Source organism: Pseudochelatococcus contaminans (genome assembly GCF_014195635.1).
Classification (GTDB): domain Bacteria; phylum Pseudomonadota; class Alphaproteobacteria; order Rhizobiales; family Beijerinckiaceae; genus Pseudochelatococcus; species Pseudochelatococcus contaminans.
Genome location: NZ_JACICC010000002.1, coordinates 52,805 through 109,533 on the forward strand (window position 1 = coordinate 52,805; position 56,729 = coordinate 109,533).

A 56,729-nucleotide genomic window follows, 5' to 3' on the forward strand; every position below is an offset into this window, starting at 1 on the left:
CGAGAATGGAGCGTCCCAGCGCCTGCCCTGGAAAAGCCGACTCCAGAAAAAGGTCCGTCGCCAGTTCGTCCGGCATGTCCTCGATGGAGCCGATTTCCTGCAGGATAACGTTTTTTTCCCGTGCCAGCTCATCCGGATCGAAAACGGAGTTGGTCAGGATATCGGCCAGAATATCCATGCCGAGCGCCACATCCTCGCCCATGATGCGGACGGTGTAGGACGTATGCTCGACGCCGGTTTCGGCGTTCAGGTCGCCGCCGGCCGATTCAATCGTCTCGACGATGGTGCGGGCGTCGCGGGTGGCCGTGCCTTTGAAGGCCATATGTTCCAGGAGATGCGACAGGCCGTGTTCGTCCGCTCGCTCGTGCCGCGCGCCGGCGCCGATCCAGACGCCAAGCGCCGCAGTCGCGACATGAGGCATGACCTCGGTGACGATCCGCAACCCGTTGTCGAGCGCGGAAAGGCGAACACGCCCGCTGCCGTCCGGCATTCTGCGACTACTTGCCCGCGCGCGCATGTTGGCGAATGAAGCTTTCCACTTTGGCCTGATCGTTGGGGAGAACCACCGTACGCTCTTGCCGCTCGAACAGATCCGCCAGATGCGGCGGCAAATGCGGGTGGACGCCGGTGGCCCGCTCGACGAGCGCCGGGAACTTGGCCGGATGGGCTGTCGCCAGCGCCACGACCGGCGTCGACGGATCGCTCTCCAGCGCCCGGCGTCCGGCGCGAACGGCAATGGCGCTGTGCGGATCGAGCACATAGCCTGTGCCGCGCCACGTGGCGGCGATCTCTTCCTCAGTCTGTTCCTGCGACACGGCGGAGGCATCGAACTCGCTGCGGATACGGGTCAGCGCTTCATTCTCGATGGTGAAGGCGTGGGACTGGCGCAGCTGGTCCATCGCGCGCCGCACGGCTGCACTGTCGCGGCCGAAAGCATCGAACAACAACCGCTCGAAGTTAGAGGAGATCTGCACATCCATCGACGGAGCGGATGTAGGCGTGACCTCGCGCAGGTCATACCGCCCTGTTTCCAGCGCGCGGACGAGGATATCGTTGACGTTGGTCGCAACATGCAACCGCCCGACAGGCAGGCCCATGCGCTTGGCCACGTAGCCCGCCAGCACGTCGCCGAAATTGCCGGTGGGCACGGCGAACGACACCGGGCGATGCGGGCTGCCTAGCGAGATACCGGCAGTAAAGTAATACACCGTCTGCGCGATGATGCGCGCCCAGTTGATCGAGTTCACGCCCGAGAGCGCCAGTTCGTCGCGCACCTTGTGATCGTTGAACAGTGCCTTGAGCATGTTCTGGCAATCGTCGAAGGTGCCTTCCAGTGCAATGGCATGGACGTTGGGAGCGTCGACCGTCGTCATCTGCCGGCGCTGCACGTCCGACACCCGGCCCTGCGGGTAAAGAATGAAAATATCGACCTGATCCAGCCCGCGGAAAGCCTCGATGGCCGCGCTGCCCGTGTCGCCCGAGGTTGCGCCGACGATGGTGGCACGCGCGCCGCGCTGTTTCAGCGCGTGGTCCATCAGCCGCCCAAGAAGCTGCATCGCCACGTCCTTGAACGCAAGCGTCGGGCCGTGGAACAGTTCGAGCAGGAACAGGTTGTCGTCGAGTTGCACCAGCGGGCAAACAGCGTCGTACCGGAAGGTGGCATACGCCTCGCGGATCATGGCGGCGAGCGTATCAGCGGGAATTTCGCCTCCGGTCAGCGCACCGATGACATGCTGTGCAATCTGCTCGTAGCTCTGCCCGGCCCAGCCCGCGATGGTTGGGGCGTCGAACACGGGAAACTCGCGCGGTACATAAAGTCCACCGTCACGCGCCAGCCCTGTGAGCATGGCGTCGGTGAAGCTGATTTCCGGCGCTTCTCCGCGTGTCGAAATGTGCAGCAAGGAACCCTCCCCGGTCGTTAGCCATAACGGCATGCGCCGCGCAGTCCTCATCTACGCCGTCATTTCAGGCGTGACAAGGACTGTCTTGCATCTCTCCCAAACCTTCATGCGCCAGACGGGTGCGTCCAGCGCATCACGGCTTCACCCCCGGGCGGTGAATGGCCACGGGCTCATCCGCGAGCGCGTCGGGGGCGTCGGGGCCAGGATCGTCGGGGGCATGGGCGAGCGGGAAAACCACCGTCTGACCGTCCTCTTGCTGCTCGGCGACGTTTACCTGCACCGGAGTATCCACGATCGCAGCAACGGCAGTGGAACCGGCAGGCGGCACAATGTCCTCTGGCAGAGGCTCTGCCGGCAACGGCGGCTGGGGAGCCGGAGCTTCAGGCAACGCCGTTTGCGGTACAGCTTCAACAGGCGTCTCTATAGTTTCGGTGAAGACCGCCGCGGGCTCCTCCACAACGGGCGTCACGACCTCGGAAGGCTCATGCGTCGATGCGACGGTCGCCACGCCCGCAATCGCGGCGGCGGGGGCCGCGAGCACCGTGGCATCACGCTCGTTATCGGTTGCGCTCTCGGTTTCTTCCTGCGGAAGCTGCGTGTCATCGCCGATCTGCTCGACCGGCGCGCTCCACCGGAAGGCGTCGAGACGCCCCGACACCGGCGACACCGGCAGCCAGGTTTCCGAAACCATGCCGTCCGCAATCCACGCAGGATCGCGCGGGGCGCGGGACGCGCGGCCGATCCACTCTCGCCATTCGCCGGCAGTGCCATGCTCCGCTTCGGCGATATCGGCCATTAGCAGGCATGTGCGCACGGTCGGATGATCGTCCAGCAGCGGCGCGATGGCCTGACGCGCCCTGTCGAAATCCCGCACCTCAAGCGCGGCAGCGGCCTTCAACAAACGCGATTCCGGATTGTTCGGCGCGATGCGAGCCAAAGTTTGCGCGCGTTCCAGACGGTCGCGGGCGGAATCGCCGGGGCGCAGATCGAGATAGGCGCTGGCGATGTCGGGATGCGGCGACAGCTTCCATGCCGCCTCCAGAATCCGCGCTGCCTTGCGCAGATTCCCCTCGCGCGACAGCAAACGGCCCGCCAGCACGGCGGCGGGAACCAGATCGGGCGCCAGCTTCACCGCTTCGCGGGCTTCGCGCGTGGCTTCCTGCGGGTCGCTGTTCTGATGTGACAGGGCGTTGGCGGTCAGCAGCACGGCGCGCAGGCGCTTCGCTGTATCGCGGCCAATGGCCTTTTGCCGCGACTGGCGTTCGAGCGTCGCCAGAGCACCGCGCCAGTCCTGATCGGCAGATTGATATTCCAGCACGGCCTCGCTGGCCCAGGTCACCTTCGGCGCAAGTTCGCTGGCGCGCAGCGCATAAGCGCGCGCGGCCGCATCATCGCCCTTGCGGCGTGCCTCCACAAAGAGACCGCGCAGGCCCAGCACGCGCGTCTCGGATGTTTCGAGCATTTCCGTGAAGGCTGTCTCCGCCCCGGCGCGGTCGCCGGACATCTGCGCCGCCTGCGCCTTCAGCAGCAACGTCAGTGGCTCGCGGCCAAGCAGTCTTTCCGCCTCGGTGGCATGACGCCGCGCGCCGGGAGAATCGCCGGTGCCCACGGCGATCAGCCCGCGCGACACAGACGTAAACCCCTTGGCGCGGCGACGTGCGCGGGACGAGAGGGAAATCGCGCCCGGCAGCCCGAAGACATAGCGGAACAAGCCCCACAGAACCACGACCGCCACCGCGATCGCGCCAACAGCGGCCAGCGCGACGACCACCGAGGTCTCGATGCGGTAGCCCTGCCAGACGACAGAGACATCGCCGGGCCGGTCCGCCAGCCAGCTTATCCCGAGCGCGATCAGGCCCAGAGCGATGATGAATCCGACAATGCGCAGCATGGGCTCAGCCCCCCTGTCCGGACGTCGCCGGCAACGCTTCGAGCGCCTTGATCTGCTGGTTGATGAGGCTGGACAGCGCCGTTTCCGCAGCCGCGCGCTTTTCCAGCGTTTCGCCCAGCGCCTGCGTATGCGCCCGCGCCTGCTCCGGCAGGTTGCGCCATGCGGCAAGGGCCGCGGCGGTATCGTTGCGGCGCAACGCAGCCTCGACCTGCCCGGCAACATCCGAAGATGACGGCTCGCCATCCACCGAGCTGATGCGCACGATCCGCGATGCGCTGGCCGCCAACCGCTCAACGATGCCCGCGTCAGGCGGCAACTCCTCGATGGGGAAGGAAGCCGAAGCGTTCGAGAACGACGCTGCAAGCGATGCCGGCACCGCGACGCCGTTGGCCGCGCCATGCAGCGGCGAGAGGGACGTGGCGTCGATGCCAAGCCGCGTCAAAGTATCCAGCTCCGCCGTGTAGTTCTGGCCACGGGTGAGCGCGGAGGCCAGCCGCTCCAGCACCGCAAGACGGGTGACGATGACGACCCGCTGGCCAAGCGCGGCAGTGACCGCCTGCTCCCGGCGCTCGGTTTCCGCAACCGCCCCCTCGGTGGCGGCGACGCGGGTGGCAAGCCGCGCGATCTCACCGGCCTGCGTATCGGCAGCGGCGGCAAGGCGATCCAGATCTATGCCGCCGATTTTCGTGCGCACTGTCTCCTCAAGCCCCGTAAGGCGCTGGTTCAGACTGGCGCCCTCGCCCAGCGCCTGCTTGATGCGGGCGGGGTCCAGCTCCGTAATGGTCTGCTCGACAGTGCCGATGCGCTCACCGACAGCGGCAACCTGCCGGCCGATTTCCTCTTTTTCGAGGCCGAATGCGTCACTGAAACGGGTCACATCCGCACGAAGCGCATCGACGGTTTCATTGTCCGCTCCGGATGGGCTCGCGGACACATCGTCCGTGCGGCGGGCCAGCTCTTCAAGCTGCCGTTCCAGCGTGGCCACGCGGTCGACGACGGCAGCGTGGAGCGTGCCTGTTTCCTGAGCCACGCGCGCCGCAGCCGTTTCCTCGATGGCTGCGATACGCTGTTCCTGTTGCGCCTGCGGCCCAAACAGATAAGGCACAGCCGCCGAGACGCCCGCGCCTGCAATACCGCCGGCGATCAGCGCGATGAGCACGCCGCCAAGGCTGCTGCGGGGAGCGGGAGCCGATGCAGGCGGAGGTGGAGGCGGTGGAGGTGGCGGCTCTGCACCGCCGTTACCCGCGCCATACCCCGCTTCCTGCCGCGTGGCGGCGTTATCCTGAGGGGAGGCTTCTTCTTCGATAACGGTCTGCCGGCCAGCGTCTTCCGCTGGAACATCGTCGGGCGTCAGGGGCGCGGTCCCGGATGTTTCCGGCGCGGAGTCCACGGGCGCTTCAGATACGGCAGCAACTGTTTCCTCGGCGGGCGCGGCGTCCGCAGGCGCGGGATCGGCAACGGGTGTCGAATCGGGCGATCCTTCATCCGGCTTCGCGGACGGCGTCACGGTGACGGACAGGGGCTTCTGATCCAGCGTCACGGGTTCGCGGCGGGGCCTCGAACGGCCTGAGCCGACGCTGCCGGAGTTCTCATCGGTCATGAAGCTGTTCCTCCCTGCTGTCCTGTCGCAACGTCGAAAGGCGATAAATTGAGCCTGAAACCAACGTCATGAAGGTGAAGCCATCATGACTGCCTCGCCCCCCGTTCTTATCATCCTCGCGGCCTTCATGGCGAGCCTTGACGCCGGTCAATCCCGGAGAAAAGCGCCAGCAAGGCATCCTCATGCGGCCGTTCCGCCACGAAAATCCTTGTTACACCCCGTTCTCGCAACGGCGCGGCAACATCCTCCGATAGGACATAATGTTTCAGAGCCGCGAAGATTGGCCACAGCCCGGCCTGGGCCGCAAGCTCCGCCGCGATCATCGCACTCCGGCGCGAATAATGCATGGCGGCGTCGATCGTTCCATCGCGCAGCCCCGCTTGCGCTATGTCCGGCAACGCTTCCGCCGCGCGTGCGGCATAAACGATCCACGGCGCGACATCGACGCCTGCCGCCGCCAGCAGCGCCGGCGTGTCGTGTTTGTGGTCGGCTCCCAGCGCCAGCAGCAATCGAGCGCGCCCGGCGCGTGGCATCGCCTGATGGGCGAGATGCTGATGGCGTGCGAAAAAATGCCGCGCCATCGCCGCCATGGAATGACGCTCGCCATCCGCCGCATGAATATGGCCGAACCCGGCCTCGCGCGCCATCAGCGCCGTGCGCTCTCCCACGGCCAGCACCGGCAGCGCCTTCATCGCATCAGGCAAGCTGGCGAGACGATACAATGCCGCGGCGCTCGTTATGCCGATGGCGTCGAACGGCCCGTCGGGCATGGGTTCATCCACTGCCTCGATCCGGACCACGGGAGCAGCAATGCCCTCCACGCCCAGCGCCGCCAGCCGCGACGCCGTGCGCAAACCGGGCGCTTTCGGGCGCAGGATGAGCACGCGCGTCACCGGCTCAGTCCTTTCCGCCCGCGCGGTGCGGCAGCAGGCCCGGTCCGGCGCGCGCCAGAACCTCCCGCCCCGCATCCTCGCCCAGCGCCCGCGCATCGGCGGCGGAACCGGCGCGCGTCACTGCCACGGTCTCCCGGCCATCCTCGGACAGCAGCAGGCCGCTGAAGTCGATGCGGTCACCGTCCACCCGCGCATAGCCCGCGATGGGCGTGCGACACGAGCCGTCGAGCACGCGCAGGAACGCTCTTTCGGCCTCCAGCGCAATGCCGGTGGGCCGGTCGGCGATGGCAGACACAAGAGCGCGCACGGCGTCATCCTCGGCCCGTGTGACGATGGCGATGGCCCCCTGACCGATGGCCGGCAGCATCGCCTCCACGGGAATCGGCCCCGCAGCCTTGTGCGTGAGGCCAAGGCGGTTAAGACCGGCCATGGCGAGCAGCGTGGCGTCGATCTCGCCCGCCTCGATCCGCCGCAGCCGCGTGCCGACATTGCCCCGCAGCAGCGTGATGCGCAGATCCGGGCGCAAACGCAGCACCTGCGCCTGGCGGCGGAGCGACGCCGTGCCCACCACCGCCCCTGCCGGCAGATCTGCCAATGACGATGCTCGCAGGCTGATGAAGGCGTCCCGCACGTCCTCGCGCGGCAGGCAACCGGCAATGACAAGGCCATCCGGCAGTTCGGTGGGCAGATCCTTGGCGGAATGCACGGCCAGATGCGTGCGGCCATCCAGCAGCGCGGCATCCAGCTCACGCGTGAACAGGCCCTTGCCCCCCGCCTCGGACAGCGCCCGGTCGAGAATGAGATCGCCCGTCGTCTTGATCGCCGCGATCACGATGCCCTCCGGCGCTTCCTCGCCGGTCTGTGCATGCTGCGCACCCCCGTTCAGGGCCTCGAACAAACGCCACGCGACCTGACGGGCCTGCGCCAACGCCAGCGGGCTGCCCCGGGTGCCGATGACCAGCGGCACGGGCGCTTCCGGCGACGAGATTCCTGAAGACAATGTAGAGGGCAGCTTGGAAGACGGCTTGGAAGACGGCTTGGAATACACCTGGGTTCGTTCCTTTCTGCCCGCCGGGTCGCCCGTTTCGCTGGCGGGATCGGGCAACCGGCGGGATCGGGCAACTGGATTGCGAGCGCGGGATTGCGACTGTTTGCCGAGGACTATAGGGTGAGGTAAAGGAAAGGCAATCCATACGCGGCGCCGCCGCTCGAAACAGCAAATCGTGGTGAACCCTGTTGATGCGTGTTCTTGCCGGCTCTTCGGGCCGTGTTCTCGGCATTGAATCCACCTGCGACGAAACCGCCGCGGCCGTCGTCGAGGCGGACGCCAGCGGTCGCGGATATATATTGTCCAACGCCATCCTCAGCCAGATCGCGCAGCACGCGGCCTATGGCGGCGTGGTGCCGGAGTTGGCGGCGCGCGCCCATGTCGAGGTCATCGATCACATCGTCGCGCGGGCGCTCAACGAGGCCGGGCTGAAGCTGGCGGATATCGACGCCGTCGCCGCCGCTGCCGGGCCGGGCCTCATCGGCGGTGTCATCGTCGGGCTTACCACGGCCAAGGCGCTGGCGCTGGTCACCGGCAAACCCTTCATCGCCATCAACCACCTCGAAGCCCATGCGCTGACGCCCCGCCTCACCGACAATGTCGATTTCCCCTACCTGCTGCTGCTGGTGTCGGGCGGGCATACCCAGCTTGTCGCGGTGCGCGGCGTGGGCGACTATGTGCGGCTCGGCAGCACCATCGACGATGCCATCGGCGAGGCTTTCGACAAGACAGCCAAGATGCTCGGCCTGCCCTACCCCGGCGGGCCGGAGGTGGAAAAGCAGGCGCTGAAGGGCGACGGCGACCGATTCGCCCTGCCGCGTCCGCTCAAAGGGCGCGCGGCTCCGGATTTCTCGCTCTCAGGCCTCAAGACAGCCGTTCGCATCGAGGGCGAGCGCGTGTCGCCGCTCAGCGCCACCGACATCGCCGACCTGTGCGCCTCGTTTCAGGCGGCCATCGTGGACATCATCATCGACCGGACCCGTGCGGGCCTGCGCGCTTTCGAAGGCGTGGCGGGACGTCCCAATGCCCTGGTGGTGGCCGGGGGCGTGGCTGCCAACGGCGCGATCCGCGCGGCGCTGCACCAGCTTGCCACGGAAACCGGAATCAAGCTCGTGACGCCGCCACCGGCGCTGTGCACGGATAACGGCGCGATGATTGCCTGGGCGGGGCTGGAGCGTCTGCGCCTCGGCGTGACCGACGATCTTTCAGCACCCGCCCGCGCCCGCTGGCCGCTCGACAGCGTCAAAGCGGATCTCCCCGCCGATCCGACCTTCGCACCCACCGACGACGAATCCCCCGAGGCCGCGCGGGATGCTGGCAAGGAGCTGCCGGCATGACCGATCTGGACCGGCCCATCGCCGTTCTGGGCGCAGGGTCATGGGGCACCGCATTGGCCAACGCCATCGGGCAGAAGGACCGCGCCGCCGTCCTGATCGACCGCGATGCCGAACGTGCGCGCACGATGGCGCAGACGCGCGAAAACACCCGTTATCTTCCGGGCGTCATGCTGTCGCCGCATGTCGAGGTGACGGCGGATCAATCGGCCTTGTCCTCGGCCGCCGCCATCCTTCTGGCCGTTCCGGCACAGCAGATGCGAGGCGCATTGCGCGCTGTGGCGGCGCTCGTGCCCCCCGGCACACCGCTGATCGTGTGTGCCAAGGGCATCGAGCGGGATACGGGCCTGTTCATGACCGATGTCGTGACGGAAACCGTGCCGCATGCCATACCGGCCATTCTCTCCGGCCCGAGCTTTGCTGACGATGTGGCGCGTGGACTGCCTACGGCAGTCAGCCTCGCCAGCGCCGATCTGACGCTGGCGGCGGCCCTTGCACAGGATCTGTCCAGTCCGTCATTGCGGGTCTATCACGGCGATGACGTTCGCGGTGTCGAGATTGGCGGCGCGGCCAAGAACGTGCTGGCCATCGCCTGCGGCGTGGTCTACGGCCGCAAGCTGGGTGAAAGCGCCCGTGCGGCATTGGTGGCGCGCGGCTTTGCCGAAATCACCCGCTTCGCCCGGGCGCTTGATGCGCGCGCGGAAACGTTGATGGGGTTGTCCGGGCTTGGCGACACGGTGCTGAGCTGCGGGTCGAATCAATCACGCAACTTCGCGTTCGGCGAAGCGCTTGGTCTGGGCGTGCCCGTTGCGCAGGCGTCGGGCGGCAAGCTGGCGGAAGGCGCCTTCACCGCGTCGGCCCTCCTCGCTCGCGGGCGAAAGGCGGGCGTCGAGATGCCCGTATGCGAGGCGGTCGAGGCGCTGGTGGCCGAGCGCGTTACCGTCGATCAGGCGATAGAGGCGTTGATGACGCGCCCGCTGAAACCGGAGGCATGAGATGGCGCACTGGTTATACAAATCCGAACCCGACGTGTGGTCATGGGACCAGCAGGTGGCGCGCGGCGACGCGGGCGAACACTGGAACGGCGTGCGCAACTATCTTGCCCGCAAGCACCTGCAGGCCATGAAAAACGGCGATCTTGGCTTTTTCTACCATTCCAACCAGGGCAAGGCGATTGTCGGCATCGTCGAGGTCATCCGGGAGTATTACCCCGACCACACCGATGAAAGCGGACGTTTCGGGATGGTGGATCTCAAGGCCGTGCGGCCGTTGAAGCATCCCGTAACGCTGGATGAAATCAAGCAGGAGCCGCGCCTGTCGGATATGATTCTGGTTAACAACTCACGCCTGTCGGTGCAGCCCGTCACGGACGAGGAGTGGCAAATCGTGCTCGAACTGTCCGAGCGATAAGTGCTCTTCAGAACAACCGGCCTGCGGCATGCATTAGCAGAAAGTGGAATGCTTCCAAGGGTTGCCGCGCCCCGGCGTCTGCGCCTACATTCAATGGCACGGATCCGGAATAGGACCATCATCAAAGTCCGCGAAGCCTGTGGTAGCATCCGCAATGTGCACCTTGGCCGAATGACGGGCAATCGGGAGAGAAGCGATGTCGGAACATATCCATAAAGTTACCGAAGAGTGGGCAAAGCGGGCGTTGATCGACGCGAAAACCTATCAGGAATGGTACGCGCAATCCGTCACCGACCCGGATACGTTCTGGGGCGAGCACGGCAAGCGGATAGACTGGTTCAAGCCCTACACGAAGGTCAAGGATACGTCGTTCGCGCCGGGCAACGTCTTCATCCGCTGGTTCGAGGACGGCACGCTGAACGTCGCGCATAACTGCATCGACCGTCACCTGCCCCACCGCGCCAACCAGACCGCCATCATCTGGGAAGGCGACGATCCGTCCGAGTCGAAGCACATCACCTATCAGGAACTGCACGACCGCGTCGGCGAACTGGCCAACGTGCTGCGCAACCGCGGCGTCGAGAAGGGCGACCGCGTCACCCTCTACCTGCCGATGATCCCGGAGGCCGCATACGCCATGCTGGCCTGCGCGCGCATCGGCGCGGTGCACACCATCGTTTTCGCCGGCTTCTCTCCCGACTCGCTTGCCAGCCGCATCGAGGACGCCGGTTCGAAGTTCGTCATCACGGCGGACGAGGGCCTGCGCGGCGGCCGCAAGGTGCCGCTGAAGGCCAACGTCGATGCAGCGCTGAAGCGCGTCGCCGGCGTCGACCATGTGCTCGTTGTGCGCCGCACGGGCGGCGATGTCGATATGGAGCCGGGCCGTGACGTCTGGTATCACGAAGCCATCGAGCAGGTGACGACGGAGGCCCCCGCCGTCGAGGTCAACGCGGAAGACCCGCTGTTCATCCTCTACACCTCAGGCTCCACCGGCAAGCCCAAGGGCGTGCTGCACACCACGGGCGGCTATCTGGTCTACGCGTCCATGACGCATCAGTACGTCTTCGATTACCAGGAAGGCGACGTTTACTGGTGCACGGCGGATGTGGGCTGGGTCACGGGCCACACCTATATCGTGTATGGCCCGCTCGCCAACGGCGCCACCACGCTGATGTTCGAGGGCGTACCGACCTATCCGGATATCTCCCGCTTCTGGCAGGTTGTGGACAAGCACAAGGTCAACATCTTCTACACCGCCCCCACCGCCATCCGCTCGCTGATGCAGGCTGGCGAGGAGCCGGTGAAGAAGACGTCGCGCGCATCTCTGCGGCTGCTCGGGTCCGTGGGCGAGCCGATCAATCCCGAGGTGTGGGAATGGTATCGCCGCGTCGTCGGTGACGACCGCACGCCGATCGTCGACACCTGGTGGCAGACGGAGACCGGCGGTTTCCTCATCACCCCGCTGCCCGGCGCTATCGATCTGAAGCCCGGCTCCGCCACGCTGCCGTTCTTCGGCGTCAAGCCCGCCATCGTCGACAGCGAAGGCAAGGTGCTGGAAGGCCCTGCCGAGGGGAACCTCGTCATCACGGATAGCTGGCCGGGCCAGATGCGCTCTATCTACGGCGACCACAAGCGCTTCGAGGAAACCTATTTCGCCACCTACCCCGGCAGCTACTTCACGGGCGATGGCGCTCGCCGCGATGCGGATGGCTACTACTGGATCACCGGCCGCGTCGATGACGTGATCAACGTCTCCGGCCACCGCATGGGCACGGCGGAAGTGGAATCGGCGCTCGTCGCCCATCCGAAGGTGTCGGAAGCTGCCGTTGTGGGCTACCCGCACGACATCAAGGGACAGGGCATTTACGCCTATGTCACGCTGATGGAGGGCGAGGAACCGTCTGACGAATTGCGCAAGGAACTGGTGGCGTGGGTACGCCGTGAAATCGGCCCCATCGCCTCGCCGGACCTTATCCAGTTCGCTCCCGGCCTGCCGAAGACGCGCTCCGGCAAGATCATGCGCCGCATTCTGCGCAAGATCGCTGAAGACGAATTCGGCAATCTGGGCGACACGTCAACGCTGGCCGATCCGAGCGTTGTGGACGATCTTGTCGACAACCGCCAGAACCGCCACGGCTGATGCACATCACGCCCTGTCCCGGGTTCAATGAGTCCGGGACAGGGTCATCCTCAATCCAGAACAGTAATCGCCAATCATTCCGACAAACCATAAAAATAGGAATATCTCTAATCAGTACTGAAACATCTATTTTTATATATACATAAAAATCTAAATAACTGAATATTATTACACAATTTTTAACACAATACAATAATTCAAACTCACCTTAGCTTATACCATGATTACTTCACGTACATCAATGTCATACGCATTACAATGTCATGCATTATAAGGAGAATCAGGATTGGATTTGAATTTATTGCATAATATACACATTGAATTGTGCGAGTAAAATATAATATTAGTATGATTTCTATTCTTTATATTTAGCGAAAATCATATTGCGGGATATGTAATGTCAAGAAATCAATCAGTATACCCCCCCCCCCCCCCCGTAAAACAACTGGGGAAATTGACACCAAGACCTCCTCAAAAAACGAATTCCACCAGGTCCTCGATAGCGAGCGTGCTATCCTTAAAGCTAACAAGACCATAATCTTGAATGCTCTGCCGGATGTCATGGACAAGTTCTATGACTACCTGTCCGAATTTCCGGAAACACACTCGTTTTTCAATAACCGTGAACACATCCTGCATGCCAAGGCGATGCAGATCCGGCATTGGGGCATTATTCTCGACGCGAAATTTGACACCGAATATGTCGCCTCGATCAGGAAAATAGGTGAAGTCCACAGCCGTATTGGGCTGGAACCCAGCCTATACATCGGCAGTTACAATTTCCTGCTTTGCTCACTGCTTGAAAAGATCGTGATGCTCCGCCACCCGCTGGCACTGCTACGTCGCAATGAAGCCTTCGCCCTGCAACTGGCATTGATTAAAGCAGTCATGCTGGATATCGATTACGTGATCGGAGTTTATCTGGATGCTGGCCAGCGCGCCAGGATCGCGGAGATGAGTGGCCTCGCCAACAAGCTTGAAAGCGAGGTCGGCGGCATTGTTGAGCATCTGGACGATAACGCAAAAGGACTCAACAGCACCGCAGCCGGTATATCCACTATATCACACCGCGTTTTGGGACAGACGGGCAATATTGCTGGAACTCTTGAACAGACGAACACCAGTGTAGGAGCTGTCGTTACCGCATCGGAGGAGCTTGCCTCATCCATCTCCGAGATTTCGCGACAAACGACGGAAGCTGCTGCACTCGCCGACCGGGCAAGAGAAGATGCCAGCCAGGCTGAAAAACTGATCAGCAAGTTAACCTCCGACGCGCAAAGTATAGGCAACATCGTCAGTGTTATCACGGATATAGCCGACCAGACGAACCTGTTAGCGCTCAACGCCTCCATCGAAGCCGCAAGAGCCGGTGAACATGGACGCAGCTTCTCCGTCGTCGCCACGGAGGTAAAGGCGCTGGCTCAGCAGACGGCGCGCGCAACAGAAGCCATCGGCAGTCAGATTACCAGCGTTCAACAATCCACTGCTGATGTCGTCAAGATTATTCATGAAATCAATACGGTAATTGGCGCGCTCAACGGTGTATCACGCGCGATCGCAGACGCGGTCGAGTTACAGAGCAGCGCTACGAACGAGATATCGCACAATAATCAGCAACTCGCGGTCGGTACCGCTGAAGTGGTGAATAACATGGCCGGCATCTCCGGCAGCATGAATGATCTGGCCAGTTCGTCCCGTTTCATGCTGGAACTATCCAACGATCTCGCGAGCAGCGCCGAGCGCCTGAAGGAAGAGGTGTTCCTCTTTCTGGAGCACGCCCGGGCGGCACGCTAGAGCCACATTGATCAGAAATCGCTGGCGATACCCTTGACTTCCCAATCGTCATAGCGCACGGGTTCCAGTCCGCCGCGACCGTTGATCTCGCGCTGGCGGGCAAGCTCGTTGGCCTTGCCGTCGATTTCAGCCCGCCGCCGGGCCGCCTCGGCCAGCGCCCGCTCAGCGGCAGGCGTCAGCACCTTGGTTGTGACGGGCATGGGCGTCAATTGCCTGTCAGGCGGGATCGCGCTGGCGGAAGAATTGTCCGGGGGCAATGCCATTGGCGGCTCCTTGGGGCAGTTTGCATTCAGGTCAGTCACTTATATTAGGGAATTATCAGCGTGCAAGGCAACCGGCCGCATGGCGGCGCTCGCAAGGATCAGGCTTCCACAGGCGCGGCTGTTCGCCGCTCCGCTCCGGGGCGCGGCCGCACGCCGCCAGTCCCGCGCGGGCTGCCGCCCCGCCGCGTGGCGGCATTCGTGCTGCGCGACATCACCGACGACGGCCTGACTCTCGACGACGCGCTTGCGCACCAGTTTGGCGAGGGCGAAGGAGCGGCGCTGGATGAGCGCGACCGCGCCCTCGTGCGGGCCATTGCCACCGCTGCCCTACGTCGACTCGGCACCATTCACGCCGCGCTGGACGCCCGGATGCCCAAGGGAATCCCGGCCAAGTCCGGCCTGCTGGCGGAAATCCTGATCGTCGGCGCAGCACAGGTGCTGCTGCTGGATATCCCGGATCGCGCCGCCGTCGATCTTGCCGTGCATCATGCCCGCGCGGACCGCAACGCCTTTCCCTACGCCAAGCTGGTGAACGCCGTGCTGCGGCGCATAGCCGAAGCGCGGGAGGCCATTTTGGCCGATACCGATGTGGTTGATGCACCGCGCTGGCTCTTTGACCGTTGGCAGAAGACATATGGCAAGACCGTCGCCCGGGCCATCGTCGAAGCCCAGCGCCGCGAGCCGGGCATCGACATCAGCGTGAAGTCCGACCCGGCCCTCTGGGCGGAGCGTCTGAATGGCATGGTGCTGCCGACCGGCTCGATCCGCCTCACCGAGCGCACGCGCATTGCCGAACTGCCGGGCTTCGATGAAGGCGTATGGTGGGTGCAGGATACCGCGGCCAGTCTGCCGGCGCTGTTGATCGGCGCCAAGCCGGGCGAACGCGTGCTGGACCTTTGCGCCGCCCCCGGCGGCAAAACGGCGCAGCTTGCCGCAGCCGGCGCAACCGTCACAGCCGTCGATCGCTCGCCAGAGCGACTGGAGCGCCTGCGCGACAATCTGACGCGGCTTTCCCTCACCGCCGATGTCGTCGCATCCGACGCGCGCGATTTCACCGGCGGGCCGTTCGATGCCGTTCTGCTCGATGCCCCTTGCTCGGCCACCGGCACCATCCGCCGCCATCCCGATGTCGCGTGGACGCGGGGACCACAGGACATCACCAGCCTCGCAACGCTTCAATCCGGGCTGCTGGACCATGCCGCCGCACTGGTGGCCCCGGGCGGACGCCTCGTTTACAGCACCTGCTCGCTGGAGCCGGAAGAAGGCGAGGAGCAAATTGCCGCGTTCCTGGCCCGCCATGCGGATTTCGCTCGTGCGCCCATCTCGGCCACGGAAGTCGGCGGCATAGAGGAGGCGCTGACGCCCGCTGGCGATCTGCGGACATTGCCGCAATACCTCCCCAACGACACCGCGCGGCTTGCCGGCCTCGACGGTTTCTTTGCCGCGCGGCTGGTTCGCAAAGCCGTCTGAAGCTATAGCGTGGCCTGTTAATTCGCTGTGGACAAAGCAGCGAATTAACCTCTCATTAGTGGTGCCACGCAGAATTTCATGAACCACCGCGCCGAAAAGACCATCCGCGTGTAGAATGCTGCCAATCGACAACGGTCGATCAGCGCAAGCACCCTCTGGCAAAACCACCTCAGACACCGACGGAGTCCGGCATGGCCTTCATGGCATCTGGAGAGCAGCACGGCTATTCTCACGACGCCGAAGACACGCAACCGCCGCGAGGCGGTGGCAGGCGCGCGCGCCGCCGGTCGTCTCGTCGTCTATCGTGGGTTTCACTGGCATTCAGTCTCACGCTTTTCGCCGGCGTTGCGGCGATAGCGCTTCTGGATATCGGCCCGTTCGGCGATGAAACCGTGCAGACGCATCCCGGCATCACCGCCTACAACGCCCCTTCCACACCGGCCATCGATGCCCTTGGCGAACGGCTCACCGCCAGACCGGATATCTGGACACAAATCCCGGATGCCGAGCCGCTGTATCGTATGCGCTCGCTGGAGCTGGTGGATCTTCCCGCCAGCTACGAGGCGCGCGAGCACGGCCGCGGCGGGCGGCTCGATCTGCTGAGCTTCGGCGACTTCGCCTCCCCGGGCCTGCACCTGCATCTCGTCGTCTACCGCATGGGTGAAGAGGCCCCACCGCCCTCCACGTTGTTCGTCGATCTGGCGCGGCGCGGCGCGGAGTCCGGAGTCGGCGTTATCAGTCTCGGCAACACACTGACGCAGGACACAAAGTTCGGCATCGCGGAAGTGGCCGGCGCGGAACTCAGCTTCGGCGGGCGTGAGCGGGCGTGTCAGGTATACAGGCTGAATGTCGTCGACCAGACAACGCTGCAACTTCTGGGCTGGACCTGCGATGACGAGCCCGTCACCGCGCCGGAAATCGCCTGCTTTATCGATCACCTCACCCTGACCGAGGTCGCCAGCGATACAGCGCTCACAAGGCTGTTCGACTCAGCTGCCCAGCGTCAGCTCCCGGAATGCGGCGCAGTGCCACTGCCTGTCGGCCCGGAAGGGATCTGACACAAAAAAGGAGAGCTGCGTTAACCGCCGCCCTCCCCTCTCGCATCAAAAAACTGACAACTCTTCACATCTTACGCCCGCAAGCGCGAACGACATCACTGCGTGAGCGCATCCAGCTCGCGGATAACAGCGTCGCCCACTTCGGCGGTGCCGACAGTCGGCGCTCCCGGCGCGGCAATATCCTTGGTGCGCACACCGGCAGCGAGCACGTTTGCAACGGCTTTCTCCACCAGATCCGCCTCCTGCACCAGCCCGAAGGAATAGCGCAGCGCCATGGCGAAAGAGCCGATCATGGCCAGCGGGTTGGCAAGCCCCTGCCCGGCAATGTCCGGCGCGGAACCATGCACCGGCTCGTATAGAGCGCGGCGCTTGCCGGTGACGAGGTCTTCCGCACCCAGCGACGCCGAAGGCAGCATGCCGAGCGAGCCGGTGAGCATCGCCGCGACATCCGACAACAGATCGCCGAACAGGTTATCCGTAACGATAACATCGAACTGCTTGGGATTGCGCACAAGTTGCATGCCGCAGTTGTCGGCGAGGATATGCTCCAGCGCGACATCCGGATAATCCTTGTGCACCTCGCTGACCACCTGATGCCACAGCACGCCGGTTTTCATCACGTTGCGCTTTTCAGCCGATGCCACGCGGCCCTGCCGCCGACGCGCCAGCTCGAAAGCCACGCGCGCAATGCGCTCGATCTCATGCGTGGTGTAAATTTGCGTATCGACAGCGCGCTTTTCGCCGTTTTCAAGCGTGACGACCTCTTTCGGCTCGCCGAAATACACACCGCCGGTGAGTTCGCGCACGATAACGAGGTTGAGTCCGTCGACATATTCCCGCTTCAGCGCCGATGCCTCGGCCAGCGCCGGATAGCAGATGGCGGGGCGCAGATTGGCGAACAACCCCAGATCCTTGCGCAGCCGCAGCAGGCCTGCTTCGGGGCGGACATCATACGCCACGCCGTCCCATTTCGGGCCGCCGACCGCACCGAACAGCACCGCATCCGCAGACAATGCGCGCTGCATGGTTTCGTCGGTGATCGGCAGGCCGGAGGCATCATAAGCCGCACCGCCGACGAGATCCTTCTCCACCTCGAAACGCACGGTGCCGCGATTCGAAAACCATGCAACCAGCTTTTCGACCTCGCCCGCCACTTCCGGGCCGATGCCGTCACCCGGCAGGATCAGCAGATTATAGGATGTCATTGATGGCGCCTCGCTTGTTATCTCGTGAGCCGCGAGCGGCCCGCCGCCCGCGATTCCCGTCTTACATCATCCGGAGCCGACTGCCATAGCCGATTACGTCACACCCAGGGGCGCTCAGTCGTATTGCGCGTCTCGTAATCGGTAATTTCGCCAGTCTTTTCCATAGTCAGGCCGATATCATCAAGCCCGTTGAGCAGGCAATGCTTGCGGAAGGGGTCGATATCGAAGAGAATCATCTCGCCGTCGGCAGCGGAAATCGTCTGCGCCTCCAGATCAACCGTGAGGCGTGCATTTTCACCCCGGCGTGCGTTGTCGAGCAGCAGCTCAAGCTGTTCCGGCGTGACGCGGATCGGCAAGATGCCGTTCTTGAAGCAGTTGTTGTAGAAAATATCCGCGAACGACGTCGAAATGACGCAACGAATACCGAAATCCAGCAACGCCCAGGGCGCATGCTCGCGCGACGAGCCACAGCCGAAGTTGTCGCCGGCCACAAGAATTTCCGCCTTGCGATAAGCCGGCTTGTTCAGCACGAAATCCGTGTTCTCGGAGCCGTCCTCGTTAAAGCGCAATTCCGCGAAAAGACCGCGCGACAAGCCTGTGCGCTTGATCGTTTTCAGGAACTGCTTGGGGATGATCATGTCGGTGTCGATGTTGACGATTTCCAGCGGCGCCGCGACGCTCGTCAACTGGGTGAATTTATCCATTGTCGAAATCCCGTGTTTCGATAACCGGCCCTGCCCTGCCGGCATGATGTCAGTCGCCTTCCGACTCGGCCTGCCGTTCGATGGCTTCCATGTCCTCGTCCGAAAGGCCGAAGTGATGGCCAATCTCGTGCACAAATACATGGGTGATCAGGCCGCCCAGCGTTTCCTCATGATCGGCCCAGTAATCCAGAATCGGCCGCCGATAGAGGAAGATCGTGTTGGGCATCTGCCCCGTCCACACCATGCCGCCGCCCTGCGCCAACCCGTTGCCCTGAAACAGGCCGAGCAGGTCGAAAGGCGTCTCGCACTCCATGGCTTCAAGCGTTTCGTCATCGGGGAAGTCCTCGATGCGAATGATGACATCGCGCGCCAGATTACGAAAGTCCTGCGGCAACGCGGCAAAGGCAGCCGCCGCCAGATCCTCGAAAACATCGAGGCCCGGGGCCTGTGCGTCGCGCCAGCGTTCCGAATCCGACGCGCTCATGGTCAGCGCCAGTCGCGCACGTCGACGAAACGGCCGGCGATCGCCGCCGCCGCCGCCATGGCCGGGGACACGAGGTGCGTGCGCCCCTTGAACCCCTGCCGGCCCTCAAAATTACGGTTCGAGGTGGAGGCGCAGCGCTCGCCCGGCTCCAGCTTGTCCGCGTTCATGGCCAGACACATCGAGCATCCCGGCTCACGCCAGTCGATACCGGCATCGCGGAAAATCCGGTCGAGGCCCTCGGCTTCCGCCTGCTGCTTCACGAGGCCCGACCCCGGCACGATCATCGCCTTGACCCGCTCATGCACCTTATGCCCGGCGACAACGCGCGCGGCGGCGCGCATATCCTCGATGCGGCCATTGGTGCAGGAACCGATGAACACACGGTCGATTTCGACGTCGGTGATCTTCGTGCCAGGCCGCAGGCCGATGTAATCGAGCGCGCGCCACTTGGCCTGGCGCTTCATCTCGTCGGCAATCTGATCCGGATCGGGCACAACCCCGGTCACCGACACCACGTCCTCCGGGCTGGTGCCCCAGGTGACGATCGGCGGCAGGCGTGCGCCATCCAGCACGACCTCGCGGTCGAAGAAGGCCCCGTCATCGGTGCGCAGGCTATCCCAGTAACGAACAGCCGCATCCCACGCATCACCGCGCGGCGTCTTGGGACGGCCCTTCAGGTATTCGTAGATCTTCTCATCCGGTGCGACCATGCCGGCGCGCGCGCCACCTTCGATGGTCATGTTGCACACCGTCAGACGGCCTTCCACCGACAGCGAGCGGATTGCTTCGCCGGCGAATTCGATGACATGGCCCGTGCCGCCCGAGGTGCCGATTTCGCCGATGATGGCCAGCACCACGTCCTTGGCCGACACGCCTTCCGGCAACTGCCCGTCGACAGTCACGCGCATGTTGCGCGCCTTTTTCTGGATCAGCGTCTGCGTGGCAAGCACGTGCTCCACCTCGGACGTACCGATGCCGTGCGCCAGCGCGCCAAACGCGCCGTGGGTCGAGGTGTGGCTGTCGCCGCAAACGATTGTCGTGCCCGGCAACGTAAAGCCCTGCTCCGGGCCGACGACATGGACGATGCCCTGCCGCATGTCCAGCTCATTATAATATTCCACGCCAAAATCGCGGGCGTTCATCGCCAGCGTCTCGACCTGCTGGGCGCTTTCAGGATCGTCGATGCCCTTCGAGCGATCAGTTGTCGGCACGTTATGATCGACAACCGCCAGCGTGCGATTGGGCGCATGCACCTTGCGACCGGCAACGCGCAGGCCCTCAAATGCCTGCGGGCTGGTCACCTCATGGACGAGGTGGCGGTCGATATAGAGCAGGCAGGTGCCGTCCTCCTGCTCGGAGATGACGTGGTCATCCCAGATCTTGTCATACAGGGTACGGGGGTTGCCGTGATTCTGGCTGGCGCTCATGGCCTTACCTTGGAATATGGTGCGGAAGCACCCTTACGGGCGCTGCTTCGCAGGAGAAAACTGGAAAATCGACAAAAGCCGCTTATCGATACGGCCGGAACTGACGCCGGATACTGCCGACGTCAGCGACTAAGGCCGGCGGCAAGGGATGCGCTGAAACGGCCGAAGAAGCGCCACGGCAGGCGTGCGTGATCGTGCAACGCGGCAAACTCCTGCGTCGTCGGCCACCTGAGCCGGACGACCTGCCGCGCAACGGTGCGCATCACCGAGTTGTCACACGAAACCATTCTCATGAGAATTGTTCTTATCACAGCCCTTGCCGGGTAACAAACTCTTTTATGAAAGCTCTATGGCGAAACAAAAAGCAAGGGCAGCACCGCTTTCGCGGGCTGCCCCAAAAATCCCAAACGGGATAAAATCTTACTCGGCGGCGGGCGGAGCGGCCTTGACTTCGCCCTTCTTGGCCAGACGCGTCCGGTCGACGCGCTCGGCGATACGGGCGGACTTGCCGCGACGATCACGCAGGTAATACAGCTTGGCGCGACGCACGCGGCCACGGCGGACAACCTTGATCGACTCGATGATCGGGGAGTAGACCGGGAACACGCGCTCCACGCCCTCGCCGTAGGAAATCTTGCGGACGGTGAAGCTCTCATGCAGGCCGGACCCGCCGCGTGCGATCACGACGCCTTCGTAGGCCTGAACGCGGCTGCGCTCGCCTTCCTTGACGCGGACGTTCACGATGACGGTATCGCCCGGTTGGAATTCCGGCGTCTCACGGGCGGCGGAAAGCTTGGCGATCTGCTCTTTTTCGAGCTGTTCGATAATGCTGCTCATTGGTCTTTGACTCCTGCCGACGCACCTTGCGGCGCAAGCGTTTCGGCGCGCTGTTTTCAATTGTTTTATCCCTGCCGGAAGCGAAGTCTGGCGATCCGTTCCTGATGCAAGGGATGCTGGGCTATACACGACCCGATGGCGGATGTCGAGCCGTCATTTCCGCTGGCGGTCCAGCAGGTCTGGCCGACGCTCGCGCGTCAGCCGCAAGGATTCCTCCTGCCGCCACCGGGCAATCGCGGCGTGGTTGCCGGAGAGCAGAATATCGGGAATCGCCCTTCCCTCCCACTCGCGCGGACGGGTGTAGTGCGGATACTCCAGCAGGCCCGTCTCGAAGCTCTCTTCGGTGCCCGACTCGTCATGCCCCATCACGCCGGGCAAAAGACGCACGCACGCATCGAGCGTCACCATGGCCGCGATCTCGCCGCCGGAGAGAATGTAATCGCCGATCGATACCTCTTCGAGAGTTCGACCGCCGATGACCCGCTCGTCAACGCCCTCGAAACGGCCGCAGACGATGACCACGCCCTCGCCGTCCGCAAGTGCACGGGCGCGGGCCTGCGTCAACGGCCTGCCGCGCGGGCTCATCAGCAGGCGCGGACGCGAGTCGCTTGCATCACAGACAGCATCGATGGCAGCGGCCAGCACATCCGCCCGCAACACCATGCCCGGCCCGCCACCGGCAGGCGTGTCGTCCACGCTGCGATGGCGGCCAAGGCCGTGATTGCGGATATCGTAAGCGTCGAGCGTCCAGTCGCCGCGCCGCAGCGCCTCGCCGGACAGGCTGATGCCGAGCGGCCCCGGAAACATCTCCGGAAACAGCGTCAGCACACTGGCACGCCAGCCTGTATTGTCACTCACGGGGAGCATTCTCGTCATCGTCGAACAGGCTACCATCCGCGACCACGATGCGCCCACCGGGAACATCCACGACAGGCACGAATGCCTTGGTGAAGGGCACCAGCGCACTGGGCCGGCGCCCCGCCGCGGGGGCAATCTCGATGACGTCGCCGCCACCGAAATCATGAAACGCCACCAGACGGCCGATGACGTCACCGGCTTCGTTCTCGACACGCGCACCGATGACATCGGCCTGAAGGAACTCGTCTTCCTCCAGCTCCACCTGCAAACGGTCTCGCGGGATATAGAGCTGCACGCGTGTCAGTGCTTCCGCAGCCTCGCGGCTGGAAACACCCTCGACGCGGGCAACGAACATATCAGAAGTACCCGACACCGGCCTGAGCCCGAGGAGCACGACAGGCGCGCCACCTTCGTTCTCAAGCGGGTTGTACTTGATGATGCCGGCGGGATCGCCGGTGTGGGACTTCAGCCGCACCTCGCCACGAACGCCGTGGGCGCGGCCGAACTCGCCGACAAGGACGCGGTCGCGTCTGTTTTCAGCCATGATCCGCGCCTGTCACCATCACGCCTCGGCGGCTTCTTCCGCAGGTGCTGCGGCAGCGGCTGCGCGCTCGGCACGCTCTGCGGCGCGCTCCTGAGCCTTCTTGCCGGGCTCGGCCTTCTTCGGGTTGCTGCGGGCCGGACGGGTCACGACGCCAGCCTGATCGAGGAAGCGGAGCACGCGGTCGGTCGGCTGCGCGCCCTTGGCCAGCCACTCCTTCGCCTTTTCGGCGTCGATGGTGACGCGTGCCGGATCGTCCTTCGCCTTCAACGGATCGTAGGAGCCCAGACGGTCGATGAAGCGACCATCGCGCGGAGAGCGCGCATCAGCAACCACGATGCGGTAGTAGGGACGCTTCTTGGCGCCACCACGGGCGAGACGAATCTTGAGAGCCATAAGTTGTTCTTCCTTTAGTCAATTGAAACGACAAACAATTTTTACTTCTTCTTGCCGAACGGATTACCGAGCAAACCACCCGGCAACTTGCCGGGAGCGGGCTTGCCAAGGCCCGGTAAACCGCCGCCGGGACGTCCAAGCCCCGGAAGTCCACCCGGCGGCATGGGCGGCAAGCCGCCTGACTGACCACCGGGAAGACCGCCGGCGAGCCCCGCCGGCAATTGCTTCTTCATCTCCTCCAGCGCCTCGGGCGTAATCTTGGAAGGATCGATCTGCGGCATGCCGCCGCCAAGGCCGAACATGTTGCCAAGCGCCCCGGCGATGCCGCCGCGCCCGCCCTTGCCCATGGCCTTCATCATATCCGCCATCTGGCGGTGCATCTTCAGCAGCTTGTTGACGTCTTCGACGCGGGTGCCGGAACCGGCGGCAATACGCTTCTTGCGGCTGGCCTTGAGAATATCCGGCGAGCGCCTTTCCTTCGGCGTCATCGAATCGATAATCGCCTTCTGGCGGCCCAGAACACGCTCATCCAGATTGGCATTGTCGATCTGGTTCTTGAGCTTGCCGATGCCCGGCATCATGCCAAGCACGCCCTTCATGCCGCCGATGCGCTCCATCTGGCTGATCTGATCGCGCAGGTCGTTCAGATCGAACTGGCCCTTGCGCATCTTCTCGGCCATGCGCAGGGCTTTTTCGGCGTCGATCGATTCCGCCGCCTTCTCGACCAGCGACACGATGTCGCCCATGCCCAGAATACGGTTGGCCACGCGCTGAGGATGGAAGTCCTCCAGCGCATCGATCTTTTCGCCCGTGCCCATCAGCTTGATCGGCTTGCCGGTGACAGCGCGCATGGACAGCGCCGCACCGCCACGGCCATCGCCGTCCATACGGGTGAGCACGATGCCGGTGATGCCGACGCGCTCATCGAAGGCGCGCGCGGTGTTGACCGCATCCTGACCGGTCAGACTGTCGGCGACGAGCAGCACTTCATGCGGATCGGCGAGTGCCTTCACCTCGGCAACCTCGGCCATCAACGCTTCGTCGATGGTGACGCGGCCGGCGGTGTCGAGCATCACGACATCATAGCCGCCCAGACGCGCCGCCTCCAGCGCACGCCGCGCGATCTGCGCCGCCGATTGCCCCGCCACGATGGGCAGGGAAGCCACGCCCACCTGCTGCGCAAGCACGGCCAGCTGCTCCATCGCCGCCGGGCGGCGCGTGTCGAGCGAGGCGAGCAACACCTTGCGCTTGTCCTTGTCGGTCAGGCGGCGGGCGATCTTGGCGGTGGTCGTCGTCTTGCCCGAGCCCTGAAGACCGACCATCAGAATGGCGACGGGCGGCAGCGCATCGAGGCTGATGGTGACGGCGTCCTTGCCCAGCGTCTCGACGAGCTGGTCATGGACGATCTTCACAACCATCTGGCCTGGCGTGACCGACTTGACCACGTTGGCGCCAACGGCGGCGTCGCGCACCTTGTCCGTGAAGCTGCGCACGACTTCCAGCGCGACGTCCGCTTCCAGCAGAGCGCGGCGAACCTCACGCAGCGCCGTGTTGACATCGGCTTCGGTCAACGCGCCCCTGCGGGTCAGCGAGTCGAAAATGCCGGAAAGCTTGTCGGAAAGACTTTGGAACATGGCTGTCTCCGATTATCCGTTGACTGGATATGGCCGTGCGGACGGGCAATGCGCAAGCCCCGGAAGCGCGCGGCCCATTACGGCAACACACCTCTCCATCGACATCCGGACCAGACCCGGCCCCGCCATTTCGGCGCGGCCCGTTTCGCCAACCATGCAGTTCTCTCCATCATCCGTCCGGCGGCCCACGATTGCGATTCGCAAAGCCATAGCGCGCCCGAGGGCGCAACGCGCTGTCGGACGTTGACCTCCGGCCGGGCATGGCCCGGAACACGGTCGGCGGCTCACGAACAAGGGTTCGGGCGGATATATCCGGATCTTATGCGGCGATGAAGCGGGGCGAGTCAAGTCCAAAAAAGACCACGTTACTCGTGAACCGGCAATTCCTGTAGCGGCGGTTCCTCTGCCGCGCCCGCAGGCGGCGAGCCTTCCCGCGCCGGCGATTCCTTGGGCTGGACGTAGATATAGACCTCCAGCGACTCATCCGTGGGATCGGTCAGATCGGTGACGTATTCCTCGATGAAGGCGTCCTGCACCAGCACGTTCTTGCTGTCGAGATAGGCGGTGATCGCCTCGTAAACGGTGTCGATGTCGTCATACGGCGCGGCGTGAACGAACCGGATCGCCTTGCCGGACGGGCTGACGCCAAAGCGCACCTGCGGCGCGGGCAAAGCTTTATCCGTTCGTGCGGCGACGTGCTCCGAAAGCGCCTGCTCCAGCGCCTCGCGGGCTTCATCGTCATTATCCGGAGTGGAGACCGGCAGCATGGCGTCGAACCGAAAACCTGCGTCGTCGGTGTTGGTGAAAACGGAAAACGGCCGCCCGCGCACGTCGAAGCCTGCCGCCATCACCACTTCATCGAGAGTGCGGAACGCGGCGGCAAGGCTCTCGAAGCCCTTCTCCCAGGTGCTTTCCGATGACAGAATAACCGTTTTCCGGGCAGCGATATCCACCTGCTCCACATCCACCGCCTCGGCGGGCGGCGGGGCAAGGGTGGCGCGAGACGGGTCGACGGTTTCGGGACGCGCGGTGTCCGTGGGGGACAGCGACATCTTGTCAGAGTGGGAGATGAACGGCGCGGCCGGCGTGGTGCGGGGCTCAGACTGGGCTGTTTCGGCTGACGCTGGATTGGCGGACATCGGCACGGACACGACCAGCGCGGCGGCAAGCGCCATCGCTCCAGCCCTCCGCACAGGGCGGAACGGCAGGCGATTCGCCAAGAAGCGATCGTTGGCAGAGCCCATACGCATGATCACCCGATCTCCGGCTTTCCCGCCCGCTTGCGCAAAAGGCAGGACGAGTGCGCTCATCAAGCCATACCAACGCGAAAATTGAAAGACCGGGAAAAAGTTGCATCCAGACCGATCTGCCCGGCTGACAGGAGTTGCGGCCCCGCGGGCAAGTACATCCGCGCATTCTTCTGCAACCGGCTGCTGCGGGCCACAGGGAGCCTCTAGCCATTCGGCGGAGATTGCATCATATATATGGCCGTTCGTCGCTTATTCTTGCTCGCATATTTTGCATACGCCGGTGCTCATATTATGCCGGTGCCCACGCTCACCCTATTGGACAGTCAGTTGAACACGCTCGCCAACCTGCCCTTTCTGAAGATGAACGGCCTCGGCAACGAGATTGTCGTGCTCGATCTTCGCCATACGTCGCACATCGTCACGGCCGATGAGGCGCGTGCCATCGCCGGATTTGCACGCGCGGGCTTCGACCAGCTCATGGTGCTGCACGCGCCCCGATCCGAGGGCACGGATGCGTTCGTGCGCATCTATAACAATGACGGTTCCGAGGCCGGCGCTTGCGGCAATGGCACGCGCTGCGTGGCATGGGCGATTCTGCGCAACAGCGACCGCGACACCGCCACCGTCGAAACCGCCGCCGGATTGCTTGTCTGCCAGCGCGTCGGGGATGACGTGTTCAGCGTGGACATGGGCGCACCGCGCTTCGACTGGCAGGATATTCCGCTTGCCCACGACGTGGCGGACACGAATGCACTGCCGCTGCGTCGGGACGTGCCCGGTCTTCCCGCGCTCGATGCTCCGGCTGGCGTGAGCATGGGCAACCCGCATGCGGTGTTCTTCGTTGCCGATGCGGCAGCCTATGACCTGCCCGCCATCGGGCCGGGGCTGGAGCACGATCCGCTGTTTCCCGAGCGGGCCAACATTTCGCTGGCGCAGGTGGTGGACAGGCAGCACATCCTTCTGCGGGTGTGGGAACGCGGCGCGGGCGAGACGCGCGCCTGCGGTTCTGGCGCATGCGCAGCGGCGGTGGCGGCGATTCGGCGCGGGCTTGCCGATGAGCGCGTCGAGGTGCAACTGCCGGGTGGCTCCCTCATCATCGACTATCGCGAAGGCGGAACCGTGCGGATGACCGGGCCGGCTGAATTCGAGTGGCGCGATAGCCTGCCCCCTTCGCTTTTCCAGGATACAGCGGCCTGATGAGCGTCGATATCGTCACCTTCGGCTGCCGGCTGAACATCGCCGAATCCGAAACCCTGCGCCGCCATGCGGAGGCGGCGGGCCGGGGTGATGTCGTGATCATCAATACCTGCGCGGTGACGGCGGAAGCCACCCGCCATGCCCGTCAGAGCATCCGCCGTCTCAAGCGCGAGCGTCCGGCGGCGGAAATCGTCGTCACCGGCTGCGCCGCGCAGATCGAGCCGGAGCGTTTTGCCGCCATGCCTGAGGTGTCGCGCGTCATCGGCAACGCCGAGAAGATGCGTCCCGAAACGTGGCTTGCGCCGGCGCTGGAGCGCGTGGCGGTGAGCGACATCATGGCCGTGCGGGAAACCGCGCCGCAAATGGTGGATGCGTTCGAGGGGCACACCCGCGCCTTCGTGCAGGTGCAGAACGGCTGCGACCATCGCTGCACCTTCTGCGTCATCCCCTATGGCAGGGGACCATCGCGCTCGGTGCCGATGGGCGCGGTGGTGGATGGCCTCAAGCGCCTTGTCGATAACGGCTATCGCGAGGCCGTCATCACCGGCGTAGACATCACCAGCTATGGCGCGGACCTGCCGGGCCACCCCACGCTCGGCCTGCTCGTGCGCAACATCCTGCGCCACGTGCCGGGCCTGATGCGGCTGCGCCTGTCGTCCATCGACTCAATCGAGGCGGACGACCACCTGCTGGATGCCATCGCCACCGATTCCCGCCTGATGCCGCATCTGCATCTGTCGCTGCAATCGGGCGACGATCTCATCCTCAAGCGCATGAAGCGCCGCCACTCCCATGCGGATACGCTGCAATTCGTGGAGAAAGTGCGTGCCCTGCGCCCGGACATGGTGTTCGGCGCGGATGTCATCGCCGGTTTCCCGACGGAGACCGAGGACATGTTTGCCCGCACGTGCGAGTCGATCCTCGCTTACGGGCTGACCCACCTGCATGTTTTCCCCTACTCGCCACGCCCCGGCACGCCGGCGGCGCGCATGCCGCAGGTGCCGCGTGAGTTGGTGAAGGAGCGTGCGGCGCGGTTGCGCGGGCTTGGCGCGCGACTGCTGGAAAACCATCTGGCCGGCGAGATCGGGCGCGAACGCGTCGTGCTGACGGAGCGTGGCGGCATCGGCCGCACAGAGGCATTCACGCCGGTACGGATCGCCGGCTCACCCGGCCCCGGCAATCTCCTGCCCGTCACCATCGCCGGGCATGACGGACGGCAGTTGATTGCCGCCTGAAGGCAGCGGCACATCGAATCCATGCTGGCCGAGCCAGGACGCCATGGCATCCGGCGGCGGTGCCTCGACATGGATCGGATCGCGCTTTGGATAAAGCGGCAGCGTGATGGCGCGCGCGTGCAGATATAACCCTGGACCGCCGGCACGCGGCGCATTGCCATAGATGGCATCGCCGAGAATCGGAAACCCGCTGGCTGCGCAATGAACACGCAACTGATGCGTGCGCCCGGTCACCGGCTCCAGCGCCAGCCACGAAAAGCCATCCGCCCGGCCCAGCACCCGCCAGCGCGTGAGCGCGGGCTGACCCGCGGGATCGACCTTCATCCACCAGCCCCGATCCGGATCGCGCGGGCCAAGCGGCAGATCGATTTCGCCTGTATCGGCCTCTGGCGCGCCTTCGACAATGGCCCAGTACGTCTTGCTGGCGCGATTGCCGCTGAACAGCTTGCCCAGCCGCTCCAAAGCCTTGCGATGCCTGCCCAGCACGAGGCAGCCGGAGGTGTCCCGGTCGAGCCGGTGGACAAGCTCCGGCGCGCGGGGCAGGCCAAAGCGCAGGTCCGGCAGAAGGTCGGTCAGCGTCGTGTCCGCGCCGCCGGCGTTGCGTGAGGCCGCATTGCGCGGGCCGCGATGCACAGGCAAGCCCGCGGGCTTGTCGATAACGAGCATCAGGGCATCGCGATACAGCACGCGACGCATTATATCGGTTTGCGAGACTTCCCCGTTCATGCTGTTCGGGCTATCGAGGACAACGCTGGTTGGCAAGTGTCATATTCGGACAAGTGCCATCTTCCGACAAGACATGAACGGACGACCGAGATGACCACCGACGACGACAGGCAGGACGGCAAGAAGCGCGGCCTGTTCTCCCGCCTCTTCGGCCGCAAGCAGGACGAGAAGCACGAGACCCCGCCGCCGGAAGACACCACGCAGGCAGGCGAGGACGAAACCGTTCCGGCTGCGCCGCAAGAATCCGGCACGGCGTCCGAAGCCAGCGAATCGCCCGCCCCCGAATCATCGTCGGAAACCGACGTTCCGACCGGCGCAGAACCGGAGAAGTTGCCGGAAACCACTCCGCATTCGGCTGCCGATGATGCAGCAGCAGGCGATGATATAGTCAGCGACGATGACATTCCGGCCGAAGATGAGGCCGGGAAGGATCAGCCCCCGGCAGACGCGTCCCATACGCCGCCGGACGAGCCGCAAGACCCGCCCGCTATCGCGCAAGACGTGCCCGTTATCGCAGAGGAGCAACCCGCTCCGCTTTTCTCGGCGGAACCAGAGCCGGAGATCGCGCCCGAGGGAGAGCCGGAACCCGCCGCGAAGACAAGCTGGTGGCAGCGGCTGCGGGAGGGCCTGTCGCGCACGTCCTCGAACATCGGGTCGGGAATTACCGGCATTTTCACCAAGCGCAAGCTTGATTTCACGACGCTGGAAGAGCTTGAGGACATCCTCATCCAGGCCGATCTTGGCGTCGCCATGGCCACCCGCGTCACGGATGCGCTTGGCAAGGGCCGCTATGACAAGTCCATCGACCCTGAAGAGGTCAAGACCATCCTCGCCCGCGAGATCGGCGCGGTGCTGGAGCCAGTGGCGCGGCCTCTCGTCATCGATAAGGCGAAGAAACCGTTCGTCATCCTGATGGCGGGCGTGAACGGCGCCGGCAAGACCACGACCATCGGCAAGCTGGCGCAGAAATTCCGCAACGAAGGCCGCTCGGTGATGCTGGCAGCAGGCGATACCTTCCGCGCCGCCGCCATCGAGCAGCTTACGGTGTGGGGCGAACGCACGGGCGCGCGCGTCATCCGCCGCGAACAGGGTGCGGACGCCGCCGGCCTCGCCTTCGACGCCCTGAAGGAAGCGCAGAACAGCAACACCGATGTTCTGCTGATCGACACGGCGGGCCGCCTGCAGAACAAGGCCGGGCTGATGGCCGAGCTGGAAAAGATCATCCGCGTCATCAAGAAATGCGATGAGACCGCCCCGCATGCGGTGCTGCTGGTGCTCGACGCCACGACGGGGCAGAACGCGGTCAATCAGGTGGAGATCTTCGGCCAGACCGCAGGCGTCACAGGCCTCGTGATGACGAAGCTCGACGGCACGGCGCGTGGCGGCATTCTGGTCGCCATTGCAGACAAATTCGGGCTGCCGGTGCACTATATTGGCGTCGGCGAGGGCGTCGAGGATCTGGAACCGTTCGCGGCGGACGATTTTGCCCGCGCCATTGCAGGCCTTGATCACGAACGGAGCAATTCGTGATCGGCATTTTTTTATGCGCGAATTCTGATCAATCGAGCGTTTCCGCTTGATCGGAAAGCGCGCCGCAGGAAGCATGACAGTATGAACCAGAAGATCGACACCGGCCACGAAGGGCTGCCGCCCGTCACCAAACTGCTGCTGGAGATGGGGCCGCTTGCCCTGTTTTTCGTGGCGAACTCGCGGCCGGAATATTTCACGCCGCTCATCGGCCCGCTGCTGCCGGCGCAGATGAGTGCAGACCATGTCGGCATCTTCTCCGCCACCGCCGTATTCATGGTGGCGACCGTGGTCGCGCTGTGCGTGAACTACGTGCTGGAGCGGCGGGTGCCGATCATGCCGCTGGTGTCCGGCGTCGTGGTGGTGGGGTTCGGCGCGATGACGCTGTGGCTCAACGACGATCTGTTCATCAAGCTCAAGCCGACCATCGTCAACAGCCTGTTCGGCGGCATCCTGCTCGGCGGGCTTTTCCTGTTCAACAAGCCGCTGCTGCCGATCATCTTCGGCAGTGTGTTTCAGCTCGATGCCGAAGGCTGGCGCAAGCTGACCTTCCGCTGGGGCGTGTTCTTCCTCGGCCTCGCCGCGCTGAACGAGATCATCTGGCGCACGCAGAGCACCGACTTCTGGGTGAGCTTCAAGGTGTTCGGCATGATGCCCATCACCATGATCTTCGCACTTGCCCAAACACCGTTGATCCTGAAGCATTCGCCGCAGGAGCAGGCAAAAAGCTGACGCTTCCGCCCCGGCTGCCTCAAGACCTGTCGCCTTTCACTGAGGCCAGAGATTGCAGCGTGTCCAGAGCCTGCGGCGTAAGCGGGCCAATGTGCTTGTGGCGGATGGCGCCATCCGCCCCCACAAGGAACGTCTCCGGCACGCCATAAACGCCCCATTCGATGCCCGCCCTGCCCTTTTCGTCCGCGCCGATGCGGGCGAAAGGGTTGCCGAGCGCCCCCAGAAAACGCCGGGCGTTCTCCGGCGTGTCCTTGTAATTGATACCGACCACCTCGATGCGCGGATCAGCGGCGAGTTGCATCAACAGCGGATGTTCCTGCCGGCATGGCACGCACCACGACGCCCAGACGTTGACGACTGTTACCTTCCCCGATCCAAAATCCGCCGTTGATAGTCCGGGTACAGGTGCGCCCTCGCGCATCACGCCATCGAGCGGCGGCAGATCGAAAACCGGCACGGGACGCCCGATGAGCGCCGGCGGCACGCGCGAGGGATCGCTCCCGCCAAGGCGGCTGAGAAACAACGCTGCCAGCGCGATGAAAACCGCCAGCGGCAGAAACCGCAGCAGATTGCGGCGCGGCGGCGCGACATCGGACCTCACGCCTCGTCCTCCGGGCGGCGAAACCGGCGGCGCACCCCGCGCGCTTCCAGCGCCGCAAGCTCCCGCACCTGTGCCCTGTGATCCAGCACGGCCCGCAGGATGAGGCCGCCGACAACGGCAGCGGCAGCGGCATAGGCCGCGAGGATGTAGCCGAGATAGGATACGGTCATCGGCCCGGCCTCACAGTCCCGCGCCCGAGGCACGAATATGGCCAAGATCCACCTCGGACCGCCTCGCCTGCTGAAGCGTCAGTGCGCGCACACGCCGGCGCAGGATCTCCGTCCGCATGCCGGACAGATGCAGCGCGAGAGCCAGCAACGAAAAACCGGCAGCGACGATCAGCAAAGGCCAGAGCATACTGGAATGAATGGTCGGGCCATCCAGCCGGAAAACGGAAGCGGGTTGGTGCAACGTATTCCACCAGTCGACGGAGAACTTGATCACCGGCAGATTGACAAGCCCCACCAGCGTCATAACGGCCACGGCGCGTGCAGCGGCTGAAGGTTCCTCGAACGCTCGCCACAGACCCATGATGCCGAGATAGATGAGCAACAGGACAAGCTCGGAGGTGAGCCGGGCGTCCCACACCCACCACGTTCCCCACATCGGCTTGCCCCATATCGCCCCGGTCACGAGGCAGAGGAAGGTAAAAGCCGCCCCGATAGGCGCCGCCGCCTTCTGCGCGACATCGGCGACCGGATGCCGCCACACCAGCGTACCGACAGCCGCCATCGCCATGATGAGATAGAGAAACAGAGACAACCACGCGGCGGGCACATGCACATACATGATGCGCACCGTTGCACCCTGCTGATAATCATCCGGCACGGTTAGAAAAACCAGCGCGAACCCGGCCACAAGCAAACCCGCCGCCGCCATCGCCAGCCACGGCAGCACACGCCCGGACAGCGCCATGAACCGGGTGGGATTCGCCAATACCGTCAGCATGGTCCTCGCCGGTCTCCTTTCAAGTCACACGATGCGCAGCCGGTATTTTCAGCTTCCCGGAGCAGTTTGCGTTCAAATCGATCCATCGCAACTTACGGCAAATATGGAATTTACAGCACCTGCTCCGTTTCCATCAGAGCATCTGGACTCTCGTGTTTTATGGCCGCATCTTGCGCGGAGCAATGCGATATTACGCCACCTTGGCCCTGCATCCGCTATTGTGAAGACAGCGATCAGGGTCCGCGCAAGGCCGCTGCCCCGGCGACAGCCGCGATAACGATGCTCAACAGGCTGATGGCGCACAGAACCAGAAACGGTGCGAAAAACGAGGCCGCCCCGACTGACGCCGCCTGCGCCGCCGACACACCGAATATCAGCGCCGGGATCATCAGCGGAGTGACCAGAATGGACAGGATCAGCCCGCCCCGCCGCAGCCGGGCCGTCAGCGCCGCGCCGGTAACACCCGCGAATGTCAGTGCCGGAGTTCCGACGAGGAGACTTGCCGCGACATCCATCATCGCCTGCGGCGTCAACGCCAGCAGCAAACCGAATAGCGGCGAGCATAGCGCCAGCGGCAGCCCGGTCGTCAGCCAATGCGCAAACCCTTTGGCGACGATGGCCAGTTCTGCCGGCAAAGCGCTGGCAAGAATGAGGTCGAGCGACCCATCCTCCGCATCAGCCTGAAACAGCCGGTCGAGGCCGATGAGAGTGGCCAATGCCGCCGCCAGCCACAAAATAGCGGGACCGATACGCGACAGCAGATTCAGGTCCGGGCCGATAGCGAATGGAATCAGCGTCACCAGCATCAGGAAAAAAACCAGCGGCAACGCCCCCGCGCCGCCGATGCGGCTGGCAATCAGAAGATCGCGGCGGATGATGGCCACAAACGCACGCATCACCACGCCTCCGGGTCGTCAGCGGTTGCGGCGCAATCCTCGATTCGCAATATCTGCTCACCGGCAAGGCCGAACGGTTGGTGAGTCGCTGCGATGATGAGACCACCAATAGCGAGGTGATCACGCATCAGTTGCCGGAAAAGCCCGACGGACGCCGCGTCCAGCCCCGCTGTCGGTTCGTCGAGTAGCCATATCGGCCTGACTGCGACAAAAAGTCGCGCCAATTCAACGCGCCGCTTTTGCCCGGCGGAAAGATACGCCACCGGCAAGCGTGAGAGATGCGCGACGCCGAGTTTCGCCAGCCCCTCATCCGTCGACATCCCCGCCTTGCCGCATACACCGCCCGTGAGAACGTCGCGGGCAAAGGCCAGGTTCTCGCTGGCCGTCAGCATGCCCTTGAGCGCGTTTTCATGGCCGATGAAGTGGCTTGCCTCCGCGACCGTGCGCTCCCCCGCCCCGTCAAGCACGACCCTGCCCGCAGCAGGCTTCAGGCTTCCACGAAGCAACGCCAGCAGGCTGGATTTGCCGGCGCCGTTCGCGCCGGTCACCACCAGCGCACGGCCCGCGAGAACCGTGAAGTCAATTCCGGAAAACAACAGCCGCCCACCCCGGCGGCAAGCCAGATCCGCAGCCGAAAGACTCAGGGCGGGGAATGGGGCAGCGCAGTATAAAATTGGAATAATTCCTTTCTGGGGAATTGCCTTCCGGAGTGAGGCTCTTTAGAACCGCTATTAACGGTCTAGCGCACCGCGGTAAAACTGACTATATAGCTCGCAGGCTGCGCCGCGCGCGTGACGCGCGGGGACCTGGGCACTCCCGGGGCGGCGCGCGCGTACGGCGCTTCCAGGCTTGGCATTCGTGTCTCACATCCCCGCAAGGATCACGCAATGACAACATCCAACGACAGCTTTAAATCCCGCCGCTCCCTTCAGGTGGGTGACAAATCCTACATTTATTACGCAATTCCCGAGGCCGAGAAGAACGGCCTTGAAGGTGCTTCCCGCCTGCCCTTCTCGACGCGCGTGCTGCTTGAAAACCTGCTGCGCTTCGAGGACGAGCGCACGGTCAAGCGCGACGACATCGTCGCCGTTGTCGACTGGCTCAACAACAAGGGCAAGGTTGAGAAGGAAATCGCGTTTCGCCCCGCCCGCGTGCTGATGCAGGACTTCACCGGGGTTCCCGGTGTCGTCGATCTGGCCGCCATGCGCGACGCCATGAACCGTCTCGGCGGTGACCCGCAGAAGATCAACCCTCTCGTTCCCGTCGATCTGGTCATTGACCACTCGGTCATCGTGGACGAATTCGGCACCCCGCGCGCCTATCACGACAACGTCGAGAAAGAGTACGAGCGCAATGGCGAGCGCTACCGCTTCCTGCGCTGGGGCCAGGACGCGTTCGACAATTTCCGCGTCGTGCCGCCGGGCACCGGCATCTGCCATCAGGTGAACCTCGAATACCTGTCGCAGACCGTCTGGACGCGCGAAGAGAACGGCGAAACCGTTGCCTATCCCGACTCGCTCGTCGGCACCGATTCGCACACCACCATGGTCAACGGTCTGTCCGTTCTTGGCTGGGGTGTGGGCGGCATCGAGGCTGAGGCCGCAATGCTCGGCCAGCCGCTGTCCATGCTGATTCCCGAAGTCATCGGCTTCAAGCTCACCGGCAAGCTGAAGGAAGGCGTCACCTCCACCGATCTGGTGCTGACCGTCACCCAGATGCTGCGCAAGAAGGGCGTGGTCGGCAAGTTCGTTGAGTTCTTCGGCCCAGGTCTGGACGGCCTTACCATCGAAGATCGCTCGACCATCGGTAACATGGCGCCGGAATACGGTGCGACCTGCGGCTTCTTCCCCATCGATGACGCCACCATCAGCTACCTGCGCAAGACCGGCCGTGCCGACGACCGCGTGGCGCTGGTCGAGGCTTATGCAAAGGCGCAGGGCACGTTCCGCACCAAGGAAACGCCCGACCCGGTATTCACCGACACGCTTGAGCTGGACCTTGGCGATGTCGTGCCCTCCATGGCCGGTCCCCGCCGTCCGCAGGACCGTATCCTCCTTGGCGGCGCCAAGCAGGGCTTTATCGACGCGCTGGAAGGCGAGTTCAAGAAAGCCGGCGAAATCGCCAAGCGCTTCAAGGTTGAAGACAAGAACTTCGACCTCGGCCACGGCGATGTCGTGATCGCGGCCATCACCTCCTGCACCAACACCTCGAACCCGAGCGTAATGATCGGCGCCGGCCTGTTGGCGCGCAATGCGGTGGCGAAGGGCCTGAAGTCCAAGCCGTGGGTGAAGACCTCGATTGCACCCGGCTCGCAGGTGGCAGGCGAATATCTGGAGAAGTCAGGTCTTCAGAAGGATCTCGACGCGCTCGGCTTCAACATCGTCGGTTATGGTTGCACGACCTGCATCGGCAACTCCGGCCCGCTGGCAGACGAAATCTCGAAGACGATCAACGACAACGGCATCATCGCGACGGCTGTTCTGTCGGGCAATCGCAACTTCGAAGGCCGTATCAGCCCGGACGTGCGTGCCAACTATCTCGCCTCGCCGCCGCTCGTCGTCGCTTATGCGATCGCGGGTTCGCTGCAGGTCGACCTGACGACAGAGCCGCTCGGAACGGGTTCGGACGGGCAGCCGGTCTACCTCAAGGACATCTGGCCGTCTTCGCACGAGATCCAGGAGTTCATCGACCGCAACATCACGCAGGAACTGTTCCGCCGCCGTTACGCGGACGTGTTCACCGGCGATGAGAACTGGCGCGGTATCACGGTGTCGGGCGGCCTGACATATCAGTGGGACGCGTCCTCCACCTACGTGCAGAACCCGCCCTATTTCGAAGGCATCACGAAGACGCCGGTGCCGGTCGAGGACATCGTCAACGCCCGCGTGCTCGGCCTCTTCCTCGACTCGATCACGACGGACCACATTTCCCCCGCCGGTTCGATCAAGGAAGCCAGCCCCGCCGGCCGCTATCTGCGCGATCATCAGGTGCGCCCGCAGGACTTCAACCAGTACGGCACGCGTCGCGGTAACCACGAGGTCATGATGCGCGGCACGTTCGCGAACATCCGCCTCAAGAACCAGATGGTGCACGACGAAAACGGCAACGTGGTCGAAGGTGGCTGGACGGTTCATTATCCGTCTGGCGAGCGCCTGTCGATCTTCGATGCGGCCGAGCGTTACAAGGCCGAGAACGTGCCGGTTGTGGTGTTCGCCGGCCGTGAATACGGCACGGGCTCCTCGCGTGACTGGGCGGCGAAGGGCAGCAAGCTGCTCGGTATCCGCGCCGTGATCGCGCAGAGCTTCGAGCGTATTCACCGCTCCAACCTCGTGGGCATGGGCATTCTGCCGCTCGTGTTCGAGGAAGGCACCTCGTGGGAAACGCTGGGTCTCAAGGGCGACGAGAAGGTCACCATCCACGGTCTGGGTGCGGAACTTCAGCCGCGCCAGAAGATCGAGGCCGAGATCGCTTTCGCCGATGGCCGCGTCGAGCGTGTGCCACTGGTTGTGCGCATCGACACGCTGGATGAGCTGGAATACTTCCGCAATGGCGGTATTCTGCACTATGTTCTGCGTCAGCTTGCCGCGTAAGTTGAACCTGTTCAGACCCCTGCCTGAGCACAAAGGGGCCTGAACAACGTCACGTGATTGTAAAAACAGCGAGCGCCGGTGCTTGGATAAGCGCCGGCGCTCATGTATAGGGAAACATCCCGGATCGACGCGCCCGGACGAGTCCGGCGCAAGTCTTTGTATTTGCCGCGCCACATGGCTTGCGGCAACAGAATCAGGAGTACCGCGATGGCATCCACTTTCGAGACCGTCGCCGACATTATTGCCGATACGTCGGATATCCCGCGCGACCAGATCACGCCGGAAAGCCACGCCATCGACGATCTCGGCGTAGACTCGCTCGCTTTCCTCGACATTGCTTTCGCCATCGACAAGGCGTTCGGCATCAAGCTGCCGCTGGAGCAATGGACGCAGGAAGTCAACGAGGGCAAGGTCCCGGCCGAGCAGTACTTCGTGTTGAAGAACCTCTCCGCCCGCATCGATGAGCTGGTCGCAGCCAAGGGCTGATCGGAGCAGGACAGGCGCATCCCCGATCATACGGAGGTGCGTCGCCAGCCGGCGGGTAAGCGCGCCTCGGTTCATCCATGCGCATCGGTATGCCGGCCATTTATTGCTGGACAATACCCCCCTCGGATCATCTACTCTCGAATCAGTCTTGTTATGCTGATTCAAGTTGATGAAAGCGCTGCACGATACCGCCTCTGGAGAGTTTTCATGCCAATTTGCTTGTCGCTTTCCATGCGGCGGGTTGCACGGTCAATAGCCAGCCATGCGCCTTGAATATTTTCAAATGATCGACCGTGTCGCCCTCTTCGACGAAGCAGGCGAACGGCTTGAGGCCCATTCCACGGTTCCGCTGGAAAGCCCTGTTTTCGAAGGGCACTTTCCTGGCCACCCGCTGATGCCCGGCGTGCTGCTGACGGAGACGATGGCACAGGCTTCCGGCTATCTCATTCTCGGTCTGCTGCGTTTCACGCATATGCCTTTTCTCGCCAGTGTCGAGAAGGCAAAATTCCGGTCATTCGTCGGCCCGGGCGCGCCTCTGGTCATCAGCGCGGCGCGCGTGCATCAGGGTTCCGGCTATGCTGTCACGCGCACCAAGATAGCCAGCGACGGCAAAACCATTTGCGATGCGGAACTGATGTTCCGTCTTCTGCCGTTCCCGGATGGCCTGTCTGCGCAGATGCGCGCGCAGGCTGCGGACATCGGTCTCGTTCTGGAGAACGCCTGACATGTCAAACAGCCCTGCCCGCGACGTATGGATCACCGGCATCGGCCTTGTTTCGAACCTTGGCGAGGGACGTCAGGCGCATCTTGCCGCGCTCGACGAGGATAATCCGCCGCAGATCGATACGGACAGCTTTGCCCCCTTCCCCGTGCATCCTGTCGCACCGCTTGAATGGGGAGAGCAGATTCCCAAGAAAGCCGATCAGCGGCAGATGGAAAACTGGCAAAAGCTCGGCGTATACACCGCAGGGCTGGCGCTCGAAGACGCCGGTATCCCTCGCGACGATCCGTTGCGTCAGCAGATGCACATGATTGTGTCAGCGGGCGGCGGCGAGCGTGATTATGCCGTTGACGGGCAGATCCTGTCGGGCATCGCCTCGGCTGAGAACCCCGACGCCTTTCTCAACGAAAGGCTGATGAGCGATCTGCGCCCGACATTGTTTCTGGCGCAACTTTCGAACCTGCTCGCAGGTAACATCGCCATCGTTCATGGCGTCACCGGTGCATCGCGGACTTTCATGGGCGAGGAGCAGGCGGGCGTTGACGCAGTTCGTGTTGCGCACGCCCGTATTGAGGCAGCACAGGGCGATATCTTCCTCGTCGGCGGCTCCTACAACGCCGAACGTGCCGATGCCCTGCTGATTTACGAGCTTGGCGGGTATCTGTGGAAAGAGCATTACGCGTCCGTATGGGACCGGCCGGGCGAAGGTGGCGGATTCATTCTTGGCAGCGGCGCGGCTTTTCTCGTTCTGGAAGCGCGCGAGCACGCTGAGGCTCGTGGTGCGAAGCCACTGGCAGTTTTGCGCGGCGTCTCCTCGAACCAACCTCGCAGGCATCCGGGTTCTGTCGGCAACTCTGTTGAAAAGCTGTGGGCAGACAGTGCAAAAGCCTTCCGTGGCATAGGCGGCGCTGTCTTCTCCGGCGCGACGGGCGTCGCGGGCATTACCGAAGAAGAGCGTGGATCGCTGACAAAGCTGGTGCCGCGAATTCCGGTGCATTCCACCGGCGATCTGTTCGGCAACACGTTGGAAGCGCAGTTCCCACTCGGACTGGCGCTGGCCACCACCGCTCTGGAGGCAGGACGTTTGCACCAGGCTGTTGTCACGAGCGTCGGCCACAAGCGCGGCGAAGGCCTTGCGCTTCTTGAAGCCGCACCAAACGGAAGCAGGTCAGCATGACGGCGGCATCCTCATCCCCCACCCGCGACAGGCAAGGCAGACCGCTGGTGGCGATCACCGGCGCGGGCATTGTCACTTCGCTCGGTCAGGGTAAGGCCGACAACTGGCAGGCGCTGACGCAAGGGCGCTCCGGCGTTCATCGCATCACCCGCTTTGAAACCAGCAACCTGCGGACAACCATTGCCGCAACGGTTGATTTTCTGCCCGACGCCACCTCCTGCGCACCTGTATTGTCGGAGAGGCTGGCGGTTCTGGCCGCTGAAGAGGCCATCGCACAGTCCGGCATCGGCCACTTGCCAGCAGATGGCAAACCGGGGAATTTTCCGGGCTCGCTGTTCCTCGCGGTTCCGCCGGTCGAGATCGAGTGGCCACAGCGCATTGCGCTGGCACGTGCATCCGGCAAGACGAGCGACATTTCCTATGCCGACCTGCTCCGCACAGCCACATCCGGTGCCTTTGCGGAGTGGCACGACCTTTTCCTCTTTGGCACAACGGCCGACCGGCTGACGGAACGTTTCGGCATTGGCGGCTCGCCGATTTCGCTGTCAACGGCCTGCTCGTCGGGAGCCACAGCGATCCAGCTTGGTGTGGAGGCTATCCGCCGCGGCGAAACGCAAGCAGCGCTTGCCATCGGCACAGACGGCTCCGTTCACGTGGAAGCGCTGGTGCGCTTCTCGCTGCTCTCGGCGCTCTCCACGAATAACGACAACCCGGAAGGCGCCTCCCGCCCGTTCTCGAAGAACCGCGACGGGTTCGTCATGGGTGAAGGCGCGGGCGCTTTGGTGCTGGAAGATTATGATGCGGCGCGGGCGCGCGGCGCCACCATTCTTGGGTTCGTCGCAGGATGCGGCGAGCACGGCGACGGCTTCCACCGCACCCGCACCAGCCCGGACGGTGCTCCCGCCATTGCTGCAATCCGCGAGGCCATCACCGATGCTGGCCTGACGCCGGACGACATCGATTATATTAACGCCCATGGCACCAGCACGCCCGAAAACGACAAGATGGAGTCGCTGGCCTCCACGGCTGTATTTGGGGAACGTGCCAGCCTAGTGCCGATTTCATCCAACAAATCGATGGTAGGCCACACGCTTAGTGCCGCCGGCGCGGTGGAAGCCGTGTTTTCGCTGCTGACACTGCTTCATGGACGCTTGCCGCCCACCATCAACTACGAAATTCCAGATCCCGCTATCGCGCTGGACGTCGTGCCCAACGTCGCCCGGGACGCGAATGTTAAGCGGGTCTTGTCCAACTCATTCGGTTTCGGCGGGCAAAACACCTGCCTCGTCCTGACATCAGAACCCACAGCATGACAACAGAAGCGACAAACAACAGCCGCAAGCGTGTTCTCGTAACAGGAGGCGCGAAGGGCCTGGGTGCTGCGATTGTCGAAACCCTGGTTTCACAGGGGTTCGACGTTGACTTTACATACCGCTCATCCGGCGATGCCGCGCATAGCTCCGCCGAACGACTGTCACAGAACGGCGTCACCGTCCGCGCGCTTCCTCTCGACCTCTCCGATCGCGGGGCAATCAATGCGTTTGGCGAAACGGCTGCCGACGAAAATTATTTCGGCTTCATCCATAATGCCGGGCAATCTTATGACACGCTTGCAGCCGTGCTGGTGCAGGACAATGCCGAAGCGATTATGCAGGTCAACTTCTGGTCGTTCACGCAATTGGTGAAGGCGCTGGTGCGCCCGATGATCCGCGCGCGTGCCGGACGCATCGTGGCCATCGGCTCTGTCGCGGCGCTGCAAGGCAATCCCGGCAACAGCGCCTATGCAGCCTCGAAGGGTGCGCTGCTGAGCTATCTGCGCACACTCACCGTTGAAACGGCCAAACGCGGTGTAACCGCCAACTACATTGCGCCCGGCTTCATCGATACCGATATGCTGGCCCCCTATGCCGCATATCGCGCCAATATGGAAAAGCAGATCCCAGCGGGACGCTTTGCCCGTGTCGAGGAGGTGGCCGGCCTTGCTGCCTTCCTTCTCTCCGACCCTGCTGCGTATATCACAGGTGCAGTTTTGCCGATCGACGGTGGCCTTACAGCCCAGATTGGCATTCACCGCTGAACTCTGACCTCCTGTTTCATCAAGGCAGGAGGCAGGTGCGATCATTCACTGAATATGTTTTTCTTCAGCGAAGCGGCGGCGGCTTCGCGCGAAAACGGTCTTGCGAGGAAACAGTTTCATGCGTGCCCTGCAACTTTTTGGCGACCGCGATCTGCGTCTTGTCGATGTCGCTGCCCCCCCTTCTCCCGGTCCCGGCGAGGTTCAGGTTCGCGTCCGGGCGGTCGGCCTCAACCACATCGACGTGTGGGGATTTCGCGGCATGGCCTTCGCCAAGCGCAAGCTGCCACTGACAGTTGGAGCGGAAGCCGCAGGCGAGATCGTTGCGATCGGCGAGAGCGTCGATAATGTTGTGGTTGGTGATCGCGTGGCACTCTATGGCGCGAAAACGTGCGGCGAATGCCGGGCCTGCCGCGAAGGGCGCGATAATCTGTGTGAAAACGTCGCCGGCATCATGGGCTTTCATGTCGACGGTTTTACGTGCGAGCTTGTCAATATGCAGGCGAGACTCGTCGTCAAGATACCGGATGGAGTCAGCTTCGAAGAAGCTGCCTGTGCGCCTATCGCGTTCGGTACCGTGCAACACATGTTGTTTGACAACGCCAAGCTGGAGCCAGGCGAGACCGTTCTCGTGCACGCCGGGGGATCGGGCATCGGCACGGCAGCGGTCCGGATGGCGAAGGCTATTGGCTGCACGGTCATCACCACCGTAGGTGATGATGAAAAAGGCGAGAAAGTCAAAGCTCTCGGCGCAGATCACGTCATCAACTACCGCACCGACAGGTTTGAGGGCGTCGTACGCAAGTTGACGGGGCGCAAGGGCGTCGATGTGGTGTTCGAGCATGTCGGCGCTGATACTTGGAACGGCTCGCTTCTCAGCCTCAAGCGCGGCGGCCGTCTGGTTACCTGCGGCTCGACATCGGGCGTTTCGACCACGATGAACCTGATGCAGCTTTTCCAGCAGCAATATAAGATATTCGGTTCCTTCGGATGTAATCTTCGCAATATCCGTGAGGCCTTGGACAAGATGGCCTCAGACATCCGCCCTGTTATCGATACCGTCTACCAACTCGACCACTTCCAGGACGGCCTGGACCGCCTGGAGGGACGAAAAGTTTTTGGCAAAATCATTGTCACGGTCTGATACCTGCCAAAAAGATATTACCCCTTTCGGATAAAAATCGGCCCCGCCAACATTGACGGGGCCGATTTTTTTATCTTCGCATCAAAAAGGGGCTTGCTTACTGCACCCCCTCCACCGTGCCGGACAGGGACTGGCCCAATCCCTGAAGTTGGCCGCCGTAGTTTTCGCGCGTTTTCGCGTCCAACACAGCAACCGGCGCAGCCAAAACCAGACCTGCGGCTGTGCCGACCGATGTCGCCGCACCGGAGGTAATCTGAATAATGTGATCGCCGAACCCAGCGCGTGAGTCCGTCAGCGTCTGACCGCCGGCGACGCGAGCGCCAATCAATTGCACGACCTCGGGACTCTCGGCGAACGTGCCATGATTGAGCCTGTCGGTGGTGCGCACCCCGGCCATATCGACGACGGTCACATTCTTCCGGTTGAATTCGGACTTGAACGGCTCGATTGCCGGGTTGATCGCACCAAGGCGGACGCTGCTGCCCCACACCCGCCGGGAAACCGCAAGCGCACGATCATCGCGCGAGGTAAACAATACGAAGTTCGCTGGTTTGCCACCGGGCTTTCCGGACGCACGAATCTGCGAAATCTGCGTTCTGAAGACGTCGATGTCCACGTCGGGAGCGGCCAACATAACATTCGTTATCTTCGGCGCAAGGCGGCCGTTATTGCGGATTGCCATCTGGCGCAGAGCCTCCAGCGCCACCCAGTTGCCCATGGAGTGCGCCAGAATCGAGATCTCGCCAACGCTCTTGTCGCGTGCGAGCACCGTCAGCAGATTCTCCAGGCTATCACGCGAGAAGTTGGCACTCTCACGATCATAACCATAAGCAAGAAGGCTGCCACGTGACGGCCAGGTAAAGAGGACCGGAGCCACTTTTGCGCCTGAGTCGTTTACGATTTGCGCAAACCGGAAAACGGCATCCTCAAAGCGATTGTTGTATCCGTGCACAAACACGAGAACGCTGCGTTGGGGTGTCTTTTTGAGCACGCGCTGAAAACGCTGAAGCGCTTGCTTTTCATTGAGGAAGTCCGCCTGCAAGGCCACAAAGTCCGTCGCGGGATTGCCGGGCAAACGGCGCGGCCATTGCACTTCGCCTGGCTTGCGAGCACTGGCGGGCGGTATGGAGACAACGATATCAGCAAAGGCGGCGTGCTCACGGCGCTCACCCGAGAACATTTCGGCGCGATTTGCTGCTTCCTCACGGGTGGTCACGACCATCATATCAACCCTAGTCGCTCCCGGAACCGTTTCGGCAACCGGAGAAAGCACACCGCGAGGGTTTCCAGCGCATGAAGCCAATATGAGCGCCACCACGCTCAACACGGCGGCCCGGAGAAGAGGCAATCTATTCCGGCTAATCGTCAGAGCGCTCACCATCAACTCCACCCTGTATTCCCGAGGCGACAAACCCGACACGCGATCAATCAAATTCGATGTCTCTTATAGGCACAAATACAACGCCGATGAAATGCACCCCGCATCAAATATAGGGTCACAGAACATAATCAGGTTAAGAATTTTGAGAGCGGTTGCATGGAAATGACAGAGGGCCACCAGTAAAGCATCAATCAATCGATATAGATGCTTATAATATCTTTTAAAATGAAAAAGCCCCGAAGCCAATGCTCCGGAGCTTTTAATAGTCTATCGATATAGCATGACAATGACGAAGTGAACCGTAGCAGGCTGTCTCACCATCAAAGCGGCGCCTGACCTGCTAAACAGATGTTAGCACAAGCAGCTTAATGGATCTGTGCCCGGACTTCCTTCAGGCTATCTTCAAAAATCTGCTCGGCCTTTTGAGTGCCTTTCAGATTGTCACGCAAAATCTCTTCAGCCGCGCGAACTGCAGCGTCGGCAGCAGCTGCACGGACGTCAGCCGTAGCCTGCACTTCAGCTTGAGCAATCTTGGCCTCGGCAGCAGCGGTGCGGCGTGCCACGAACTCTTGAAGACGCGCATGTGCTTCAGCGGCGGCACTGGCCGCATCCGTGCGCGCTGTATCGATGATCGTCTGAGCTTCCCGCTCCGCAGCAACGCGCTTGGCTTCATAGGCCTTTAGCAATGCTTCGGCTTCATCGCGAAAACGACGGGCTTCAGCGAGATCGCTGGCAATCTGCTTGGTGCGATTGTCGAGCGAGTTCGCAATTATCTTGCCGAGGCCAAACTTGAATGCAACGGCCAGAAAGGCGAGAACAGAGACGGCAACCCAGAAATCTGCTTCCAGAAACATTGTCGTCTCCTATCGATCAAGTGCGGACTTGACCGCCTTATCAACCTGAACCTGAGTCGGCGCGCTGCCAAGCAGACGCTCGACGATCGACGACGTGGCTTCCGAAGCAATCTCGCCAACATGGCTAAGCGCCTTGGTCTTGGTGTCGTCGATGGTTTTTTCGGCGTTTGCGATACGAGTCGCCAGATCCTGTTCCAACGACTTGCGTTGGACTTCGCTCTCACTCGCCAAACTGGCACGCGTTTCCTCGGCGATAACGCGCGCATTATTCTTGGCAGCAGCGAGGCTGGCCTCGTAGGCGGCAAAGGCTTCATCGGCCTGCGCCTTGAGCCTGGCGGCATCGGCGAGGTCGGTTTCGACACGTTGCTTGCGCTCCTCGATCACGGAGGCGAGACGCGGCAGGGCGATCTTGGAGACAAACCAGTAAAGAAAAGCAAACGTCAGCACCAACCAGAAAATCTGGGATGCGAAAGTATCGGTGTCGAACGGAGGGAAGCCAACTTCCTCAGCAAGATCAACCCCGTTTTCAATCGCTTTAGCCATCTGCCAACCCCTCCTTCATGAGGACGCAACATCCGACCCTAACGCCGGATGCCAAACAGACAGACGGGCCCACGCGCGCCACAATCGGCAACGAGACCCATCATTTGATGGCGGACAGCCTTCGGGATAATCCACCCCGAAGGCAAAACCGCCGTCACTCTGTGTGATTGATCAGACAGCGAACAGCAGCAGAAGCGCGATCAGCAGCGAGAAGATGCCGAGTGCTTCCGTGAGAGCGAAGCCGAGAACCAGCGTACCGCGCTGGGCTTCGGCAGCCGCCGGGTTGCGGAAGGCACCAGCGAAGTACTGACCGAACAGGTTGCCCAGAGCAAGAGCAGCACCAGCGAGACCAAACGTGGCGAGACCGGCACCGATGTACTTAGCAGCAGCAGCGAGTTCCATGGAAAGCTCCTTAGACTTTGAGACACTTGTCGTGATGGCGGAACAACCGGCCGATATCGGATCAGTGGCCGGGATGCAGGGCGTCGTGCAGATAAAGACTGGTCAGCACGGCGAAGACATACGCCTGGAGCACCGCAACCAGAAATTCCAGCGCGACGATGGCGATAGTGAACAGAAGCGGCAGCGGCGACAACACAGCTGCGACGGTGCCGCTAGCCAGAAGTGCGGCGACGAAGCCCGCAAAGATCTTGAGTGCGATGTGGCCAGCCAGAATGTTGGCGAACAGACGCACGGACAGACTGACTGGACGCGAGAGGAACGAAACGACCTCAATCGCGACAATCAGCGGCAACAGCCATGCAGGCACACCCGACGGCACGAAGATGTTGAGAAACTTCACGCCGTGCTTGGCAACACCGTAAACAATGACCGTCAAAATCACGAGCAGCGACAATGTCGCCGTCACGATGATGCTGCTCGTCACCGTAAACGAGTATGGCAGCATGCCCAGCAGGTTGGCGACGAGAATGAAGGCAAAGAGGGAGAACACCAGCGGAAAGAAAACCAGACCGTCTTTGCCCGCCGATTGTCGTACCGTATCTGCCACAAACTCGTAGAGCAACTCACCGGCATTTTGCCAGCGCCCCGGAATCACGGAACGCGATGACGTAACTGCCAGCATAAAGACGACAATCACGCCCACGGTCGCAATCATGAAGAGAGCGGAGTTCGTCACGGTGACCGGCGAACCGCCAATAAAGAACAGCGGATCGGAAAAATGCCGAATCTCAAACTGTTCGGTAGGACTTGCCATGGCCGCCTCTTTCCCGCTCGTCTGACAGCGGCCACCTGTGACCGCTTCGAATGCCCCGGACCAGCCGACACACAGTCAGCCGGTCACCCCCTATGTCATTTCCGTCAACGTCCGGACGACGCATTGTCGCGAGACGTCTTCAGATAGCCCGCTGCCCGTAGCACGTTCCAGACGCCTGTCAAGAAGCCCAGCAGCAGAAAAACAATCAAACCCCAGGGCGACAGCCCCAGATAGGTATCCACCGCCCATCCGATGCCGCCACCGGCGACGACGCCGGCGATAAATTCGCCGGACAACCGCAAGGCGGCAGAAACGGACGACGCATCGCCCTGTGACTTAGGCTCATCCGCTTTACGGGCGGCGCGAGCCTCTTCTTCTTTCACAGCCAGCTTGCGGCCCAGTTCATCAAGCCGTTTGGCAAGATCACCGTCTTCACCTTTCGACATGCCGACCCCCGTCATAATGCGCATACGACACATTAAGCAGTGAAAGAGAAACCTCACGCAGCCGGAACGGCAGCACAAGGATATCAGCCGACATTCGACAGGCCGTTATGCGAGAGGACAGCTTTGGAACAGCAAGGCGTGCGACCAAAGCCGCAACCGTTCAATTCCAACGAATTTGGCGCAACATAGTGACAGCCGCATTCAGTGTCAACTTCGTCAAAAAAGCGCATAAGGCATTGTTTTCAATACATTAATCGCCCTGGCGCATATTTTTTCCGCCTGCTTGCGCAGATTTCCGCCGACGTGGTCATTCAGGCAACACATCAGCCAGCTTCGCGGATAGTCTCTGCCACGGCCAGATCCACCGATACCAATTGCGATATACCCTTTTCCGCCATCGTCACGCCGAACAGGCGGTCCATGGCGGCCATGGTGATCGGATTATGCGTGATGACGATGAAGCGCGTTTGCGTTCGCTCCACCATGTCGCGCAGCAGCGCGCAATAACGCTCGACATTCGCGTCGTCGAGTGGCGCATCCACCTCATCCAGAACGCAAACCGGCGACGGATTTGTCAAAAACACCGCAAATATAAGCGCAATCGCCGTCAGCGCCTGCTCCCCACCAGAGAGCAGGGTCAGCACCTGCGGCTTTTTGCCCGGCGGGCGGGCATATATTTCAAGACCCGCTTCCAGTGGATCATCCGAATCAATCAGCGTCAGTTCAGCCGTACCGCCGCCGAACAGCAGCGTGAACAGATGCTGGAAATGCGTATTCACTTCGGAAAAGGCCGCCAGCAACCGCTCACGTCCTTCGCGATTCAGGTTGCCGATGGCTGTGCGCAGACGCCGAATCGCTTCCGTCAACTCATCGTGCTCGGCACCGATGCCTTCTCGCTTGTCCTGCATCTGCGCCAGTTCTTCCTCGGCCCGCAGGTTGACAGCACCAAGGCGCTCACGCTCCTGCCGCAACCGAACCAGATCGTTTTCGACGGCATCGGCAGCGGGAATTTCCGCTTCTTCTTCAATTCCTGCGTGCGCTCGCAACTGCTCCGGTGCGATGCCTAGCGCATCGGCAATGCGGTGGCTGATCCGAACCAGATTTTCCTGCGCGGCCTCGGCAACGGCCTGAGACCTTGCTCGCGCCTCTCGGGCTGCGGAGAGCGCATCCAAGGCGGCGCGCGCTGCTGTTTCCGCCGTTACAAGAGCGGTTTCTGCCGCGCGGCGCGCTTCGCCGGCTGCAACAACGGCCGCCTCTGCCTCGCGAGCGTCTCCGGCGGCAACGGCGTGCTGAAGCAACAGCTCTTCTGCTGCCTCGGTTTGTTCAATCTGCGTTTCGCGGGCGATGTCGAGCCGCTCGCCGATGTCCTCAAGCACGCCGGCAGCGCGAGCAGCGCGCTCATCCCACGCACGTAACTCCGCCGCGATGGCATCGCGCCGCCGTCGCCGCGCCGCAACATCCCGCTGCAAACTCTGTAATGAGCGCTCTGCATCGCCGTGCGCGCCGCGCGCCGCAGTGGCGGCAGCACGAGCGCGGGCCGATCCCGCTTCATCCACCTCCGGCAGGGCCGACAGCTCGGCGGAAGCCGTCTTGACCCCCTCCCCTGCTTGATCGCGCCCCGTTGCAAGACGTGAGACAGCTTCCTCCAGCGCCGCGCGGCGTGTTGCGGTGGCCGTATTGGCGCGTTCGGCAGCGGTCAGCGCGGCACGAGCATCTTCCAAGGTGCGACGAGCGGCCTGCCGGGCATCGATAGTCCGTGTTTCCGCCTCGGCGGCAGACCGAATCCGCGTTTGCGCCGCGTCGAGGCGGTCGCGGACAACGCCCGCCTCTTCTTGCGCCTGCTCCGCTTCGGTTTCGAGATCAGCGAGCCGGTTGCGCTCCTCCAAACGACGCGAAGCTGCCGATGGCGCATCGGCGGCGCTGGTGAAGCCATCCCAGCGCCATACGTCGCCTTCGCGCGTCACCAGCCGCTGTCCCAGCGTCAATATCGCTTGCAACTCGGCACCTGATTCGCGATCCACGATGCCGATAGCCCGCAGGCGGCGCTCAAGCGCGGGCGGGCCAGAGACCTTGTCGGATAAAGGCTCCACACCCGGCGGAAATGCCGCCGTTGGCGTGTCGTCATTCTCGTCTGGCCACGTTGTGCGCCAGTGGGCCGGCGCGGAGGGGTCAAGCCCGGCGAGCAAATCGTCGCCCAAGGCCGCGCCCAAAGCCGTTTCGTATCCCTTGGCGACCTGAAGCATATCGAGAATCGAAATGCCCCCGCCGCGTGCGTCCGGCGCGGCCAACCGGCGCAGTGCGGCGATCTCCGCCTCGATTCGCTGCACGCGCCGCTCCGCCTCCGACATCGGCTGGCGTAGTGCTGCCTCCTCCGCGCGCGCCTCCGTCAACGCGGCGCGGGCTGCATCGGCAGATGATTCGGCCTCCTCGTAAAGCGCTTCACAGGCTTCGGCACGCCCGGCAAGAATGTCCACATCATCTGGCCCTGCGCGCTCGATCAGCGCCGCCAGCTCCTGTGCGACATGATCATGCTCGCGCGTCAGCTCAACCAGACGCTCTTCCTCGCGCGTCAAGCGGCGGGATAACTCGGCCCTGCGCGCTGCGACATCCGCCACGCCGGCCTGCACGCGCGCCAGTTCGGCGTCGGCATCCTCAAGCGCCGCCAGAGTCATGGCCACGACTTCAGCGGCCTCGGCCAGATCGAAATCCGCGCCTTCCAGCCGTGCCGCCAGCGCCCCGTCTTCATCGCGCAAGCGGGCAATCGTGGTGCCTGCATCCTGAGCCTGCGCCTTTTCGCGCACGATATCCCGTTCCAGCTCGACGATGCGGCGCGCGGCATCCGCGGTGCGCTCGCGGGCGCGCTTTTCCTCGGCCTCAAGCCGGGCGTGTTGCTGCACCAGATTCTGATAGTTCTGCGCGGTCGCTTCCTCGGCCGCCCGGGCCTGCGCCAACGCATGCGCCGCGATGCCCTGGGCATAGGCCGTCTGCGCCTGCCGCTCGCCGCAAGCGGTTACAGCTGATTCGTCTTGCCCGCAGGCAGCTGCGGACCCTGCGACCTGATCCCGCGCCTCACACCAGGCGATGAGGAGGCTCACCGCTTCCAGCCGGCGAATATCGGCGGACAAGGCGCGGTAACGGCCAGCCTGACGGGCCTGACGGCGCAGGCCATCCACCTGTCCGTCGATCTCATGCATGACGTCTTCAAGGCGGCGCAGGTTGTCCTCCGCCGCACGCAGGCGCAGTTCTGCCTCGTGGCGGCGGCTGTGGAGACCGGCGATTCCAGCAGCGTCCTCCAGAATCCGCCGGCGCGCCTGCGGTTTTGCCGCGATGATCTCGCCGATCTGCCCCTGACGCACCATCGCGTGCGAACGCGCGCCCGTCGCGGCATCGGCAAACAGCAATTGCACATCACGCGCCCGCGCCTCGCGACCGTTGATGCGATAGGCCGAGCCACTGTCGCGCGTGATCTTGCGCGACACCTCAAGCGTATCCGAATCATTGCAGAAGCTTGGCGCGGTGCGCGCAGTGTTATCAATGGTCAGCATGACCTCGGCGCTGTTACGCGCCGGACGCGTCGACGAGCCGCCGAAAATCACATCGTCCATGCCGGATGCACGCAACGACTTGTAGGAGCTTTCGCCCATGACCCAGCGCAACGCCTCGACAAGGTTGGACTTGCCGCAGCCGTTCGGCCCCACCACGCCGGTAAGGCCGGGTTCGATCAGGAACTCGCTCGGTTCAACGAAAGTCTTGAAGCCGACGATTCGCAGCCGGTTGAGCTTCAAGGCATACCCTCGGAACGAATGATCCGAATCAGCCCGCGAGCAATGGCTCGATGGCCTTGTCGAGATCGTTGATCGTCAGTGCGCCCAGATGACGCTTGCCATTGATGAAGAACGTCGGCGTGGAGTTGATGCTGAACTTGTTGGATGCCGCCTCGCGCACCGCCGTCACGCCATCGTAAAGCTTGCGATCCTTGATGGTGGCGTTGAAATCTTCCTGCGTGATGCCGGCCTGCCGCACCGTGGCGAGCAGCGAATCAAGCGGCTTGTCGTCGCCGGGCTTCGCCCACGTGCGACCGAGCTGGTCGAACAGCAGCCCCGTGATGGGATAATAATGCTCGTTGCCCTTGGAACGCGCCAGCATGAAGCCGAGCAGGGCCAGATCATCCAGCGGGAACTCGCGCAGAATGAAGCGCACCTTGCCGGTGTCGATATACTTTTCCTTGAATGCCGGAAAAGTATCCTGGTGGAATGTCGCGCAATGGCCGCACGTCAGAGAGGCATACTCGATCACCGTCACCTTGGCGTCGTTCGAGCCGAGCACGACATCGCCGAGAGGCCCCTGTTCGGCAAGCGTGACGACAGATGCGTCCTGCGCCATCGCGGGGCGAACGCCCGGCCCCATCAGTCCGACGGCTGCTCCGGCGGCCATTGCCGTAATCACATGTCGACGCGTCGTCATCTTTCCCAGTCTCCGAATGAAGGTACACGGCATTAAAGCACATGCCGCCCGCCAAAGCATCCCGCCCCTCACCGAGGCTTATGGCACAGGCAGCACGCTCCTACACATCTGGCGCCGGCCGCAACATCAGCCGACCGGAACGCCAGCTGCAAGGTGATCCGCCTTGCACCGCGACGCAAGCGTGTTTGATGACGATCACGAATATATCAACGCGTCCCGACGCCCCATCCCCAGACCATCTCCCGCAAACGTCCCCGAAGCGACAGCGGCAAGGTGGCGTTGGGCAAGGCGGCGGATATCAGGAATGACTGATGCGCTCGATGTTCGCGCCGCACTGGCCGAGTTTCAGCTCCAGAGCCTCGAATCCGCGGTCGAGATGGTAGACGCGGTTCACCGTCGTCTCCCCTTCTGCCGCCAGCGCGGCGATGACCAGCGACACGGATGCCCGCAGGTCCGTCGCCATTACGGGCGCGCCGGTCAGGCGTTCAACGCCGTCGACATAGGCAAGATCACCGTCCAGGCGGATGCGCGCCCCGAGCCGCGCCAGCTCCTGCACATGCATGAAGCGATTCTCGAAGATGGTCTCGCGGATACGCGACGTCCCCTTCGCCTTCGTCATCAGCGCCATGAACTGGGCTTGCAGGTCTGTGGGGAAGCCCGGGAACGGTTCGGTCGTGACGTCCACGGCGCTGATGCCGTGGCCGTTGCGGCGCACGCGGATGCCTTCGTTGGTGGAAGAGATTTCCGCTCCCACCTGCACGAGCGTATCGAGCGCATCCTGCAACAGGTCCGGACGTGCGCCTTCCAGCATCACGTCGCCGCCGGTCATGGCCACGGCCATGGCGTAGGTGCCGGTCTCGATGCGGTCTGGCAGCACGTTATGTTCGGCGCCGTGCAGGCGCGCAACGCCGTCAACAACGATTCGCGACGTGCCTGCCCCGGTGATTCGCGCGCCCATCGTGTTGAGGCACAGGGCAAGATCGGCGACTTCAGGCTCGCGCGCGGCATTCTCGATCACGGTCGTTCCGTCCGCGAGCACAGCCGCCATCAGCGCCGTGTGCGTGCCGCCCACCGTGACCTTGGGGAACACGATATCGTTGCCCTTCAGGCCCTTGGGCGCACGTGCAATCGCATACCCGCCCTCGATGTCGATCGTCGCGCCGAGGCGTTCCAGCGCCATCAGCAGCAGGTCGACCGGCCGCGTGCCGATGGCGCAGCCGCCGGGCAGCGAGACGCGCGCCTCGCCCATGCGTGCCAGCAGAGGCGCAATCACCCAGAAGCTGGCCCGCATCTTCGACACCAGATCGTAGGGGGCGGTTGTATCGATGATATGGCGAGCGCGCAGCCGCACGCTCTGGCCCGTCACAGCCGTCTGTCCAGGGCGCTTTCCGGCAACGCCGTGGTCGACGCCGTGGTTGCCGAGAATGCGCAGGAGCTGCGCCACGTCCGCGAGGCGCGGCACGTTGTGAAGCTGCAGGGTTTCATCGGTCAGCAGGCTGGCGATCATCAGGGGCAGCGCCGCGTTCTTCGCGCCAGAAATCGGGATGGCGCCGTTCAGCTCCGCACCGCCGACAATCCTAATCCGGTCCATTCAGTCACTTCCCTTCAAGTCATCCGGCCTTTCGGGCACGGTCGGCGCCGCGTCCGGCGCGGGCTGCGGCGCATCGCACGCCGGGGCGGCGGCATCCCGCTCGCGCTCACGCGTCTGGCGTTTGCGGCGTTTCAGGTTTTCGCGCAGGGCGGCCGAGAGCCGCGCCTGACGATCTGTGGCGGTTGCGTTCATGACAATCTGGCCAGCCGGAAGAAACGTCCCTGTCGCCTGCTTTCACCCCGGCCGAGCAAGAGCCGGCGCACCATTGAATGCCAAGCGTTACTCACCGGAACAGCCTCGCGCAACTGAATAATGCCATTTTCGCCCCCGCGCATGCGGCGATACCGCCACTTGCGCGTGCTAACGTGGCGTGGAAAGTCTTGATTTATCGTTGACTGGAACGATACTGACGAACAAACAATGCGCAACAGTCCCGGTGCCATGCGGCTGGACCGTCATGCTCCGGAACCGGGACGCTTCTGGTCAAGCAGCAACCGCAGACGAAATATCCGATCTAAGCGCCCGATCGGATCGCCATGCCCGCTCTGCTTGCCGCGGCCGTGATGGACAGCAGATGGATTACGATCATTTTTTCAACGCCGCCCTCGACACCCTGCATCAGGAGCGGCGATACCGCGTTTTCGTCACGCTTGAAAAAGATGCCGCGCGCTTTCCGCACGCCACCCGGCAAACGCCGACCGGCACATCCGATGTCGTGATCTGGTGCTCCAACGATTATCTGGGCATGAGCATGCATCCCGATACCATTGGCGCCATGGTGGACACCGCGCGCCAGATGGGTGTCGGCGCGGGTGGCACCCGCAACATTTCCGGCACCAGCGGCCCCATCGTTGCGCTTGAGAGGGCATTGGCGGATCTGCATCGCAAGGAATCGGCGCTGGTGTTCACCTCCGGCTATGTTTCGAACGAAACCGGCATCGCCACACTGGCGAAACTGCTGCCCGATTGCCTTTTGCTGTCGGACGAGTGGAACCACAACTCGATGATTCAGGGCGTGCGCCGTTCGGGAGCGGAAAAAGCCGTGTTCCGCCACAACGACCTTGAGCATCTGGAAGACCTGCTGAAAGCCGCCGGGCGCGAACGGCCCAAGATGATCGTCTTCGAGAGCGTTTATTCCATGGATGGCGACGTCTCCCCCATCCATGCCGTGTGTGACCTCGCGGACAAGTACAACGCCCTCACCTATATCGACGAGGTGCATGCGGTCGGCATCTACGGCGAGCGCGGCGGGGGGTATTCAGAGGAAGTCGGCGCACAGGACAGGCTCGACATCATCGAAGCCACGCTCGCCAAGGGCTTCGGCTGCATCGGTGGCTATCTCGCGGCAAAATCCTCGATCATCGATGCCGTGCGTTCCAACGCCCACGGGTTCATCTTCACCACGGCGCTGCCCCCCGCGGTGGCCGCGGCGGCGGCGGCATCCGTCACCCACCTGATGAATAGCAATACCGAGCGCCTCGCTCAGCGCAAGCAGGTGCAGCGCACGAAGGAAGTGCTCGTCAAGGCCGGGCTGCCGGTGCGGAAAAACCCGACGCATATCGTGCCCGTCATCATCGGCGATGCGGAGCGCACCAAGCTCGCCAGCGACCTGCTGCTGGACGACCACGGCATCTACGTCCAGCCGATCAACTACCCCACCGTTCCACGCGGCACGGAACGGCTGCGTATCACGCCGACGCCGTTCCACTCCGATGAACTGATCGACCAGCTGGCGGATGCGCTCGTGGCCGTATGGGGCAAGCTCGGCCTGCCGCTACACGCCCCGCAGGAGGACGCATGAAACAGGCAGTGAAAAAATACATCTTGCCGGCGTAATCCCGTATGCCGGGGGTTGACGGGTGCGCCATGCCTGCTTATGGGTGTGCGCACGGTTTGGGGCGCTCCACTGCTTCGCTTGTGGACAACCCCATCAAGACCTTGCCGCCCGATCCCGGTGCTGGCAATGTCCGCCCCGTTATGAGGGGCGGCAGGTCACACCGCCCAGACGCTGCTGTAGCTCAGTGGTAGAGCACTCCCTTGGTAAGGGAGAGGTCGCGAGTTCAATCCTCGCCAGCAGCACCAGTCCAATCAAAGAATTGGTGCTGGTTACTGAAGAATATGGGCAGTTTAAATCACTTTCGAATCTGGTATTGTCCGGTGCCGATGCATTCTATGCCCAATAGATATGCTGTCGTTGTACATACGGAGAGATTCGTGATGAAAAAAGCCGCTATTCTTGTGTCCGGTATTCTCGCCCTCGGCTTTGTGAGCGCAGCTCAGGCTAATCCGGTTCCGAAACCCTCGCGGGATTATGCCGGTAACTATAAGACCTTGGTCGAGGATCAGAAGGCAACGCCACAAGTCGCGCGTTGCGTAGCCAGCGGTTATGATCTCGCCAGCGGCGGACATGATTATGATCGGCTTGGCTTTACGGAACAAGATATTGCGGCAGCCAAAATATCCGGCACGAACGTTTCCGTCTCCGGTCAGGGGCGCAAGAAATCAGACGGCATAACCTGGGTCGATATCACAGTCCAGTGCACCGAAAACGCTGACAAGCTGACTGCAATTGAGATCGTGACAGGCCGTCCGTGATTGTGTAGTTTTGCACGGCATCAGCTTTATTTCACTCCCCGGCGGCCGCCATGGTCGCCGGGGAGTTTTGTTCTATGATCAGTTGCAGCGCTGGTAGCGACGGCCCTGGTACCAGTATTCCTGGCAGCGGGGAGCCGTGGCGGCACCGACGATGGCGCCGCCAGCCGCGCCGATTGCGCCACCGGCCAGAGCACCGCCAGCCGAACCGGAAGCCAGACCGCCAACCAGTGCTCCGCCAGCGCCGCCGATAAGCGCGCCGCCGACAGCACGGTCGGTCGGGTTGCTGGTGTTACAGGCAACGAGGCCAGCAGCCATCATCGACAGAATGGAAACTTTGAGCAAAACCTTACGCATGTCTCTTCCTCCTCACCTCGATCCCGGAAAGACCACCGGCGGACGCCGGGCCGAACACGGGTATTGATACAGCAAGTTGACGCTTCGCGCGAT

General features: G+C 63.0%; 55 protein-coding genes and 1 tRNA gene (1 of these 56 cut by a window edge). 21 read left to right on the forward strand and 35 right to left on the reverse strand.

All coding sequences use genetic code 11. From position 1 onward, the window contains the following. From FHS81_RS04370 to hemC, 6 genes are all read right to left on the reverse strand, one after another. Positions 1–490: the beginning of a M16 family metallopeptidase gene (locus FHS81_RS04370; protein ID WP_183750852.1), read on the reverse strand. The gene continues 791 nt to the left of window position 1, outside the view; 490 of the gene's 1,281 nt are visible here — the first part of the coding sequence; its start codon is at positions 488–490; its stop codon lies off the left edge, out of view. Between the two features lie 7 nt (positions 491–497). Further along, on the reverse strand, positions 498–1,901 hold the full coding sequence (thrC, locus tag FHS81_RS04375) for a threonine synthase (protein ID WP_183750853.1): 1,404 nt from the start codon (positions 1,899–1,901) through the stop codon (positions 498–500). Between the two features lie 133 nt (positions 1,902–2,034). After that, positions 2,035–3,792: a heme biosynthesis protein HemY gene (locus tag FHS81_RS04380; protein ID WP_183750854.1), complete on the reverse strand. Its 1,758-nt coding sequence runs from the start codon at positions 3,790–3,792 to the stop codon at positions 2,035–2,037. Between the two features lie 4 nt (positions 3,793–3,796). After that, positions 3,797–5,392 carry a COG4223 family protein gene (locus FHS81_RS04385; protein ID WP_183750855.1) on the reverse strand — a complete coding sequence of 532 codons (1,596 nt, stop codon included), beginning with the start codon at positions 5,390–5,392 and terminating at the stop codon, positions 3,797–3,799. A 125-nt stretch (positions 5,393–5,517) separates the two neighbouring features. Beyond that, positions 5,518–6,285, reverse strand: a complete 768-nt coding sequence (locus tag FHS81_RS04390) for a uroporphyrinogen-III synthase (protein WP_183750856.1) — start codon at positions 6,283–6,285, stop codon at positions 5,518–5,520. A 4-nt stretch (positions 6,286–6,289) separates the two neighbouring features. Continuing rightward, positions 6,290–7,273 (reverse strand): hydroxymethylbilane synthase, encoded by a 984-nt coding sequence (hemC, locus tag FHS81_RS04395; RefSeq protein WP_343052436.1) that lies wholly within the window; start codon positions 7,271–7,273, stop codon positions 6,290–6,292. A 251-nt stretch (positions 7,274–7,524) separates the two neighbouring features. Here hemC and tsaD point away from each other — a divergent pair, with 251 nt between their 5' ends. The 5 genes from tsaD to FHS81_RS19250 all read left to right on the forward strand — a co-directional run bounded on the left by tsaD (position 7,525) and on the right by FHS81_RS19250 (position 14,011). Then, a complete protein-coding gene (gene tsaD, locus FHS81_RS04400) occupies positions 7,525–8,670 on the forward strand; it encodes a tRNA (adenosine(37)-N6)-threonylcarbamoyltransferase complex transferase subunit TsaD (RefSeq protein ID WP_183750857.1) in 1,146 nt (381 codons plus the stop codon). Further along, the gene (locus tag FHS81_RS04405) at positions 8,667–9,662 is read left to right on the forward strand and encodes an NAD(P)H-dependent glycerol-3-phosphate dehydrogenase (protein ID WP_183750858.1); all 996 of its coding nucleotides are present in this window, start codon (positions 8,667–8,669) and stop codon (positions 9,660–9,662) included. The genes tsaD and FHS81_RS04405 overlap by 4 nt, the downstream gene beginning before the upstream one ends. 1 nt (position 9,663) lies before the next feature. Further along, positions 9,664–10,077, forward strand: coding sequence for an EVE domain-containing protein (locus tag FHS81_RS04410; RefSeq protein WP_183750859.1), 414 nt, complete (start codon positions 9,664–9,666; stop codon positions 10,075–10,077). 196 nt (positions 10,078–10,273) lie between these two features. Continuing rightward, positions 10,274–12,217 (forward strand): acetate--CoA ligase, encoded by a 1,944-nt coding sequence (gene acs / locus FHS81_RS04415; RefSeq protein WP_183750860.1) that lies wholly within the window; start codon positions 10,274–10,276, stop codon positions 12,215–12,217. A 453-nt stretch (positions 12,218–12,670) separates the two neighbouring features. Beyond that, the gene (locus tag FHS81_RS19250) at positions 12,671–14,011 is read left to right on the forward strand and encodes a protoglobin domain-containing protein (RefSeq protein ID WP_343052437.1); all 1,341 of its coding nucleotides are present in this window, start codon (positions 12,671–12,673) and stop codon (positions 14,009–14,011) included. Between the two features lie 11 nt (positions 14,012–14,022). On the opposite strand, the gene FHS81_RS04425 is transcribed toward FHS81_RS19250, so the two are convergent. Then, positions 14,023–14,211: a DUF1674 domain-containing protein gene (locus FHS81_RS04425; RefSeq protein WP_183751249.1), complete on the reverse strand. Its 189-nt coding sequence runs from the start codon at positions 14,209–14,211 to the stop codon at positions 14,023–14,025. Positions 14,212–14,334: 123 nt separating this feature from the next. Here FHS81_RS04425 and FHS81_RS04430 point away from each other — a divergent pair, with 123 nt between their 5' ends. Both FHS81_RS04430 and FHS81_RS04435 read left to right on the forward strand, forming a co-directional pair. Next, positions 14,335–15,744, forward strand: a complete 1,410-nt coding sequence (locus tag FHS81_RS04430; protein WP_183750861.1) for a transcription antitermination factor NusB — start codon at positions 14,335–14,337, stop codon at positions 15,742–15,744. A 191-nt stretch (positions 15,745–15,935) separates the two neighbouring features. Continuing rightward, complete coding sequence (locus tag FHS81_RS04435; protein WP_183750862.1) at positions 15,936–16,802, forward strand: hypothetical protein; 867 nt, start codon at positions 15,936–15,938, stop codon at positions 16,800–16,802. Between the two features lie 95 nt (positions 16,803–16,897). On the opposite strand, the gene leuB is transcribed toward FHS81_RS04435, so the two are convergent. From leuB to FHS81_RS04490, 11 genes are all read right to left on the reverse strand, one after another. After that, the gene (leuB, locus tag FHS81_RS04440) at positions 16,898–18,007 is read right to left on the reverse strand and encodes a 3-isopropylmalate dehydrogenase (protein WP_183750863.1); all 1,110 of its coding nucleotides are present in this window, start codon (positions 18,005–18,007) and stop codon (positions 16,898–16,900) included. 98 nt (positions 18,008–18,105) lie between these two features. Then, positions 18,106–18,711, reverse strand: a complete 606-nt coding sequence (gene leuD / locus FHS81_RS04445; protein ID WP_183750864.1) for a 3-isopropylmalate dehydratase small subunit — start codon at positions 18,709–18,711, stop codon at positions 18,106–18,108. A 49-nt stretch (positions 18,712–18,760) separates the two neighbouring features. After that, positions 18,761–19,195: a metallopeptidase family protein gene (locus FHS81_RS04450; protein WP_183750865.1), complete on the reverse strand. Its 435-nt coding sequence runs from the start codon at positions 19,193–19,195 to the stop codon at positions 18,761–18,763. Between the two features lie 2 nt (positions 19,196–19,197). Further along, a complete protein-coding gene (gene leuC / locus FHS81_RS04455; RefSeq protein ID WP_183750866.1) occupies positions 19,198–20,622 on the reverse strand; it encodes a 3-isopropylmalate dehydratase large subunit in 1,425 nt (474 codons plus the stop codon). A 122-nt stretch (positions 20,623–20,744) separates the two neighbouring features. Next, positions 20,745–20,915 (reverse strand): hypothetical protein, encoded by a 171-nt coding sequence (locus FHS81_RS04460; protein WP_183750867.1) that lies wholly within the window; start codon positions 20,913–20,915, stop codon positions 20,745–20,747. A gap of 127 nt (positions 20,916–21,042) precedes the next feature. Continuing rightward, positions 21,043–21,459 carry a 50S ribosomal protein L19 gene (gene rplS, locus FHS81_RS04465; RefSeq protein ID WP_183750868.1) on the reverse strand — a complete coding sequence of 139 codons (417 nt, stop codon included), beginning with the start codon at positions 21,457–21,459 and terminating at the stop codon, positions 21,043–21,045. A 153-nt stretch (positions 21,460–21,612) separates the two neighbouring features. Then, positions 21,613–22,317: a tRNA (guanosine(37)-N1)-methyltransferase TrmD gene (gene trmD, locus FHS81_RS04470; protein WP_428982430.1), complete on the reverse strand. Its 705-nt coding sequence runs from the start codon at positions 22,315–22,317 to the stop codon at positions 21,613–21,615. Further along, complete coding sequence (gene rimM, locus FHS81_RS04475) at positions 22,310–22,861, reverse strand: ribosome maturation factor RimM (RefSeq protein ID WP_183750870.1); 552 nt, start codon at positions 22,859–22,861, stop codon at positions 22,310–22,312. Before rimM ends, trmD begins: the two co-directional genes overlap by 8 nt. Positions 22,862–22,879: 18 nt before the next feature. Further along, positions 22,880–23,254: a 30S ribosomal protein S16 gene (rpsP, locus tag FHS81_RS04480; RefSeq protein WP_183750871.1), complete on the reverse strand. Its 375-nt coding sequence runs from the start codon at positions 23,252–23,254 to the stop codon at positions 22,880–22,882. Between the two features lie 41 nt (positions 23,255–23,295). After that, a complete protein-coding gene (ffh, locus tag FHS81_RS04485) occupies positions 23,296–24,888 on the reverse strand; it encodes a signal recognition particle protein (protein WP_183750872.1) in 1,593 nt (530 codons plus the stop codon). A gap of 365 nt (positions 24,889–25,253) precedes the next feature. Further along, positions 25,254–26,198 (reverse strand): GyrI-like domain-containing protein, encoded by a 945-nt coding sequence (locus FHS81_RS04490; RefSeq protein ID WP_183750873.1) that lies wholly within the window; start codon positions 26,196–26,198, stop codon positions 25,254–25,256. 267 nt (positions 26,199–26,465) lie between these two features. Between FHS81_RS04490 and dapF the strand changes: the two genes are divergently transcribed. Together dapF and mtaB are read left to right on the forward strand one after the other, a co-directional pair. Further along, the gene (gene dapF / locus FHS81_RS04495) at positions 26,466–27,335 is read left to right on the forward strand and encodes a diaminopimelate epimerase (protein ID WP_183751250.1); all 870 of its coding nucleotides are present in this window, start codon (positions 26,466–26,468) and stop codon (positions 27,333–27,335) included. Then, positions 27,335–28,570, forward strand: a complete 1,236-nt coding sequence (mtaB, locus tag FHS81_RS04500; protein WP_183750874.1) for a tRNA (N(6)-L-threonylcarbamoyladenosine(37)-C(2))-methylthiotransferase MtaB — start codon at positions 27,335–27,337, stop codon at positions 28,568–28,570. The genes dapF and mtaB overlap by 1 nt, the downstream gene beginning before the upstream one ends. Here mtaB and FHS81_RS04505 read toward each other — a convergent pair. Further along, positions 28,499–29,296 (reverse strand): RluA family pseudouridine synthase, encoded by a 798-nt coding sequence (locus FHS81_RS04505; RefSeq protein ID WP_183751251.1) that lies wholly within the window; start codon positions 29,294–29,296, stop codon positions 28,499–28,501. The two genes, mtaB and FHS81_RS04505, sit on opposite strands and share 72 nt — an antisense overlap. A 90-nt stretch (positions 29,297–29,386) precedes the next feature. Here FHS81_RS04505 and ftsY point away from each other — a divergent pair, with 90 nt between their 5' ends. Then, positions 29,387–30,826 carry a signal recognition particle-docking protein FtsY gene (ftsY, locus tag FHS81_RS04510; protein WP_183750875.1) on the forward strand — a complete coding sequence of 480 codons (1,440 nt, stop codon included), beginning with the start codon at positions 29,387–29,389 and terminating at the stop codon, positions 30,824–30,826. Positions 30,827–30,907: 81 nt separating this feature from the next. Beyond that, on the forward strand, positions 30,908–31,555 hold the full coding sequence (locus tag FHS81_RS04515; protein ID WP_183750876.1) for a septation protein A: 648 nt from the start codon (positions 30,908–30,910) through the stop codon (positions 31,553–31,555). A gap of 19 nt (positions 31,556–31,574) precedes the next feature. Here the strand turns inward: FHS81_RS04515 and FHS81_RS04520 are convergent, their stop codons facing one another. From FHS81_RS04520 to ccmA, 5 genes are all read right to left on the reverse strand, one after another. Beyond that, a complete protein-coding gene (locus FHS81_RS04520) occupies positions 31,575–32,156 on the reverse strand; it encodes a DsbE family thiol:disulfide interchange protein (RefSeq protein WP_183750877.1) in 582 nt (193 codons plus the stop codon). Further along, positions 32,153–32,326, reverse strand: a complete 174-nt coding sequence (gene ccmD / locus FHS81_RS04525) for a heme exporter protein CcmD (RefSeq protein WP_183750878.1) — start codon at positions 32,324–32,326, stop codon at positions 32,153–32,155. Before ccmD ends, FHS81_RS04520 begins: the two co-directional genes overlap by 4 nt. A gap of 10 nt (positions 32,327–32,336) precedes the next feature. Then, a complete protein-coding gene (locus tag FHS81_RS04530) occupies positions 32,337–33,104 on the reverse strand; it encodes a heme ABC transporter permease (protein ID WP_183750879.1) in 768 nt (255 codons plus the stop codon). Between the two features lie 233 nt (positions 33,105–33,337). Continuing rightward, positions 33,338–34,000 carry a heme exporter protein CcmB gene (gene ccmB / locus FHS81_RS04535; RefSeq protein WP_183750880.1) on the reverse strand — a complete coding sequence of 221 codons (663 nt, stop codon included), beginning with the start codon at positions 33,998–34,000 and terminating at the stop codon, positions 33,338–33,340. Further along, complete coding sequence (gene ccmA / locus FHS81_RS04540; RefSeq protein ID WP_281374417.1) at positions 34,000–34,644, reverse strand: heme ABC exporter ATP-binding protein CcmA; 645 nt, start codon at positions 34,642–34,644, stop codon at positions 34,000–34,002. The genes ccmB and ccmA overlap by 1 nt, the downstream gene beginning before the upstream one ends. Positions 34,645–34,887: 243 nt before the next feature. Here ccmA and acnA point away from each other — a divergent pair, with 243 nt between their 5' ends. From acnA to FHS81_RS04575, 7 genes are all read left to right on the forward strand, one after another. Continuing rightward, positions 34,888–37,590, forward strand: a complete 2,703-nt coding sequence (gene acnA / locus FHS81_RS04545) for an aconitate hydratase AcnA (RefSeq protein ID WP_183750881.1) — start codon at positions 34,888–34,890, stop codon at positions 37,588–37,590. Between the two features lie 207 nt (positions 37,591–37,797). Next, on the forward strand, positions 37,798–38,076 hold the full coding sequence (locus FHS81_RS04550; protein WP_183750882.1) for an acyl carrier protein: 279 nt from the start codon (positions 37,798–37,800) through the stop codon (positions 38,074–38,076). A 262-nt stretch (positions 38,077–38,338) separates the two neighbouring features. Beyond that, positions 38,339–38,800: a 3-hydroxyacyl-ACP dehydratase FabZ family protein gene (locus FHS81_RS04555; protein WP_183750883.1), complete on the forward strand. Its 462-nt coding sequence runs from the start codon at positions 38,339–38,341 to the stop codon at positions 38,798–38,800. 1 nt (position 38,801) lies between these two features. Next, positions 38,802–39,974, forward strand: a complete 1,173-nt coding sequence (locus FHS81_RS04560; protein WP_183750884.1) for a beta-ketoacyl-ACP synthase — start codon at positions 38,802–38,804, stop codon at positions 39,972–39,974. After that, positions 39,971–41,287, forward strand: coding sequence for a beta-ketoacyl-ACP synthase (locus tag FHS81_RS04565; protein WP_183750885.1), 1,317 nt, complete (start codon positions 39,971–39,973; stop codon positions 41,285–41,287). Before FHS81_RS04560 ends, FHS81_RS04565 begins: the two co-directional genes overlap by 4 nt. Beyond that, the gene (locus FHS81_RS04570; RefSeq protein ID WP_183750886.1) at positions 41,284–42,051 is read left to right on the forward strand and encodes an SDR family oxidoreductase; all 768 of its coding nucleotides are present in this window, start codon (positions 41,284–41,286) and stop codon (positions 42,049–42,051) included. The genes FHS81_RS04565 and FHS81_RS04570 overlap by 4 nt, the downstream gene beginning before the upstream one ends. Positions 42,052–42,169: 118 nt before the next feature. Next, the gene (locus FHS81_RS04575; RefSeq protein ID WP_183750887.1) at positions 42,170–43,192 is read left to right on the forward strand and encodes a zinc-binding dehydrogenase; all 1,023 of its coding nucleotides are present in this window, start codon (positions 42,170–42,172) and stop codon (positions 43,190–43,192) included. 97 nt (positions 43,193–43,289) lie between these two features. On the opposite strand, the gene FHS81_RS04580 is transcribed toward FHS81_RS04575, so the two are convergent. The 10 genes from FHS81_RS04580 to FHS81_RS04625 all read right to left on the reverse strand — a co-directional run bounded on the left by FHS81_RS04580 (position 43,290) and on the right by FHS81_RS04625 (position 53,879). Continuing rightward, the gene (locus FHS81_RS04580; protein ID WP_183751253.1) at positions 43,290–44,573 is read right to left on the reverse strand and encodes an alpha/beta hydrolase; all 1,284 of its coding nucleotides are present in this window, start codon (positions 44,571–44,573) and stop codon (positions 43,290–43,292) included. Positions 44,574–44,938: 365 nt separating this feature from the next. Then, positions 44,939–45,427 carry a F0F1 ATP synthase subunit B family protein gene (locus tag FHS81_RS04585; protein WP_183750888.1) on the reverse strand — a complete coding sequence of 163 codons (489 nt, stop codon included), beginning with the start codon at positions 45,425–45,427 and terminating at the stop codon, positions 44,939–44,941. A gap of 9 nt (positions 45,428–45,436) precedes the next feature. Continuing rightward, the gene (locus FHS81_RS04590; RefSeq protein ID WP_183750889.1) at positions 45,437–45,970 is read right to left on the reverse strand and encodes a F0F1 ATP synthase subunit B family protein; all 534 of its coding nucleotides are present in this window, start codon (positions 45,968–45,970) and stop codon (positions 45,437–45,439) included. A gap of 171 nt (positions 45,971–46,141) precedes the next feature. Next, entirely contained in the window at positions 46,142–46,372 is a 231-nt protein-coding gene (locus FHS81_RS04595) for a F0F1 ATP synthase subunit C (protein ID WP_183750890.1), read from the reverse strand. Between the two features lie 61 nt (positions 46,373–46,433). Then, entirely contained in the window at positions 46,434–47,186 is a 753-nt protein-coding gene (locus FHS81_RS04600; protein WP_183750891.1) for a F0F1 ATP synthase subunit A, read from the reverse strand. 104 nt (positions 47,187–47,290) lie between these two features. Further along, positions 47,291–47,632, reverse strand: coding sequence for an AtpZ/AtpI family protein (locus FHS81_RS04605; protein ID WP_210281546.1), 342 nt, complete (start codon positions 47,630–47,632; stop codon positions 47,291–47,293). Positions 47,633–47,955: 323 nt separating this feature from the next. Then, positions 47,956–51,417 carry a chromosome segregation protein SMC gene (gene smc / locus FHS81_RS04610; protein ID WP_183750892.1) on the reverse strand — a complete coding sequence of 1,154 codons (3,462 nt, stop codon included), beginning with the start codon at positions 51,415–51,417 and terminating at the stop codon, positions 47,956–47,958. A gap of 28 nt (positions 51,418–51,445) precedes the next feature. Further along, entirely contained in the window at positions 51,446–52,096 is a 651-nt protein-coding gene (locus tag FHS81_RS04615; protein ID WP_183750893.1) for a DsbA family protein, read from the reverse strand. Positions 52,097–52,394: 298 nt separating this feature from the next. Further along, the gene (murA, locus tag FHS81_RS04620) at positions 52,395–53,687 is read right to left on the reverse strand and encodes a UDP-N-acetylglucosamine 1-carboxyvinyltransferase (protein WP_183750894.1); all 1,293 of its coding nucleotides are present in this window, start codon (positions 53,685–53,687) and stop codon (positions 52,395–52,397) included. Further along, entirely contained in the window at positions 53,688–53,879 is a 192-nt protein-coding gene (locus FHS81_RS04625) for a hypothetical protein (RefSeq protein ID WP_183750895.1), read from the reverse strand. A gap of 382 nt (positions 53,880–54,261) precedes the next feature. Here FHS81_RS04625 and hemA point away from each other — a divergent pair, with 382 nt between their 5' ends. The 3 genes from hemA (at position 54,262) to FHS81_RS04640 (ending at position 56,282) form a co-directional block, all read left to right on the forward strand. After that, positions 54,262–55,488 carry a 5-aminolevulinate synthase gene (gene hemA / locus FHS81_RS04630; protein ID WP_183750896.1) on the forward strand — a complete coding sequence of 409 codons (1,227 nt, stop codon included), beginning with the start codon at positions 54,262–54,264 and terminating at the stop codon, positions 55,486–55,488. A gap of 206 nt (positions 55,489–55,694) precedes the next feature. Next, positions 55,695–55,769 (forward strand) — tRNA-Thr (locus FHS81_RS04635). A gap of 135 nt (positions 55,770–55,904) precedes the next feature. After that, positions 55,905–56,282 (forward strand): BspC domain-containing protein, encoded by a 378-nt coding sequence (locus FHS81_RS04640; RefSeq protein WP_183750897.1) that lies wholly within the window; start codon positions 55,905–55,907, stop codon positions 56,280–56,282. Positions 56,283–56,360: 78 nt separating this feature from the next. Here the strand turns inward: FHS81_RS04640 and FHS81_RS04645 are convergent, their stop codons facing one another. Next, complete coding sequence (locus tag FHS81_RS04645; RefSeq protein ID WP_183750898.1) at positions 56,361–56,636, reverse strand: YMGG-like glycine zipper-containing protein; 276 nt, start codon at positions 56,634–56,636, stop codon at positions 56,361–56,363. Positions 56,637–56,729 lie beyond the last annotated feature (93 nt).

What these genes read in the sequence shown, in the direction of transcription:
- FHS81_RS04380 (WP_183750854.1), bottom strand. Translation starts at nt 3,792, where the DNA reads ATGCTGCGCATTGTCGGATTCATCATCGCTCTGGGCCTGATCGCGCTC.
- FHS81_RS04385 (WP_183750855.1), bottom strand. Translation starts at nt 5,392, where the DNA reads ATGACCGATGAGAACTCCGGCAGCGTCGGCTCAGGCCGTTCGAGGCCC.
- tsaD (WP_183750857.1), top strand. Translation starts at nt 7,525, where the DNA reads ATGCGTGTTCTTGCCGGCTCTTCGGGCCGTGTTCTCGGCATTGAATCC.
- FHS81_RS04405 (WP_183750858.1), top strand. Translation starts at nt 8,667, where the DNA reads ATGACCGATCTGGACCGGCCCATCGCCGTTCTGGGCGCAGGGTCATGG.
- FHS81_RS04410 (WP_183750859.1), top strand. Translation starts at nt 9,664, where the DNA reads ATGGCGCACTGGTTATACAAATCCGAACCCGACGTGTGGTCATGGGAC.
- acs (WP_183750860.1), top strand. Translation starts at nt 10,274, where the DNA reads ATGTCGGAACATATCCATAAAGTTACCGAAGAGTGGGCAAAGCGGGCG.
- FHS81_RS04425 (WP_183751249.1), bottom strand. Translation starts at nt 14,211, where the DNA reads ATGCCCGTCACAACCAAGGTGCTGACGCCTGCCGCTGAGCGGGCGCTG.
- FHS81_RS04435 (WP_183750862.1), top strand. Translation starts at nt 15,936, where the DNA reads ATGGCCTTCATGGCATCTGGAGAGCAGCACGGCTATTCTCACGACGCC.
- leuB (WP_183750863.1), bottom strand. Translation starts at nt 18,007, where the DNA reads ATGACATCCTATAATCTGCTGATCCTGCCGGGTGACGGCATCGGCCCG.
- leuD (WP_183750864.1), bottom strand. Translation starts at nt 18,711, where the DNA reads ATGGATAAATTCACCCAGTTGACGAGCGTCGCGGCGCCGCTGGAAATC.
- FHS81_RS04450 (WP_183750865.1), bottom strand. Translation starts at nt 19,195, where the DNA reads ATGAGCGCGTCGGATTCGGAACGCTGGCGCGACGCACAGGCCCCGGGC.
- leuC (WP_183750866.1), bottom strand. Translation starts at nt 20,622, where the DNA reads ATGAGCGCCAGCCAGAATCACGGCAACCCCCGTACCCTGTATGACAAG.
- FHS81_RS04460 (WP_183750867.1), bottom strand. Translation starts at nt 20,915, where the DNA reads ATGAGAATGGTTTCGTGTGACAACTCGGTGATGCGCACCGTTGCGCGG.
- rplS (WP_183750868.1), bottom strand. Translation starts at nt 21,459, where the DNA reads ATGAGCAGCATTATCGAACAGCTCGAAAAAGAGCAGATCGCCAAGCTT.
- rimM (WP_183750870.1), bottom strand. Translation starts at nt 22,861, where the DNA reads ATGGCTGAAAACAGACGCGACCGCGTCCTTGTCGGCGAGTTCGGCCGC.
- rpsP (WP_183750871.1), bottom strand. Translation starts at nt 23,254, where the DNA reads ATGGCTCTCAAGATTCGTCTCGCCCGTGGTGGCGCCAAGAAGCGTCCC.
- ffh (WP_183750872.1), bottom strand. Translation starts at nt 24,888, where the DNA reads ATGTTCCAAAGTCTTTCCGACAAGCTTTCCGGCATTTTCGACTCGCTG.
- FHS81_RS04490 (WP_183750873.1), bottom strand. Translation starts at nt 26,198, where the DNA reads ATGAGCGCACTCGTCCTGCCTTTTGCGCAAGCGGGCGGGAAAGCCGGA.
- mtaB (WP_183750874.1), top strand. Translation starts at nt 27,335, where the DNA reads ATGAGCGTCGATATCGTCACCTTCGGCTGCCGGCTGAACATCGCCGAA.
- FHS81_RS04505 (WP_183751251.1), bottom strand. Translation starts at nt 29,296, where the DNA reads ATGAACGGGGAAGTCTCGCAAACCGATATAATGCGTCGCGTGCTGTAT.
- ftsY (WP_183750875.1), top strand. Translation starts at nt 29,387, where the DNA reads ATGACCACCGACGACGACAGGCAGGACGGCAAGAAGCGCGGCCTGTTC.
- FHS81_RS04515 (WP_183750876.1), top strand. Translation starts at nt 30,908, where the DNA reads ATGAACCAGAAGATCGACACCGGCCACGAAGGGCTGCCGCCCGTCACC.
- ccmD (WP_183750878.1), bottom strand. Translation starts at nt 32,326, where the DNA reads ATGACCGTATCCTATCTCGGCTACATCCTCGCGGCCTATGCCGCTGCC.
- FHS81_RS04530 (WP_183750879.1), bottom strand. Translation starts at nt 33,104, where the DNA reads ATGCTGACGGTATTGGCGAATCCCACCCGGTTCATGGCGCTGTCCGGG.
- ccmB (WP_183750880.1), bottom strand. Translation starts at nt 34,000, where the DNA reads ATGCGTGCGTTTGTGGCCATCATCCGCCGCGATCTTCTGATTGCCAGC.
- acnA (WP_183750881.1), top strand. Translation starts at nt 34,888, where the DNA reads ATGACAACATCCAACGACAGCTTTAAATCCCGCCGCTCCCTTCAGGTG.
- FHS81_RS04550 (WP_183750882.1), top strand. Translation starts at nt 37,798, where the DNA reads ATGGCATCCACTTTCGAGACCGTCGCCGACATTATTGCCGATACGTCG.
- FHS81_RS04555 (WP_183750883.1), top strand. Translation starts at nt 38,339, where the DNA reads ATGCGCCTTGAATATTTTCAAATGATCGACCGTGTCGCCCTCTTCGAC.
- FHS81_RS04560 (WP_183750884.1), top strand. Translation starts at nt 38,802, where the DNA reads ATGTCAAACAGCCCTGCCCGCGACGTATGGATCACCGGCATCGGCCTT.
- FHS81_RS04565 (WP_183750885.1), top strand. Translation starts at nt 39,971, where the DNA reads ATGACGGCGGCATCCTCATCCCCCACCCGCGACAGGCAAGGCAGACCG.
- FHS81_RS04570 (WP_183750886.1), top strand. Translation starts at nt 41,284, where the DNA reads ATGACAACAGAAGCGACAAACAACAGCCGCAAGCGTGTTCTCGTAACA.
- FHS81_RS04575 (WP_183750887.1), top strand. Translation starts at nt 42,170, where the DNA reads ATGCGTGCCCTGCAACTTTTTGGCGACCGCGATCTGCGTCTTGTCGAT.
- FHS81_RS04580 (WP_183751253.1), bottom strand. Translation starts at nt 44,573, where the DNA reads ATGGTGAGCGCTCTGACGATTAGCCGGAATAGATTGCCTCTTCTCCGG.
- FHS81_RS04585 (WP_183750888.1), bottom strand. Translation starts at nt 45,427, where the DNA reads ATGTTTCTGGAAGCAGATTTCTGGGTTGCCGTCTCTGTTCTCGCCTTT.
- FHS81_RS04590 (WP_183750889.1), bottom strand. Translation starts at nt 45,970, where the DNA reads ATGGCTAAAGCGATTGAAAACGGGGTTGATCTTGCTGAGGAAGTTGGC.
- FHS81_RS04595 (WP_183750890.1), bottom strand. Translation starts at nt 46,372, where the DNA reads ATGGAACTCGCTGCTGCTGCTAAGTACATCGGTGCCGGTCTCGCCACG.
- FHS81_RS04600 (WP_183750891.1), bottom strand. Translation starts at nt 47,186, where the DNA reads ATGGCAAGTCCTACCGAACAGTTTGAGATTCGGCATTTTTCCGATCCG.
- FHS81_RS04605 (WP_210281546.1), bottom strand. Translation starts at nt 47,632, where the DNA reads ATGTCGAAAGGTGAAGACGGTGATCTTGCCAAACGGCTTGATGAACTG.
- FHS81_RS04615 (WP_183750893.1), bottom strand. Translation starts at nt 52,096, where the DNA reads ATGACGACGCGTCGACATGTGATTACGGCAATGGCCGCCGGAGCAGCC.
- murA (WP_183750894.1), bottom strand. Translation starts at nt 53,687, where the DNA reads ATGGACCGGATTAGGATTGTCGGCGGTGCGGAGCTGAACGGCGCCATC.
- FHS81_RS04625 (WP_183750895.1), bottom strand. Translation starts at nt 53,879, where the DNA reads ATGAACGCAACCGCCACAGATCGTCAGGCGCGGCTCTCGGCCGCCCTG.
- hemA (WP_183750896.1), top strand. Translation starts at nt 54,262, where the DNA reads ATGGATTACGATCATTTTTTCAACGCCGCCCTCGACACCCTGCATCAG.
- FHS81_RS04640 (WP_183750897.1), top strand. Translation starts at nt 55,905, where the DNA reads ATGAAAAAAGCCGCTATTCTTGTGTCCGGTATTCTCGCCCTCGGCTTT.
- FHS81_RS04645 (WP_183750898.1), bottom strand. Translation starts at nt 56,636, where the DNA reads ATGCGTAAGGTTTTGCTCAAAGTTTCCATTCTGTCGATGATGGCTGCT.